The organism is Lactococcus ileimucosae (assembly GCF_943193185.1).
GTDB lineage: Bacteria > Bacillota > Bacilli > Lactobacillales > Streptococcaceae > Lactococcus > Lactococcus ileimucosae.
Window position 1 is genome coordinate 1 of sequence record NZ_CALPDE010000018.1, and the last position, 45,454, is coordinate 45,454.

A 45,454-nucleotide genomic window follows, 5' to 3' on the forward strand; every position below is an offset into this window, starting at 1 on the left:
GTTACGTTTACTTTCTGAGTCTATAGTATAAAAAAAAAAAAAAGGTCAAATGAAATGAGTGTTTGATGAGAAAAGGGGCTTGGTTTGGCTTGGAGGTTTGCTTTTTCTTTCTTCTGGACTAAGAGAACTTGTTTGCAGACATGAGAAAGAGAAGGGAACAAAAGTAAAAATTTGGCTAAAAATAGCCAAAGCGGGAATACAAAAATCGCTCAAGCATGGCACTCCTGTTTGCCTTTTTCGAGCGATTTTTCTTTATTTTGGACTTTTGGTCCCTGCTTTTTTCTACATACTAGCTATAGTGAACTTTCTTTTTGTCTGATGGTTCCGTGTGCTCTATAAATGGTAAACATATCTACGATTATTCGACATACAACTTCCAAAGACAAAATACTTCCCGCATCGCCATAAAGTTCTTCTTTTTCTAACTTGCTTTGATAGGCCAAAAGATAGTGGTCACTTATCTGAGCCAGCTGGCTACGATGATTACCTGTGAACACTACTACCTTGGCTCCTTTTTTCTTTGCTTTTTTAGCTGCTGAAATAATTATTTTTTCTTCACCAGTCGAGGAAAGTATAAGCATCATGTCTGCTTTAGTGAGTTTTTCAGCATACATCTCCATATCATCATAATAGCGACTAATCGCATTTTTGCCTAAAGTCTGAAAGCGATGAATCATGTCATCTGCTACAGCTTCACTTGCACCACGTGCTACTGTCATAATCATATCCGCTTCAACCAATGCCTTTGATATAGCTTCTAACTGAGCGGGGTTAAGTAAACCGATCGTCCGAGAAACTTCAACCAAGTTCTTAAAAATATATTGATTTGCCTCGTCTGATAGACCTAGAATTTTGTTTTCTTCGCCATTACTTCCATTTTTATTACGTTTTAAAAAGTTTTTAAAATCCGCAAAACCATCAAAGCCTCTTTTTTTGAGCGTTCTCACAATTGTTGCTGTACTGACATGTGCCTCTTCCGCAATTTGGGTAATCGACATCAGTTGGACTTTAGACTTGTTTTCTTCTAAAAATTCCCATGCGTATATTTCCGTATCTGATAATTTTTCCATAACCTCCTAATTATACCACATGGCTTTGAGGAAGCCTATGTCAAAAAGTCCCCTTTTCGAACACTTTTATTTCCTTTATTCTGCCAGAGCTTTTAATTTTGCATTTTTAAAGACATCAACAAAATATATTTTATTGAGCAGCTTGCATAGACCAAAAGCAAGGTTGAAATCGACAAAGCTATGGACAATTCCTCCAAAAAAGACAAGCATGAGTAAATTGTTAAGTGCTTGTGAATCAGTATCCGCAAAACCTATACGGTAAAAGGCTAAAACTACCAATGCTTCTAATCCTGCATGGAAAACAGCCAAAATGAGATTAAAAACTTGTAGTTTAACTTTTTTGTCCACTAAATCTGGACTCTTTTTCAAAAACCAAGCACCAGCAGTCATAACCACAATGTGGGTTGCGGCCCGCATCCAAATAAGGGGAACTGGGACACTGATAAAGAAACCAAGTGTTGTCCCAACAGCTACAAGAGCGGTTAAATAAGGGCTAAAGAACATCGCGGCCATAACTGGCACATGTGAAGCAAGGGTAAATGATGCTGGCCCAATAACAATCTTTGCCGGCATAATCATCGGAATCAAAATCCCTAAAGCCGTAAGAAGAGCACCAATCACCAAGTTCCTGATTCTTTTTCTACTCTCAGAGTTCACTTTTATAATACCAACCTTTCTATGTTCACTATTTTACAATATTTCTAGAGTAAAAATATTACATTTCAGTTACAAATGTAATTGGATAACATGAATTAAAAAAAGTCTGAGGTACTCCAGACTTTCTAGCTATTCTTTAAAGCCAAGCCGCTCTTTTATTTTGCTGACTTGGAGCTTCGCAAACTCCTCTGGATTGCGCTTTTGCAGTTCCATCACTTCTCTCGCTTGTATTGGATTATCCTTTAAAAATGTTTCCAGTTGTGCTTGCATTGTTGGTGCTGCTGCCTGCAATTTTTTAGCTTCTTCTTGTGTCAAGACCAGCCAAGTGTCTTTAGGTACATAAGCACGTGCATGTTCAGAAACAAGTTTACCTTCCTCGTTACCGATACCAAAAAGAAATCTCATAAAGCTATTTTTAAATTGCCATCTTACTGTTCTTATCATAAGCTTGGCTTCTGATTCATCTGTTCGTTTATAATCTGCAGTTTTTTTCAAAGTTTCAACCAAATGCTTTTCATCGGGTTGGAAGTGAGCAGTCGGTTCTTTATCCTTTCTATTTGTACGGTAGACCAGCACATAGTTATGAGTACCCTTACCAATTTCTGACTTTAGGAGCATTCCAAATTCAACATCAAGAGGGCCTGCTGTATAGATTATTTTTGTCTCTGTTGATGTTCTTTTCTCCATCCCCCAATTATCCTTGATATGCAATGTCAGAAGCACGACAGACAGTGTGAGCAAAAGCAAAGATAATCCGCCTACAAAAGCACGCCAAACGTCTTTATCAATATACATGAATCCAAAAAAAGTTGAAAGTGCAAATAAAGTAATAAATATGATAATCACTATTTTACACCCCCTACTTCTTTTTTTCCTTTCGCAACATGCCCTTGAAGGAAAAATGAAAGAATTAGTCCAAAAAGAGCAAAGGATAAACCAAGGGCAAAAGAGGCATGATAACCTTTAAGCATCGCCTCCAACATGTCGCCTGCAAAAGCAAGTGGATTGGTCTCTTTCAAGCTTGCTGCAGGTTGTGAATTGGTAATAATATTTTGCGTAACAGAGCTTAAGAGGGCTACCACAACAGCTGAGGCTACTTGACGTGCCGTACTATTTGCTGCAGTGCCGTGCGCAGACTGTTCGCGCGGTAAAGCATTCATTGCTGATGCAGTTAAAGGCATCATAACCATAGCAATACCAAACATCCGTAAACCATAAAGGACTGTAATAAAATGCTCAGGAGTCGTTGTCGTCAAAAACATAAATGGGATTGTACCAACAGCTAAAATGGTAAAGCCAACACGGGACAAGCGTTTAGCCCCCACCTTGTCGTAGGCAGCTCCCGCAAGCGGACTCACAAGCCCCATCATCAGAGCGCCTGGCAAGAGTGTCAACCCTGAACTAAGGGGCGAAAGACCATGAACTTGTTGCATATACAAGGGAAGCATCATCTCAACCCCCATCATAGCCATCATCGAAAGCGCCATAACAACTGTTGTTAAGGCAAACTGTCTATTTTTAAATACAGAAACATCCAAAAAAGGATTTTCCATATGCAATTGGCGACGCACAAATACAGCGATAATAACAATACCTGCAACGATGGGTAAAATAACCGTTTGAAGGTTACCCCAGCCATCGCTCGCAACGTTAGTAAAACCCCATAAAAAAAGACCAAACCCAAGAATTGATTCCAATAACGAAAGGAAATCCAAGCTCACCTCACGATTTGGTACGATATCCCGCATGAATATCAGCATCAATACCCAACAAATGGCGATAACAAGCATAGGAATTAAAAAAATTGTGCGCCATGATTGTTCTAAAGTAAAACCTAAAATAACATGATTTTTATCCAAAATCCATCCCGCATAAGTTGGGCCAATCGCTGGGGCAAGACCAATAACAAGACCCATGCTTCCCATGACCGCTCCCATTTGTTTTGGTGAAAACATGTTGACCAGAACAACCTGCATCAGTGGCATTGAAATCCCAACAGCGATTGCTTGCAAGATACGAGCAGCCAGAAAAATATTCCAGGCTGATGTTGGCGCCGAATAAGCTGCAAACATCCCTGCCCACAAGATTGCGTAAGAAATTAAGTACAACCAACGTGTTGAAAATTTTGTTGCCAAATAGGCAGAAACAGGAATCATAATACCATTTGCCAATAAGAACCATGTGGTAGCTTGTTGACCCGTAGCCAGCGAAACGTTAAAATCATTCATTAACGTGGGCATCGCTGTTCCCAGCGAGGTTTGCATGAGCATCCCTCCAAAAGTAGCTACCAAAATAAGTGTAAGAATAATTCCCCGATTAAAAGGACTCTCCTGCCTATCGAGTGGCTGACCTTTTACACGTTCCTCAGTCATACTTTTTCATTTTCCTCCTCGAATATTTCCATTGCCAAGTCAAAAAAGAGTTGGACATCATCAATAAAATTTTTGGTACGTTCCTCACCCATTCGTTCCAGAATTTTCGCAATACGACTAATGGCTTCTTTTCTTGAACGTTCTGCTTCTTCACGTCCTTTAGCTGTAATGGCGACCAAAATTTTCCGACGGTCTATACGGGAAATCTCTCGTGTAACAAGGCCCTTTTCCTCAAGATTGTTGAGGATGGTTGCTACCCTAGCCGTACTCATACTGGTTTGTTTAGCTATATCACTGGGTAAAACAGGTAAGCCCGTATTTTTGTATAACTCCCTCAAAACCAATTTTTCACCATGCGCGTATTTATTAAAACGGCTCATCACTTCAGTTTTGCTTCTATTTTTTAAACAAGATAAAAAAGTTTCTGCTGCTTGATTGTAATCCATGCTCCTCATCTCTAACACTGTTAATTATTTAATACTGTTAGTATTATATTCTCTTTATAATAAATTGTCAATAATTTACGCTTTATGAAAGCCGCTTGATAAATAAAGAGTTTTCTTCCTCCTCATTAAAAAACGTGTACAAAAAATAGCCTCCGCAAATAAAGACTATTCTCAATCAATACTTTGTAAAAATAAAAATCTCCTTGCATAAGCAAAGAGCTAAAAACTATAAGGAGTATCCTACTGGATAAGTCAATTATAGCAAAATGAAAGCGGTATCTCAAGTCCTAATATAAAATATTCAACTCTTCTGACTGGAAGCAAGATTTCGAAAAAAACAGCTCGTCCACATATATTGTCTCTGAAATATCAGATGAATGCATTACAAGCACTAGACTTTAGATGGAGTGCCTTTCACTCCATTTGGCTAATCAACAATTTATGAAATATAAGAAACACGCATCGCAACCGGCACAGTTGTAACGGTCCAACTTAAAACTTTTATAAGTGTAAGTTTTTCCTCGTTCATAAAATCTGTCTATTTATGTCCGATTTTACAGCTTGTAAGCAGATGATAATGACCGAATATTGTGCTATACTGTACACAGCATTAAAAACTCATGTAATTGACAGACTATTAAGAAGGTGCAGACAGGACATACTCCAATTATTTGAACCCTGTATAACTTAGAAGCAAAGCCAATGTCAAAAATAAAAGGAAAGAGATTAAAGTGATAAAAAAAGTATATAAAGATAAGTTCGACAAGTTTATAAATAAAGCGATATTCGTACTAGCCTTTCTATTTAGCGCTCTTTGGCTTTTTAATACCGTGAGATCAGACAATTTTGCGATAGATAAAGTCTTCTCCAAAAATGGAGGCTATATTTTCATAGTTGCCTTAATTATCATGACCGTAGCATATTTAAAACGAAGTGAACTTAAAAAATGGGCAATTACTTCTATAGAATTTTTAACAAATCATATATTAGCACTGTTTGGAATAATGATCTTCTTTCAAATCATTATCCTTTTATTCGCTTCAGGACTTGCGGGTTATGACATCTGGGGACTCTATCATCATGCCGTAGGGGATCTAAATATTGAAAAATCACCCTATTTACAAATGTATCCTAATAATTTTTTACTTTTCCTATTAATGAAAGTAGTTCATAGTTTAACAGCCTTACAAGTCTTAAATATTATAGCAATTGATGTTTCGATAGTAATATCATTTTTTACAGCAAAAATGATATTCGGAGAACCTTCAGCAAAATATAGCGCATTAATATTTATGGCAACACTAGGCTTTACTCCCTGGCTTTTAAATACCTATAGCGATACATTTGTATTGCCTTTTGTTGCTTTAGGTATGTTCTTTCTGAGCAAGTGGAATCAAAAGTACACAGAACCTCTACATAGATTTGCCTATTTACTAGCAGCTGGTTTTTCTAGCGCTGTAGCTTATTATTTAAAACCCTCAGCAATTATTTTTGTGATAGCATATTTTCTGGTTTCTGCACTTAAATGCACGAAAATAAAAACCTTTCTTATCCCTTTAATCATATTTTTCATTGGAGCCTTGCTATTTGCAGCACCTTTGAAAGTATATATAAATCATCAAACAATTGTCCATTTTGATAAAGATAAAGAATTTCCTTTGACACATTTTATGATGCTGGGTTTATCTAAAAACGGTATGTACAATAAAGCGGACGTGAATCTTACACGAGCAGCAAAAACTGCTAAAGAAAAGAAAAAAGCCAATATTGAAGTAATCAAGCAAAGGCTTAAGAAGTTAGGAATTGTGGGGTACGTCCAATTTTTATATGGAAAATATTATAAAAATACACATGATGGAACCTACGCTTGGGGATCTGACGGTGGAGGCAAGACTGGTTTTATGGTGAAAGCCAATCTTAACGATAGTGAAAAACTCTCCCCTTTTATCCATTCAAGTTTTGGAAAATTTTTGAGAAGCTTCATTTATACAGATGATAATGGTTTAGGATATCAAAACGGGGAAAATCTTTTTGTTTATAGGATAATCGCTCAATTCGTATATATTATTATGGTTTTAGGTATATTGCTTTCAACTTTAAAAGAAAAATATGATTTCAAAATAATGTGGTTACTCCTATCCATGATTGGGCTAATGATGTTCTTGCTATTATTTGAGGGAGGAAGAAGCCGCTATTTAATACAGGCAATACCTGTTTTCACTCTTTTATCAGGTTATGGTTACAGCACTGTACCTCATCTTAAAGAAAAAATGCTAAACTTGCCCAGCAAGATAGAGAAAAATAACATGTAAAAAACGAGACTAAACCTCCAAATAAAAAGTGCTTACCCATAATTTGCTCTGCATACGGGTAAGCACTTTTTATTCGTATTATAGCTTTAATCCAGTTTTTTAATCAATCACACATCAATAGTCGAGTATTGCGCATTTGCCTCAATAAATTCACGACGTGGTTCTACACGATCTCCCATAAGCATATCGAAAATCCTGTCCGCTTCTGCGGCATCCTCAACAGAAACACGGGCCATTAAACGCGCATCAGGATCCATAGTTGTTTCCCAAAGTTGGTGATCATCCATTTCTCCTAAACCCTTATAACGTTGTACCGTTGGTTTTGCCCGTCCTTGCGACCATTTCTCAAGCGCAAGCTTAAGATCTCGTTCTTGGTTCTCACCAGGCTGGATATATTCTTTTGTTTCTGATCCTACCTTAATCCCATAGATTGGAGGCTGGGCGATATAAACATAGCCTGCTTCGACTACTGGACGCATATAACGATAGAAGAGTGTGAGCAAAAGCGTACGAATATGCGCACCATCCACGTCAGCATCAGTCATGATAACCAGTTTGTGATAACGCGCTTTTGACAAGTCATAGTCTGCACCAAAACCTGTACCCATAGCCGTAAAAAGAGAGCGAATCTCTTCATTTGCCAGAATTTTATCCATCGTTGCCTTTTCCACGTTTAGGATTTTACCTCGAATAGGTAAAATTGCTTGGAACTCACGATTACGTCCAGATTTTGCGGAACCTCCAGCCGAATCTCCTTCGACAATAAAAAGCTCTGTTTGCTCAGGGTCATTAGATGAGCAGTCGGCAAGTTTACCAGGGAGGTTAGAAATTTCCAAACCTGATTTTTTACGAGTTACCTCGCGCGCACGTTTAGCTGCAATACGTGCTTTACTTGCAAGAATACCTTTTTCAACGATTTTCTTAGCTACCTGAGGGTTTTCTAACATGAACGTCTGTAAGGCTTCTGAGAAAAGTTTATTGACGATACCGGTCACTTCACTATTTCCCAGTTTTGTTTTGGTTTGCCCTTCAAACTGTGGATTCGGATGTTTTACAGATATAACAGCTGTCAAGCCTTCGCGTACATCGTCCCCTGTCAGATTTTCTTCATTGTCTTTGAGAAGTTTTTGAGCTTTGGCATAGTTATTAATGACACGCGTTAAAGCTGTACGGAAACCTTGTTCATGCGTCCCGCCTTCGTGCGTATTGATATTATTTGCAAAAGACATGATTGTTGAGTGATAGGTTCCGGTATATTGCATAGCAACTTCTACAGTGATACCCTCCAGTTCACCCTCTGTATAGATAGGTGTATCAAAAATAACCTCTTTATTTTCATTAATGAATGAAACGTAAGACTGAATACCGCCTTCATAATGAAACATGGCATGTTTGTCTTCTTGCCCTTCACGTTTATCCGTGATCGAAATACGCAATCCCCGGTTCAAGAAAGCCAATTCTCGGACACGTGTTACTAATTTTTCATAATCGAAAACTTGTGTCTCAGTAAAAATAGTCGGGTCTGGCGTAAAGTGAACAGTCGTACCACGTTTATCTGTTTCACCGATAACTGCCAAATCTGCAACAACCACGCCACGGCGATACTCTTGATAATACTTTTGCCCCTCCTTATGAACTGTTACGTCTAACTGTGTTGATAAGGCATTAACAACAGAAGAACCAACGCCATGCAAGCCACCAGAGACTTTATAGCCGCCACCGCCAAACTTACCTCCAGCATGAAGTACAGTAAAAACTGTTTCAACAGCCGGACGCCCTGTTTTCTCTTGAATATCTACAGGAATTCCTCGGCCATCATCCACAACTGTGATAGAATTATCAGGCTCAATAAACACCTCAATATGGCTAGCAAATCCGGCAAGCGCTTCATCAATAGAATTATCAACAATTTCCCAGACCAAATGATGCAGGCCCTCTTTTGAGGTTGAACCAATATACATCCCGGGACGCATACGGACAGCTTCAAGTCCTTCTAGGACTTGAATCTGACTGGCATCATATTCTTCGACCATTTTTTCAATTTGTTCTTTATTTTCTTCGTTCAAAATAATCTCATTTCTTTGAAAATACTTGTCTATAATTATAGCATAATCTGCTCTTTTTTACTATATACCGCGACATGTACAAGCTTGATAATTGGCAGGAAAAAACGTGGAAAAAGAGTAGCATAAAGCCATTTTTGCTTCTTCACATGAGAGAGTCCACAACTTAATTGGCATGTATTTTTGAAAAGTTCTTCCATGACCAAGGCAGATAAATGATTGTCCAGAAAATTAAGACCGTCATAATCAGTCCTACAATATAGTAAGAACCAAAAATATTATAGAGTGGCTCAAGTGGACTACCAGGAACCGGTATTCTTAGAAAGAAAAAGTTTTGGTCCCAAATCTGATTGAGAAACGCGCAGATAGGCACTACAATCATTAAGAAAAGTGTAGAACGCCATAAATTGCGCCAACAAGGAACAATCTACTTAGTCATTAAGCGCATCAAAACATAAGTTATTAACAAACAATGAATTAGAAAACTCTGCCATACGAAAATGTTAACAAAATTATTTGTTACCCAGTTAGGAGTCAAAAGGGCAAAAGCTGCTCCGGGTAAAGTCAAACTATACAACAGCTCACGACTGGTTTTCGTTGAACGTACAGAATCATAGGCAATAATAAAAATTCCAAGCCCACAAAGTTGGAAGGGTAAGCTGGCATATTCAAACTGGTTTGTCATCACTAAAATAACGTCTCTAATAATTTCAGTTAAGAGAATAAAAGAAGCAATGCCTAAACGAAGTTTTTTTCGCTTATTATCATTCGCTCGGATATATGTACGCGTCAGTGTAAAACTGAGAAGTGCTAACAAAGATAAGGCAAATAAATGATCGGCACTAAACAAGCCAAAACCAGGTCCCACTGCCTTTTCGTTAGAAATAAGAAAGGTATTCATCATGATTCACTTTACTCCATAAGCTCTGTTAATTTTTTAATATTTTTCGTTGCCAATGAACATTTTTGATGACTATCAAAGAAAATCGTCTCAACGCCCGCAGCGTGTCCGGCTTCAATATCTAACACTCGGTCTCCAATCATCACTGTTTTCTTCGGGTTTAAATTATATTTTTGCAAGAGATAATGGACAGAATTGGGTGCTGGCTTACGGGGAAAGCCATCATCTGCTGTTACTATTTCAGTAAAATATTGAGAAATATGTGCTGCTTTCAATATAGTAATAACCTGCTTATCTCTATGTGATATCATAAAGTTTTTATAGCCTTGCGTTACAATATTTTTCAAAAGTTCCGTTGCACCTTCAAATAAAATTGGTCGCGCTAACCCTTCTGCTTCTAATCTTCTATATGCAGCTAGAAATCCCGGAATATGACGCGCATATTGTTCAATGGCATATGCTGTTGACACCTTAAGAGCAGCATAAATCTCATCATGCAAGACAACTCGTTCTTCCTTTTGCCACAGCGTCGCAGCAAAAGCGTGACTGGAACTTTCATAATTATTGAGCAAAGTTCCGCCCAAATCCCAGATATAATTTTCATAGTTCATCTGATAATTATACCACAGCCTGGTAGAGCTTCCTGTTTTAAAGGTGCTCTTACGCTAATAAGGGTTGTATATGCTGGCTTTAAAAGAAGGTCTAGACTTCAAGAGTTTCAAAGAATCAAGCATGAAATTTACATTTTCGTACTGCAAAAAAATCCTCACCATAGTGAGGATCTAAAGATGTTACAAAAAGAGTATCATTTGGAATGTTTTTATTATACCTTCCACTACTTAAATCAAGCTAAAAAAAATAAAAATTCCTCTGTTTTTAATAAAAAGAACTTTTACAGTTGCTCTGAACCAATGAGAACGGTGTTTCTCTCTTAGTTATAGTTCTACTTAAGTTTCGAATGTAATAATTAAGGTTACAACACTAAAACAAGGTACTGCGTTTAAAATCAATAAGAAATATATCAGTGGGGCGATAAACTAAATATTAATACCCGAAAGACACGCTCACATTAAACGAAAATTTTCTACAGTGGGAGGTGTCACAGTTTTTGCCTGTGGGTCGCCTGCGGAAACTATGATTAAATTTTTTGCTTGACAGCTCTGTAGAAGACTAAAAGATGCTCCATCTATCAAGAAGAAGGCACTCTCTAATAGGAAAATTTCAAAAAAGTCTTTGTCTACCATCTGTTATAAATTTATTTTATTCGAAAAGCCTAAGTATCTTAGAAATAATGAGCAGTTAAGGAGAAAACATGACACTTTTAAACGTGAAAATAGATAAATATTTTATACGAGATTTACTGATATTACTTATCGGGGTAGGACTTTATGTCCTCTCTGTACAACTTTTTGTCATTCCCAACCGTTTGGCTAGCAATGGTGTCGCTGGTTTTTCTGTACTGATGGACTTTGTCTTTGGGATTAATCCCGCTATAACTTTTCTCCTCGTCAACATTCCTCTCTTTATCTTTGGTCGAAAATATCTCTCTTCACGAGAAATTCTCCTCAGCATTCCAGGAGCTGCTGCTATGAGTATCTGGATGATTATCTTCGAAGCTGCTGGAGTAACAGGGATCCAGTTTTCTAATATTATCTTCGCTGGTTTCTTTGATGGTATTTTATCTGGAGTAGCTGCTGGCTTGGTGGTCATATCTGAGGGAACTTTCGGTGGAACTTTGCTTCTGGGACGTATTTTGGAAGAAAAATGGAGCTTCAAGGTTGATAGAGTCTTATTTAGCGGTGATGTCATTGTTCTGAGCCTTTCTCTTCTGACTTATCTCACACTACCAAATTTTGCAGTCACTCTCCTGTCTTGTTATCTCTTCAGTAAGATGGCACTTATTGTGGGGCGCTCTGACTATCGTCAAGGACTTCTTCGCCGTCTCACCTCCTTCTTCCCTCTGCTGCAGTTTGAAGCACAATCCATTAAAGAGAGAGAAGGACGATAACATCTCTAAAATTCCAGAATTTTAACCTTTTTATAGCTCTCTATCTCAAAAGCTTAAGCTGCTGGGAACTTAAGATTACAACACCTTTGCATCTTTGTACACAGATTGTTACTTTTTTGTTATACTAGTTCCATGACATATGATAAAAATCGTCGAAGAGCTTCTTCTAAACCTCGAAATTTCTTTCGTTTTGTTTTACAGTTTTTGATTTTTCTTTTTATTGCAGTGCTTCTTTTGGCTTTCAGAAACGTTCATACAAGCGATAACCGAAATACGACTGAACTTGCCACACAAGTTGAAACTACTACCGAATACAACTTCATCCGCACAATTGCTCCTTATGCCCAAGAATCTCAGAAAAAATATAATGTACTTGCCTCTCTAACCCTTGCTCAAGCAGCTCTGGAAAGTGATTTTGGTCAAAGTGGTCTTGCTGCCAAGTATTACAATATTTTTGGGATAAAAGCTTATGGTAACGTTCCAACTGTCACTCTGGAAACAAAAGAATTTGAAAATAACCAATGGATTACTGTAAAAGCGCAATTTCGCGTCTATGACAGTTGGAAGGAGTCCGTAGAGGGACATGCATATCTTTTTACCAAAGGTACAACCTGGAACCCCCAACAATACGCAAGTGTCCTCGCTGCTAAAAATTACAAAGAGGCTGCTCGAGCTGTTCAAACATCTGGTTATGCAACTGACCCTGCCTATACTGAAAAACTCATCCAAATGATTGAAAGCTATGGTTTAGACCAATACGATAAAATTTAACTTTTCTTTTTTAAGAATATATAAAAACGTAGAGAAACCAAATATGGTCTCTCCACGTTTTTTTTATAAACACACCATCTTCTTATCGCATCAATGTTCCCTCTCCAGTGGAATAATCAATCTGAACGCCTGGTTGTACATTGGGAATAAAAACATTAAACTCTAAACTGCCATCCTTGGATTTTGCTTCCATATGCGTACCATAAGGAACCAAGTCGTTTCCTTCATAAAGCGGTTCAACACGATAGCGTACCGTTTTGTTCTTGTCTAGCGCTTGACGCACTAGACCCTCATAATAGTTTTGTCCTGTATTTTCATCATTGCCATTACTGGACTGATTAGCCCATGCTGTTTGGGTGCTAATATTTTTCGGGTTTGCCTCCGAAGCATCAAAACTTTTAATGCTTCCAGCCAAAGCATAGCCAATAGAATGCCCCCTGTTATAGAGTGTTGTATATGGTCCTGCCGGAATCATCAATTGTTTCCAGCCAACAGGGTTTATTTTTGCTGCATTAGACTTCCCATCTGCTCCAGATGTTTCTGTACGTTTTTTGTATTGACGGCTGCTCTTGTTCAGTAAAGCATTTGCCAGCTTGGGACGTCCCAAACGGTCTTGATTTTCCAGCTGTACATATGGCGCGCTATTTACATTTGCGTTAAGCTCTGTCTTATTATCATTTATAATAAAAGCACCTGTTCCATTATAAGTTACCGCCCCTTTTAAATTCTTTTTAATTGAGGGCGTTAGAACGGATTGAGCGAGTGACTGGGTAGGAACTTTGTCCTCAATACTTCCAAAGTCAACTTTACTAAACTTTTTCAGTTGTTGACTTTGTTTCGGTTGATTCTGAGAAGATGAACCAGAGACTATGGATAAAATTTCTGGGTTTGCCTTGAGAAAGCCCAAGCCAAGAATGACAACGGTACCAATAATTCCCGCGCTTGACTTAAGTCTTATTTGCTTTTTCTTTGCCATCCTTATTCCTGTTTTTATACCTTTCTCATTGTATTACTTACATTTTCCATTATTTCTAAAATATCATAAAGAAAAGAGACTTCCGTCTGCTTTTATTTTGTCTTTGCTTTATTGAGGATTTCTAAAAAGTTTGTCATACTGCTCTTGAGTACGAATCAGGTTTAAGTCCAAGTGTCCACCATAGCTAGAAAGGCGGCCACGATCTGTGAACTGGTGCATATCATAACTTAAAGTTGTTTTAGGAGAGCTGTCCCACATACCAGTATTTCGACCATAATCAGCCATCCAAATGGAGCTAAAATGGCTTGAATCAATCTTGTGATCATTTAAGAACCAGTCCTGCGCATATATCCCAATGTTCTTTACACCTAAGCTCTCCAATTCCGTACGGAAAGCTTCAACCCCCTCGCTCATATTATTCATACTCACTTCTTCAACATCAAGCCAATAGTAGGTTGGATTAAAAGGATGCGCACGTTCATAAAACAAACGGGCCTGTTCCTTCATTTCTTCAACATTTTTCCCATTGACATAAGCATAAACCGCGACAGGTACACCTCGTTTTTGTAATTCTGTTATATGCGTTTTAAACTGTCTATCTTCACCATTTTTATAGGCAGCTGCATTGTCTTTGCTCGACTTTCCAGTCTGGACACGCACAATAGCTCCAATAATTTCTTGGCTCATCAAATTATAGTCAATATCTTCAGGGCGCTGCCAGGCAGATACATCCACAGCAAATCTGTTTAAATCAACTTCATTATTTGCCAATAATTTATTTACAACCACTGTTTCTGCTTTGTTGTGATTTGTTGCTACTGCCTCAGGAACTTGATAACGCAAATTTCCAAAAATAAAGACTAAGGCAGTAAAAATCCCAGCAATAATAACAGTTGCTAGAGGGGTAAGTTTTTTTCTCATATTACTATTTTTACTCTTCATTCACACCATTGTAACATAGATTGATGTAATCTTTTTCTCAAATGCATACTTAATCTAAAAGAAAGCGTTCAAAGACTTCATTCCCTAACTCAAAGCCCTTCTCTGTCATCTGAATACGACCTTCAGCTTCAAAAAGTAACTTTTGGGCAATCAAGTCCTGAATAGTCTTTCCATAGACATCTTCAAGTTTTTGCTTAAATTTTTCCTGAAATCGATCTCTAGAGACTCCTGATTTCTTACGTAAGCCCAGAAACATCTCTTCTTCAATCATTTCTTTCCGTGTCAAAATTTCTTCATTGATTCTTTTATTTTCCTCACGTAAATAATGATGAATCGGACCGTGATTTTTATAGCGGATTCCATCCAAATACCCTGAAGCTCCCGCTCCGATACCGTAGTATTCAGCATTGTCCCAATAAGTCAAGTTATGCTTACTTTCATAACCTCTCTTTCCGAAGTTTGACACTTCATAATGAGAATAGCCATTAGCTGTAAGTGTATCAACAATATACTCGTACATATCTGCATTACGTTCATCAGAAGGCAAACGTAAATGCCCGCGACGTTGGCGATTCATAAATATGGTATGGTCTTCCAAAATCAAGCTGTACAATGCGACATGAGGCAGGTCCAACTCCAAAAACTTCTTCACATCTCTTTCGACCATCTCCATTGTTTGGTTGGGTAAACCGTAGATTAAATCAATAGTGATATTTTTAAAACCCACAGCACTCAACCGTTCAATGGCTCTATAAACTTGCGCTTCTGTATGCGTTCTACCAATCTTTTTCAGCAACTTGTCATCAAAAGATTGTACGCCAAGGGAGATTCGGTTGACGGGTGAACCTGCCAAGACAGCAAGAACGTCCTCTGTCAAGTCAGAAGGATTAGCCTCTACTGTGAATTCTTCAAGTTCATCCAAGTCCAAGTTTTTGGTCAAATGTCTTAAGAGTTTTTCTAACTGCTCAGCAGGCAGAACACTTGGGGTTCCACCACCAACATAGAGTGTCTTTAAACTTGTAATTTGGTAAGAATCATATTCTTTAAGCAGCTCATCAATGTAGTCCTCGACAGGTTGACCAGTCAACAGAACTTTAGCAAAATCACAGTAATAACAAATGTGTGAACAAAAAGGGATATGTATATAAGCTGCTTTTGCTTTATTTTTACTCACTTTTATTCCTCTTCATAATCTGTTTAAGTCCCTTACTTGTTCCAATTCTATCTCCCATTCTTAATTTCTAAAGTCAAGAGTCCCAAAATATTGAATAAGAGAAGATAGATAGGACAAGTCAGATGTTCTCGGATTCAAAAAACTCATATCGTTCTATTGTAACAAAAACCAAGCAGAAATTTTATCATTTTATACTATTCTAGTCAAATTGTTTTTGTTTATTATGTTATAATTAATAGCAAAGGTTCAATAAAATTCAGCTGGGAGAACATATGGAAAAAGAAGTTACCATTACTGACTACACTGGTTTAGGAGCATTTGAAGTCAGCTTTGAAATGCTTAAACTGGCAGAAAAAAATAAGAAAGACAATATCTTTTTAAATGCTGGACGTGGTAATCCGAACTGGATTAATACAAAAGCACGCTTGGCTTTCAATCGTCTGATTGAATTTGGTATCAAAGACTCCCTTCGTACCATTGAAAAAGCCGATATGGCTGGTTACACAACGTTAAAGGGTATTGGACAAAGATTTGAGGCCTTTCTAGAGCCCGATGATGATGAAATCGATAAGTTTTTGATTGATGTCATGGACTATATCGAGATTGATCTCAAGCTCAATATTGACGAAGTAATCAAAGAGTTCATCGATGGTGCTATTGGAAATAACTATCCCGTACCCAGTCGTTGTTTGAAAAATACAGAGATTATACTGAATCGTTTTATGGAGAAAATCCTCTATAACGGTGTTCATCTTGAAGATAAGACACAGATTTTCCCGACAGAAGGGGGAACAGCAGCCATTGTCTATATTTTCAACTCGCTTAAGCGTAATAAGTTGGTTGTTCCTGGTGACAAGATTGCCATCAATACACCTATCTTCACCCCTTATTTACAGTTGCCTGGACTGAGCGAATTTAATCTGGTGGAAACACTCATAACTTCTGATGAAAGTGACAATTGGAACATCCCAGAAACAGAGATTGAAAAATTATCTGATCCTGATATTAAAGCGTTCTTTTTAGTAAATCCGTCAAATCCAGGTTCTAAGGCTTTCAACCAAGAAACACTTCAAGCCTTGAAACGTGCTGTTGAAAAAAACCCAAATTTGATTATTATTACAGATGACGTCTATGGCACTTTCGTTCAAGATTTCCAATCTGTTTACAGTGTTGTTCCCTATAACACAATTTTAGTTTACTCTTTCTCAAAACTGTTTGGAGCAACAGGATGGCGTTTAGGTCTTATTGCTATGCAGGAAGACAATGTGTTTGATCGCCTAATTTCTGAACTTGATCCTGAAGACATTGAGAAGTTAGATAAACGCTATGATATTGTTACTCATGATACAGCAGAATTACCTTTTATTGAACGCATTGTTGCTGATTCGCGTTCTGTTGGACTTTATCATACCGCTGGACTCTCAACGCCTCAGCAAATCATGGAAGTTCTCTTTGCTTTCACACACTTGATCCATCGCAAAGAAGCAGATCCTTACTTTGAGGCCTGCGAATCGCTCATCGATGAACGCTATCAAGATTTGCTTAAAGCAATGAAACTAGAGCCCGATAATTCTAAAGAAAATGCCAAATACTATACACTGGTTGATATTTACCATTTAGCTGAAATTCGTTTTGGTAAAAAATTCCGGACTTATCTCGAAGAGAACTTTGATTACCTTGAGTTTCTGCTCAATCTTGCAGATAAAAATGGCGTTGTTTTAATGGATGGTACAGGTTTTGGGGCTTCGAGTGGAACGCTTCGTATTTCTCAAGCCAACCTTCCTACTGAAGATTATTATTTGATTGGTAAGCAAATCATCAATTTACTTAAAGAATATTATTCTGATTATCTGAAAAAGAGGGAATGAGTTTTCTGACAAATAGCTTGTGTATTAAAGTAAACAAAAAAACGCTTGAAAAATTTTTCAAGCGTTTTTTGCTTTGGTTTAGTCCAATATTGTAAAGCCAAGTGTTTTTACATCCTGGTTAAACATTTTTACAGTATCCAGTGAAAGTTGTTCCAAATCCATATGATACATGCTTAACTTGTCAAGAATTGCTGGTGGTACGGTGATAATATCAGCTCCAAGTTCTTCTGCTTGGATAATATTGTAAACTTCACGTGTTGAAGCCCAAAGCAGTTTGGTCCCTTCTTTTTGGCGACAAATGTCTAACGCCTTTCTCATCAAAGGTTTGGGGTTAATCCCTGTGTCTGCAATGCGACCTGCAAAGACTGAAATTATATTTTCAGTACCTGGAGCAAGAGCTGCAACCGTGTCTTCTACCTGTTTTTCAGTCATTAAAGCTGTCACGTTAAGCTTCAAACCTTGAGCAGAGAGTTTTTTAATCAACGGTACACTTGATTCTCCTAAAGTATTTGTGATAGGAATTTTCACAAAAACATTTTCACCTAGCTCAGCCATGAGGAGAGCCTCTTTTTCCATGGTTTCAAAATCATCTCCAAAAACTTCAAAACTAATGGGTAACCCTTCAACCTTATCCAAAGCCTCACGCGCAAACGCTATATAATCCGTAACTCCAGCCTTTTTCATAAGCGATGGGTTCGTTGTAAATCCTGTTACAAGTCCCTTTTCTTTCATTGCCAACATGTCTGAAATTACAGCTCCATCAGAATATATCTCAATATTAAATTTCATTTTTCTTCTCCTTCAAATTCAACATTATTTATCGCACGTTTTGAGGGTCTCAAAATGCTTGGGAGGAATAGTACAAGCACAGTAAAAGCTACAAGTAACCAGATACCCATTTGACCAAATGTTCCCCCAACACGACCGAGAAGTATACCAATCGTACCAAAGTCAAAATCACCAAATGTAGCATTAGCAAATCCTAGATTTCCCAAGACTGGTAAAAGCCATGCTGGAAGGAAAGTAATTGCTAGCCCATTGACAAATGAACCGACAATAGCCCCTCGTCTTCCACCTGTCGCATTTCCATAAACACCTGCTGTTGCGCCACAAAAGAAATGTGGAACAAGCCCTGGGATTATAAGCACTCCTCCAACAGCCCCCAGAATAGCCATGCCAACCAATCCTGCAGCAAAACTTGAGATAAAGCCGATGATTACGGCAGTTTGAGCGTATGGGAAGAACACTGCACAGTCAACCGCTGGTACCGCATTCGGAATAATCTTTTCAGCAATCCCTTGAAATGCAGGAAGTAAGTCTTGTAAAATCATACGAACACCAGCATAAACAATGGCAACCCCAACAGCAAACTTTAAGGCACTAATGATAGCAAACAAGTAAGGGGATTGTCCACCCGATAGTGTCATTACAAAGTCTGATCCAGCTGCGATTGCAGAAACAAGATAGAAAATAATCATAATCAATGCAGTTGAAATTGTCGTATTACGTAAAAACCCAAATTTTTCCGAAACCTGAATATCTTCTGTAGATTTAGAGCCTTTACCTACGAGTCCCCCAATCCAAGCCGAAATATAATATCCAACTGATCCAAAATGCCCCATCGCTATATCATCGCCATCTGTAACCTTGAGCGTATATTTTTGGCCAATTGCTGGAGAAATCGAACTCCATGCCCCCAGAAAGAATCCTCCAGTAGCTACAAGCATTGCGCCTTTAAAACCAAGAGCACCGAGCACAGCCGAAAGCAAACAAGCCATAAAGAATGAATGGTGTCCTGTCAGAAAAATATATTTATAGCGCGTAATGCGAGCAATCAAGAGATTAACTACCAGTCCAACAATAAGGATAGACATTGTTTCAACACCTAGAATATCCTGTGCTGTTGCGACCACAGCTTCATTATTTGGAATGACTCCTGTAATGTGGAAGCCTTTTTCAATCATTTTGGACAAGGGATCCATTGCCCCTACAATAACATCTGCACCAGCTGCGAGCATCAAATAGCCAAGAATCGGCCCCAGAGTTCCTGTCATAACTTTATGCGCTGGCGCTCTTAATGCAAGTAGACCAACAAAAGCCACCATACCAATCAGAAACGCTGGTTCACTGAATAGATCTCTGACAAACTCTAAAAATATCACCTTTAATCCTCCTAAAATTATTTATAGACAATTGAAGTTATTCTTTTTCTGCCACAATCTCTTGCAAAACAGGAAGAACATCTTCTGTAATTTGTTTTTTATTCACATAGCTACGTACAACTGCTACTTTTTTCCCCTCAGGGAACTGGTTCGCAAATTCATCCACAGTAACAAATAAATCGGCTGCTTCTCCCATTGCTGCGTTAAAGTCACTTGGTCTTGCATCCACTTCGATTCCATTTGCTTTTGCAATTTGATTTACTTTCATAGCAAGTAAGTTGCTACTTCCTATACCATTTCCGCATACTGTAATTACTTTTAACATCTTCTAAGTCTCCTTCTGAATAATTTCATTTGCTTTTTCAATAAAAGTTTGTTTTTCTTTAGTTTCCAGTAACAGCTCCACTTTTTCTTCATCATCAATCAAGGAAGAAATTTGTGTCAGCAGCTCCAGATGCTCGGTATTGTTTCTAGTGGCTAAACAGATAATCAATGATACATCCTCTGTTTCGCTAAATGCTACGCCCTCTTCTAAACGTAAAATGCTCACTGATGTCGCCTTTGCACCTGACTCTGGCCGTGCATGAGGTAAAGCCACTTTCGGTACAAGTACGATATACTCACCGTGTTCAATCACATTTTGAATCATCGCGTCAATATAGCGTTCTTCAATTAGTCCGTTTTCCAAAAGTGGTTGAGCAGCGCACCGTATTGCTTCTTGCCAAGTTTCGACCTTGTCTTTGAATTGAATATAAGGATTGAAAATTTCTTTTTCTCTTTTTTTCATGACTTTTATTCTATTTAAATATTCCTTTCTTCTATCATCTTGGAAATAAACCACTCCTTGTCACTCATTCCTCTGATAATCATCTTCATCACAGGTTCCATTGTTTTATAATTTTCTGGTACCATAAGTAAGACTATAATATCTACCTCTTTTCCTCCCCAGCTGATTGGATTATTCAATACCACAGCCGAAATGTTCTTCTTGTTAACATATTTGGGGCTCCCATGTGGCAAAGCAAATCCATTTTCTAGATAGGTTCCTATTTTTTCTGACTCCCAAAGTGACAGCATAAAGTTAGCTTTTTGACGAGCGTCATCAAACTCATGCTGCGCAATCAGATAGTTCAATACTTCTTCTCGAGTCTTTAAGTCCAAAAAATAAATGTGATCAAAAAGGTCTACTTTTTTTACATTTTCTAACAGTAAATCTTGCTTCTTTTCCTCCTCAATAAAATCTATAAATTGATTCATAATGGCTTTCATATCTTTAGCCGTAAGCATGGTCGTAACTTTGACAACTGGTTTTTCTAGCTTAGGCAAATCCATTGTCGTCACGACAAATGCAACCTTGCTCATATCAACATTCTCTAGATGTGTCACTGATACCGTTTCAATACTGGTGCTACTTGGTAGAATATGAGCAATCTTAGCAGAAATGTAAGAGCTTGCACCAACACCATTTGGACAGACAAGTAAGATTTTATTTACCCTTTTCACACGTTCAATCGCTGCTTGAAAATGAATAACAATAAAACCTAATTCATCATCAGAGAGTTCAAGCGGATATTGCTTATCAAAATCCTGCAAAGCTAACCAGACAATACCGTACAGCGCAGGGTAACGTTTTTTCATTTCCTCAGTCAAAGGGTTATGTACTGAATTTTGCGCCTCTGTTCGTAATAAAAGTTGATAGAGGTGGACAGCAAGCTCTTCTTGCAAACGTCCATCACTCAAAATAGCAATATCGATATTCTCACAAACTCTTTTTATAAAGCGTTCAGTTTCTTTGCGAAACTTGAGCGGCACACTATCTTGACTTTCGAAAATATTCCAGCCACTCCCCGCAATAATATAACTAAGATGTTGAAGTTCTTCCAAAGAAAACTGATAAATTCCAGAAGCTTCAATTTTTTGAAGTAAATCATGAGTAAAAGGATAAATATTAAATCCTGATATAAGTTCCTCTAATTTATCTCTTTCTTGGATCTCAATATACTTTCCTGCTCTACCACGTTGCACCATAACAGTGATGGAAACAACTATATTTTGCCCATAGCTTTCTGAAATATCAAGTTTTCTTTCTCTCAGAAGTTGATAAAAAATGGCAGATATATGTGACAATAAAGCCTCGTCAATGAAGTAATTTCTTCTTTCATCTGACAATGCAGCCAGTATAATTTGTTTTATTACTTTTTGAAATTGTGCCTCAGCAGCTTTGAGATAAGTTCCTGAATTGTCAAAAGTCATTTTCAATCCTTCACGAGCCAACAGTTTTTTTATGTAGGATATATCATTGGCAATACTACTTCTTGAGACAAAATACTCTTCAGAAAGCTTTTTGTAGCTTAAGTGTTCCTGATTCATCAAGCGTTCTAAGATAACAAATTTACGCTGCTGGCTGTTAGGAATTTCTCCTTTCATTACGACCTCCCCTCTTTTTGAATACGGTTACATTTTAACATAGATGTACTTTTACAGGAAGACCAAATTTAAGAAAATTTAATCTATAAAAAACTGAACACTTAAAAAATTACTGAAAATAAGCTTCTATAAAATAAAAAAATGCCTCACTAAGGCAACATTTGTATGTTTTAGTGAAGCACTTTTATTTTTTTAATCTTTCATCTTGGTACGTGTTGGACTTACCCAAGTTCCCTCACCTTGAAGGCCCATGACTGCTTTGAGAGCTGGGAGGAAGGTTGTGATGATGGTCAGAGTATTGACCTGCCAATACCAGAGCATATAAACGGGGGCAAAGAAAAGATATTTCAGTTTTTTGGCATGATTGTCCATAACCAAAGCTGCAAAAAGCTGCCATGATCCGACAATCGCCATAAAGGAGTAAAAGACAAATATCATGTCAACATAATGTAACAGCGCCTCTGTTTGTTGGCTGAGTATCAACCAGAAAAAGCGAAAGAGCATATAAAAAAGTCCAAAACAATAAAGGAAGCTCCACAAGATAGACCCCGTCTGATCAATCATCATTACCACTTGACTGATATGCTTTAGCGGATGTTTAAAAACCTTGAAAAAATTAGTAAAGTAAACTTCGATTCCACCTTTAGCCCAACGTTTCCGTTGTTTATAAAGCATTTCCAAAGTACTTGGCACATTCATATAAAACATAATGTCAGGGTCAAACAGAGCTTGCCAGCCATTCAACTGATGATCCCAAGTAATGGAGATATCTTCTGTTGCTCTGTCTTGACGAAAGAGTCCTGCATCGTAAACAGCAGCCTTACGATACATTGTATTGGCACCAGAATAAGCATACATAGAGCCCAAAAGTCCTAATTGACTCCGCTTGATAATTCCTACAATGGATGAAAATTCAACCGTCTGCGACTTTTCTAATAGAAGTGAACGGTTTTGGACATCCATATTGGCCGTTACGGCAGCACAGTTTTGGTAAGCAGGATCCATGAAATAATTCATATACTTGATGAGCGCATCTGGTTCAGGCACAGTGTCCGCATCATTTGAAAGAACAAATTCGCCTTTACAAAAAGATATTCCGATGTTAAAAGCGTGCGCTTTCCCCTTATTTTTCTCCACATGAAGCACTCTGAGATTCGAGTAACGGAAAGCAAGAGAGGCGAGAATTTCCGAAGTCATATCATAGGAGCCATCGTCACAAACCAGCACCTCATAGTTTTCATAGTTGAGCTCATTCATCAGATACTCAATGGTTTCTTCAATCATCACTTCTTCATTGTGTGCAGGAATCATGATCGAAACCATCGGTTGCTCTGCTGCTGCGATGGGCTGGAACTTACGGTTTCGTCCGCTGTAGAAATAGCGGTAATAAATCCCTCCAATGGTCCAACCTACTGCACCAATCAAAGGATAGCAGACAAGCACCCAAAATAGATTTTGCAGTATAGAGTCACTCATAAGGATAACCTCCGTCCTTGAAACGTTCATGAGCAAAGCCTGTGTCTAGATTTTTTTCAGGAACGACAGAATAATAATCGACATTTTCACGAAATTCGCGATTCCCAAATCTTTCAGTATAAGCTTCTTCCAAAATCGCACAACGGGCCGCAGCACGTTCTTCATCGTATGTTTTTCTCTCCGGATAATTTTTTTTCAAATTACGGTTATTTCTCAGTAGAAAAAATCCTCCAATAATGATGAAAACGAGCAAGGAGAGAATCACCATGATAAAAAGGTCACGAGCCAATATCAAACCATCTGCCCAAGTCCAACGATAGATATTTCTCCAAATCCGTTGTCTGGAGACAGAGTTTATCAAAGTCAAAAGTGGGAAGATAATCATCCACCAAAAAGCCAGAGTAACTAAGGTTTGACGTAATTTAAGTAAAAAATTTCCTCCTTCAAAATATTTATCCTTGACAAAATCTTTTGTCGCATCAGATTGCCTTTCTTTTTCTTTACTATTCATCTCTTTTACTTTCTATGCTCATTCAAAAATTTCAGCCAAGAAATTAAGATAACGATTTTGTCGCTCTCTTTCAATCAATGGTATCTCATCTTCTCCCAAAAGAACGTGTGCACTGTCCTTATTTTTAATATCTTGCTCCAGCTTGTTGATGGCTTTTTCTAGGGTCATCTCTGGATTATTTTCCTGTGTTCGGATTAAAAAAGTAACTGACCTTACAGATAAAAACTTGTCTGGGATACGTGAATGCATCAGTAGTCCTGACTCTAAAATATTTTTAAGTTCTAGGCCTATCTCATTTTTCTGATCATTCATGGCTTGATAAACTCTTTTTTTAACACGCTTCGCTCCAAATTTTATCCACCCTTGGCGCCAGCTGTGCATTACAAAAAGATAAGAATACACGGCAAAAGATGAACATAAAAGTAAGATACCAACAATCACAATGTAAGGGTTATCCAAAGTTTCCCCAAAAGTAGTCACTGAAATTAAATCCGTTGTCTCAATAATTACAAATATAATAAGAAGTGTCGCAGGTATAATAAGGGAAAACAGCATTGCCATCGTTGCTGCTTCTTCTGTCTGTTTTTTTCTTGCCTCACGTTTCAAGTTATCTCGCTTACGAATATTTTCTTGAAGCTGCTCTAATATGTCTAAAACGGCATAAGAATATTCTATATCTGTCATTCACATCACCTCTTTTACACCATTGTAACATTTTCATCTATTAAATAAAATAAATTTCAGAAAGTAAGATAAACATATAGAAAATTTGAGAGCCAGATCGTTTTCTTGTGCTACTTCCTCCTAAAATTTGTGAAAAAAAAAGAGAAACTCCAATGAGTTTCACTTTCAACCAATTATTTGTAAATTTCAAGTAGACCAAGGAAAGAATCTGCTTCAAGTGAAGCTCCACCAACCAAGGCACCGTCGATATTTTCTTTAGACATAAGTTCTGCAACTGTTTCAGGTTTTACAGAACCACCATATTGGATACGTACTGCATCTGCAACTTCCTTGCCATAAAGTTTTTCAACAGTTGAACGAACAACCCCACAAGTTTCGTCAGCGATTTCAGCTGTTGCAGTTTTACCTGTACCGATAGCCCAGATTGGTTCGTAAGCGATGACCATGTTCGCAACATCCTTACCGTCAATACCAGCGAGACCAGCTTCGATTTGAGCTGAAACCCACTCTGCTGTTTTACCAGCTTCGAAAGTTTCAAGTGTTTCACCACAGCAAAGGATTGGTGTTACACCAGCCTCAATAAGCGCTTTCGCTTTTTTATTGATGTCTTCGTCTGTTTCGTGGAAATATTCACGACGTTCGCTATGACCAATGATAGAGTACTCAATACCTTCAGCTGCAAGCATGGCAGGAGCAATTTCACCAGTGAAAGCTCCTGAATTTTCAAAGTAAACATTTTCAGCTGCAACTTTAAGTGGGTTATTTCCGCGTTCTTGCACCATTGATACAAGGTAAAGTGCAGGTGCTGCAATAGCAACATCTACTTTGTCTTCTGCTGGCAATTTGCCATCAATCTTTGCGATAAATTCTTTAACCTCTTTGAGGTTTTTATTCAATTTCCAGTTACCAGCGATAATAGGTTTACGTGACATTATTAATGTTCTCCTTAAAAATTGTTCTTATTAAGTATATCACAATCTGAAACTTTCTGCTAAGATTAATGTTCTATTTTCGCGAAAGACAGATTTAGAAAAGCCTTATTCCAGATAAGACTTACTTTACTTTTCTTGATATTGGCGTGCTTTTTTTTCATCCTCTTTCATCTGAGCAATTAGAGCATCAATACTTTCAAACTTAATCATGTCACGGATTTTATCTAACCAAAGGACAGTTAGTTTTTCTCCATAAAGATCCAGATCCTTGTCGAAAATATGAATTTCTACTGTCTTTTCTTTGCCATTAAAAGTTTCGTTGTAGCCGATTGAGGCGAACCCTCTTTGCCGTTTTCCTTGTAATAAGACATCAACGGTATAAACTCCGGGAGACGGAATATGAATAAAGTCCTTTATGGCTAGATTAGCCGTTGGGTAGCCAATCGTACGACCACGAGCAAAGCCATGCACGACAATTCCAGTGATTTCATAAGGATAACCCAAAAGTACATTGGCTGCTGCAATATCTCCCGTTTTCACTAATTCACGAATACGTGTAGATGAGATTTTTCCTTTTTCATCAGAGACTTCTGGAACAACAACAACTTTGTACTGGTCATTGCCTTTGAGCTGTGTCATGTCTGAGCCTGTCTTATGATCAAAACCTGTGATAACAACTTTAGGCAAGAATTTATCGAGGACATTCTTGGAGAACTCCTCTGCAGTCTGTTTTGCAAAACGAGAAGTAAAATCCTTAAAGATAAGATAGTCTACACCATTTTCTGCAAACAGTGCTTCTCGTTTCTTATCACTGGTTAATTTCAAGAGCATATCAGGTTCAAACTTTTGAAAGATGAGCGTTGGTTTTTCTGGAAAGGTTAAGACGGCAATTTTCAAATTCAAAACCGCTGCGAGTTTTTTTGCTTCTGCAAAAAGAGCTTGGTGTCCTCGATGCAAGCCATCAAAATAACCTAAAACAAGGACAGTTGGTTCATTCCAATTTTCAATTTCGTCAAAATACAAAGTTTTCATTTTAATTTATTACCTTATGTGGTTTTAAGATTCCTGATTTTTCGGGATGTTTCATATAGACAGCCAGAAGTTTTTCCTTATAAAATAAGGCCACTTTTTTTTCTGCATCTACATTTTCGAAATCAGACAGTTCAAATTTTTTGCCGACACGTACTGCTTCTGCTTGCTCAGACTTTAAGTCAACACGAGGTAAGTCAGATACAGCGACTTCTTTTGGCTGCAGTATCTGTCCAAGTTCTTCCAGTTTCGCGTATTCTTCAATTTGCTCTAAGGTCAAAGCATCGTCAATCTGTAAACCATTGGCAGATGTTCTTTGCAATTTTGACATATGTCCTGCATAACCTAAAGCAGCAGCTAAATCTACAGCAAGCGTGCGGACATAAGTTCCCTTGCTGCAGGCTACACGAAAAGTAAAACGCGCACAATCTTCCTTAAAAGTAATTGGGCTTGTACGCACGAATTCTTTTATCATCACTTGGCGTATGGGACGCTCAACATTCTCTCCCGCACGCGCATATTCATAAAGACGTTTGCCCTTTACTTTAACAGCAGAATACATCGGTGGTATTTGTTGAATTTCGCCTAGAAATTTTGTCATTGCGGTATCAATCGTTTCCTCAGATAGATGTGTAGGAACTTTCGTTACCTCGATAACTGCCCCTTCCGCATCCTCAGTTTCTGTCGAAAATCCTAAAGTTACTTCGCCTTCATAGACTTTTCCTGACTCTTCCATGTACTCTAAAAGCCGTGTTGCTTTTCCTACTGCGATAGGAAGAACTCCTGTCACTTGGGGGTCAAGAGTACCTCCATGTCCGATTTTTTTTGTTTTCAATATCCCACGCAGCTTTGCCACGACATCAAAAGATGTCCAACCTGCTTCTTTATATACATTCAGAATTCCGTTCATAGCTCAATCATTATAGCACTTTTTCAAACTTATTTCAGCTAGAAGTTTCTGTTAAAGTAAGATTATATCTCAAAACAACTTGACTCAAGCTCCTTTGGAAAAAAAGATCGTATCATACCATATTTTCCCTTTTAAAAGCCAGCACTAAAAATAAAAAATAACGCCCAAGTTTAGCAATGACGTTATTTATAGAATAATGAAAGGCTCTCCCTTCTTCATACAGCTTCAGAATCTTGGTCATGCAAGTCCTTTTTCTTTAACTGCATTATACACCGCTTTGTATAGGAGAGCAAGACAGATAAGTTAGATGCTGTGCTTCATCTGGCAGCATTTTTAGAATAAGGTTGTGCATGCAACATCCAGTGCACACCATACTTATCAGTAAAATCCCCCATAGCACCGCCCCAAAATTGTTCTTCAAAGGCCATATTGACCGTCACTTGATTACTCTCAGACAGATGTTGCCAAAAAGCTTTAGCTTCTGCCATGGCTTCCGCATCTTCCGAATTCACATCTAACATGATAGACACACCGCTATAGCCTAACTCTTCTCCTTTAAAATTATCCGCAGCCATAATCGTTACGCCTAAAACATCAAACTGACTGTGCATGGTCATCTCTGCAGCTTGATCGGCTGCAACACCAAAATCTGCTGCTTGTTCTGTACCAACAGCTACACGGTGAATATTTTTCGCCCCTAAAACTTTTTCGTAGTAAACCAGCGCCTCTTTCGTATTGTTGAGCGCGATATAAGGATGTACATGAGCCATAATAACCCCTTTCTGTATAGAGAAATTCTTATCTTTATTTTATCAAAAGAAAGGGCTTACCACTAATGATTTAAGGGTGGCAGATTAATCAACTTGTCGCAATTTCTTTTCCGAAATCTCATAGTGAATATCTGCTACTTTTTTCACAAAAGTTTTATCATGGGAAGTCAAAATGATTGTTCCCAGATAGCTTTTGATAAACTTTTCCAAAGCTTCTATCGTTTCTAAGTCAATAAAATTCGTCGGTTCATCTAGAATTAAAAGATTTGAGGGTTGGATAAAGGTCTGTGCCAAAACAGCTTTTGTCGCCTGCCCACCAGATAATTTATGGACAGCTGTTCGCATCTGACTGTGATTAAAACCTAACTGTACGAGAAGACTGCGAATGAAAGGCTCATCGTAATCACTCTGTCCAGTCAGATATTGCAGCAAAGGCAACTCCGAGTGAAGTTCATAATCCAGCTGCCCATAGCTGGCTATTTTAAGCTTTGGCGATAAAGTCAGGTGATCATCTCCTGCTATAATTTTTCGCAACAGACTCGATTTTCCCGAACCATTTGCCCCTGAAAGAGCAATCACTTTTCCTAGAGGAAACTGGAAATTAACTTTGTCCAGCAGGATTTCTTCGCCTGCTTTTACTGTCAACCCGTCTGCCATGATGGGAAATTTGTTGTGTAAGACGAGACTCTGAGGGAGAGGAAATCTGAGTTCTCGCTCTTCTTCTCGCTTTTCAAAGTCGCCAAGCTTGTCTAACCTTGTGTTCATGGCTTTCACTTGCCGCTGTGCTGCCTTTTGTACACTGTCTTTGGACTTGGTTGCCGAATAGCGGTCAGGCTTTATCGCACGTTTCAAATTTTTAGCAACATTGTCTGCCTGCTTGGCTATTTTAGCTTCTTTCGTGGCAATGGCACGCTCTAAAAGTGCTTTTTCCTTTGCCAGCTTCTCATTATAGCGTACAACCTCTAGGGCAGCCTTCTCTTTTTCTTGGGCATAGCTCTGATAGTTGCCGCTATAGACCGTCACTTGTCCCTCGGCGACTTCCCATATCTTCTGTACTGTCGCATTAAGAAAAGAACGGTCATGGGACACGATAAGCACAGTGCCATAGTAATACTGGATTTCCTTAACCAACTCTTCAATACTTTCTTTATCCAAATGCGTGGTTGGTTCATCTAATAATAAACCTTGAGGATATTGGGCTAAAACTTGGCTAAGCATAAACTTACGCTGCTGCCCGCCAGACAAGTTTTCATAAGCCTGAGCAGGCACCTGCATCCGTGACAACCACTCATAGTCAAGAGCATCCCCAGCTTCACTGCCAATTTGTCTCAGATATTCAAAATCAATATGATGCTCAATCTTACCATAATCAGGCTTTAGCTGTTCCGCAATAAGTTGAAGCAAAGTCGATTTCCCTTGCCCATTGGCACCGATTATTCCTATCTTTTCTCCTTCATAGACCGTCAAGTGTTCCATCTCTACAATATCTTGGTCTTTAAAACTCACTCTAACATTTTTCATCTCTAGTGCTAAAGGCATCTTTTTCCTCCAAATATGTTCTGAAGGGTCGTATGAAGACAGAGAAAAAAGCGGTTGCCCGCTTTCTTAATAATTTCTAAAAAAGTGCAGACCACACCCTTGAAATTCTGATTACAGACCCTAAAAATATGCAATTTTAGAGTTTATTCCAGATTTTCATTGATGCTGTCATGGTTTGCACTCCTTCCTGTTCGTTATAAATTTATTTTAGCACAAAGACAGGCGAGAGCAAAAAGATTTACAATCTGATTCTCAATGGCTATGAGAAACATAAAAAACTTACTCTAGCAGTAAAAGCATCTCTTTTAAGTGCTTCAAGTAAGCTTTTTTCAGTTGTGGTGGTTCTTCGACCACCAAGTGTTTACCAAAAGAGGTTAAATAATGTACCATATAGTTTAACTCTGTCTCGTGATAACCGCCTGTCATATAAAAAATACCGTCAACTTCTTCCAATTCCATATTGGGATAACGATGCTTTAAAAAGGATTCCTTACCAAACTGCGTCAAGCGACAACGAAAGGGAATATTGTGAAACTCACTTTCATATGTTTTTTGGAACTCATCCAGTTCTGCCAGCGTGTAAGTGTGCTTAAAACGTTCTTCAAGGACGACATCAACCATGTAATCACAACGGTAAGTGCCCCACTGCTCTGCAAATATATCATAAGCACTGGAAAACCAAATCCCATCCCGATAAAAAATTTCATTAAATTGTAAATGAAGTTCTGTCCTTTCATACTGGGTATAAGTCAGCGAAACAACCTTACTTTCCAAAATTGACTGCAAAATCAAAGCCAAAGCTTTCGGTGGATTAATCGGTGGCACACTATAATAATGCACGACTTTCAGGAGTTTATCCACTTCTTTTTGCTGGGCTTGAGGCAAAAGTGCAGATAACTTTTGTTGGATTTGTTCATAAGATTTTTCAAAAGGGGTGCTGGACAGTTGCCGCAGTGCAGATAAAGCAAAGAAAATCGAATGAATCTCGTCACTATTAAAGTAAACAGGGGGTAATAATTTTTGATTGATGATTTTATAGCCGCCATGTTTTCCCGTTTCGGAGTAATAGGCCAGACCCATTTGCCCCAAAGCTTCAACATCCCGTAAAGCTGTCCGCCGTGAAATATTAAATTCTTGCATGAGGTCTTTGAGTTGAAACTCATGTTTGTCGCTGAGATAGATGAGTTCTTGGTTCAGACGTACTGATTTATCCATTTTATTTTTCTCCGTTTTTAATAGTGACTCATTTTGACACTATTTCGTTGTATACTAAGTATATCAAAAGAAAGAAGATTTTATTTATGAAAACTTTAGTAATCAACGCACATCCAGACTTTGCAAATCATGAACATTTTTCTGTTCAGCTGCAGGATAAATTTCTAGAACTTTACCACACACATTTTCCAGAAAATGACCTAACCATTGTGAACCTTTATGAGGAAGACATTCCACGCATCGAGTCCGACTCACTCTGGGATGTTTGGGATAAACAAGCAGCCGGTAAGGAACTAAGCCCCTCTGAAAGTAAAATTGCTGAACGCAGTAACTTTTTATTAGAACAGTTTAAGGCTCACCAACGAATCGTTGTATCCACGCCTTTACATAACTTCAACATCACCTCACGTATGAAGGACTATATTGATAACCTGATGATTGCCCGCGAAACTTTCCGTTATCTTGCTGCGCCAGATGAGCAAGGAAAAGTTTCAGAAGGCTTGATGAAAGACGGCTATAAGATGCTCATGCTTTTTGCCAGCGGCTCGGTCTATACAGCAGACAATATTTATAAATCTGTCGATATTGCACCACACTATATGCAAACAATCTTCCAAGAAATGATGGGTTTTGACGACTTTCAGTTGGTGCGGGCAGAAGGTACGGCAACTCAGGATAAGGATAAGATTTTAAGCTCAGCTTTTACTGATTTGGAGCAGGAATTTAGACATTTTTATCAGTAAAAGTGTCGTCAGTAAAAACGCCAATGTGTTAATCGCATTGGCGTTTTTTGGTGTACTGAACAAAAAAGCAGTCACTAAGACTGCGTATCGGTGAGAAATTCAAGAATTTCTTTTTCGCTCCCTTTCAGCAGGATGCTGTGTTCTGAGGAATCTATAATTTTAAGTAAGGTACCGTAAATTTGTTCTAACTCTTTGATTGAGCGGTCTTTAATACACATCAGAAAGACATACCTTACTTTTTCTTTTCCCCATGTCAGCTCTTCTTTGACGCGCATAAAAGCAATAATCGGTTTTTTCACCTCCGAAACATCTAGAGGATGCGGTGTAGCGAAAGATTCTAAAGACGTAAAGGATAACTTCTCACGTTCCAAACATGATTCAATAAATCCTTCTTCAGCATAACCTCTTTCGATTAGTTTTTGACCCATGAACAAGATGGCTTGCCCAATGGTGTTTATTTTCTCATCTAAGAAAATAAAGTCTTCTGAAATAAGCTCTGAAAACTCTTCTGAGAATATCTGAGCTTTTTTCTGGAAAAAATTAGCTTGGAAGCTAGAAATATTTTCAATGTCTTCAGCAGATAAAATCGGTGAAAGCTTAATTACCGGATGTCCAGGCAAGTTAAAGTCCAAAGTCGTTAAGACTAAGTCTTCCGTAATCTCTGTTTGACTTATCTCCTGAACAGTAAGAATTCTCGAAATCAAAATATTAGGAAAAATCTTTCTCAATCGGGCCATCAAAAATTGAAAAACGCCTTGTCCACTTGCACTAATGAGTACAGCTAAAACGGGTGTTTGACTGCTTTCATGCTCTTTTAAAACTTGTATATGCAAAGCAATATAGGCAACCTCATCCTCTGTTAAGAGTATCTCAAAATTTTCTCGGAGCGCCTTTGCAATGCTGAGACTGTCTTCAAAAGCAAGTGCATAATTTTTCTTAATATCTTGTAAGTTAGGGTTGCGTACAGAGCGTCCCTTTCGTGCACGGGCAATAGCTTCTCGAATATGATTGACCACTACATCTAATAACTGTTCATTAGAATTTCTTGTAATTCTATCTAATATTCTCTTTATTTTTCGTTCTTCGTCATTATGCTTTTCAGACTTCTGTTTATGCAAAGTTAGAAAGGCAGAAAAGGCAGTAGCAGCACCTTCTGAGAAATCAAGCACTGCAAGCTTAGTAAATTTCTTCCAAAACTTACGTACAGCTTCTTCAGCTTTCACCTCAAAAGAATCAAAAGTCATTAATTTTTCCGAACTGGCTAAAAGATAGAGAAGCAAAAACTGATAGCTCTCATCACGTATAACTATTTTTTCTGATGTTAAGAAATCAGTCAATAAGTCCGCAATTCGTTTAAAATCTTCTACTTCATTTTTGCTCAAAAATATTTTAGGAACATTTTGTAAAATTTGTAGGAAGCGGTCCTCATCTTGGATAATTTTCCAGTTTTCATGATAAAAGTAATCTAAACAAGCCACAAAGATACTTTGGCGTTCTGCTTCTGCAAGTTCAATTAAAATACCTTTTTTAGAAATAACTGTTAAAGTCGCTCCCAGTTCTTCCAGAATTTGTTTAACTTTCGTTAAATCTTTTTCCAGAGTTGACTTACTGATAAAAAGTTGCTGGATAAAAGTTTGTTTGCTTATAGCTTCCTTTTTCTTCAATAGAGAAAATACTATAAAAGCCAAACGATCCTGCTGTGTCTCTGGTACAAAGTCACTAACAAGCTCCGCCTCCAGTAACCTCACAAATGCTTCATCCGAACCTTTTAAAGAAACGCCAACATTTGGTTTTCTAATAAGTACCACATCACTCCCTTTAAGTGAAAAATCGATTGCCTTAAGGGTGTTTGAAACGGTCTTATTCGATACTTTCAAATGCTTCGCAATTTCCGAAATGGTTACTGTCTGATGAGCATGAATATACTCAAGGATAGCGCGTTCCCGCGGGTCAAGTTTCAAGAAAACCTCCCTTCAAAAAATGATATAAAGCCCCTAAAAGATTAGCATCATTACCAAACTTTCCAATCACTAAACGAGGAAACATATAATTGGCACGTCTAGCCATAACTTGTTCGATGGTTTCATCTAGCATTCGTTTAAAATAAGGATTTTGACTTACAGCGCCGCCCACAACAATAATTTCTGGATCAAGCGAATATTGTAAATTCAAAGCTGTGACAACTAAATAACTCAGTTGTTCTTTATAGAGTTTTTCTACCGTTTGGTCTTCTTGTGCCCTTTCAAATAACTCAAGTCCATTTCTGATAGAATAGCCCTTTTGATTGAGGTATTGCAGTAAACCATGAAAACCAATTTTCCCTCCTAAGGAAGCATAATGCTGCTCTTCAGGCGTGTTCTGAACTAACATATACCCCAGCTCTCCACCATTCTTATGTGCTCCTCGATGGATGTCTCCATTGATTAATATTGCTCCATCAACTGCTGTACCAATGACAAACATAGCAGCGATACTTGCTCCCTGTGCACTCCCTCGCCAGTATTCTCCAAGCAAAGCACACTTGCCATCATTTTCAATACTCATTGGCAACTGAATTCTTAAAGATAAGTCCCTTAAAAAAGGCTTCCCAATCAAGTATTCAAGAGCTGAGGATGTTGTTAAAAGTCCTGATTCATAGTCAAAAATACCAGGTGAACTTATGGCTACTCCTGACAAATTTTGATACGCTTTGCATAACTGGTCCATTCGTACCAACAATAACTCATAACTCTCTGGAATAACTTCTGAATATTTTTCTATAATAGTGCCATCTTTTGAAAGCAAACCATATTTTAAAGCTGTCCCACCTATATCAAAAACCAAATAAACCATCTTTTTCCTCATACATTATTTGAAGCTAGTCTTTTATAAAAGATTACCACAAAGCCAAAAGCAAACAAACTAATCAGCAAGTAGCTGACTAAAATACCGCGTACACCTATAGTTTCAAGAGATAAGGCATAAAGTTGTGCCACCCCTACACCGATAAGATTAGCTATAAAAGTAAAGCGCATCGTTAAAGTCCCTACAATTTCATTACCTAACTTGGCTCTCAGCAAGGTCAGAAAACCGATATATAAGAAAGCAAAATTAATCCCATGAAAAAGATAAGTTGCTACAAAAGACACTGCATTAGGACTTACGATAGCTAGAGCCCAGCGAATAATGGAAGCCAAGAAACCAATGAATAAGACTTGCTTCGCTCCGATTTTTCTAATTAAACGATCCACTACATAAAAAGCTGATACCTCAGAGATGCAAGAACCGATAAAAACAGCAACACTCACATATAGGGTCACATGCTGCAAGGGTAAAGAAAATTGATCTCGCAAGTAGCCATTAAAGAGATAACCAAAAGATCCTGGTAGCGTCGTGACTACAGCACAGCAAAAAATAAATACAAGTGCTGACAGTGGCAACTTCATCTTCTTTTTATCATAGCCTTGCTTAACGCTACTTCGACTTGAAAAAGGTGTTTTCAGATTGAGAAACAGTAAGATAAAATTAATCACCACGGATAAAATCAATAAAATAGGAACTTCAAACTCTAGGAACAGAAGGCCGCTCACTAAAAATCCGCTTGTAGCATAGCCGAGTGAGCCAAACATACGATATTTGCCGAAATCAAGACGTTTTTTACTGGCTTCTTCTAAAAGTAAACTCTCATAAAAAATATCACAACCTACGGCACCTACTTGATAGATCAGAAAGCCAACAATAAAAACTGTAGGAAACTCAACAATAAAAAGAAGAGCGGAAATTATTATTCTGAGGATTAGAGTCCCACGAATAACCGAGTTCCTGTGTTTACTTCTTTCTAAGATGCCACTATATAACAGTATTGAGCCAATAACAATGAGTTGCACAAATGTCAAAACTTGCAAACTGGTGGCAGACGATACATTTTTGGCTGCCATCAGTGGCTCATATTGAAAGATCCACATGGCTGTCAAGACTGAATACAAGTAGAGCTGAATGCGAAACATCAATTGCGCCATAGTTTAATACTTACCATATCATATGGAGCAATCTCAGACTGTGCTGCTACAATAGCTTCCTGCGCATTAACAAATTCATATTTGGCATAATGCGAGAAGTCAAAGTCCCCAATCGCCAAAGGTTGGCTTGTTGGATTAGCCAAGCGTAAAACTTCTGCATCTGTGTCATATAATGACGGCATGAAAGTTGTATCAAAAGCAGAACCATCGATTTTAAGTAGTGAAAATGCATCAACACGCGCTATGCGCTCGTCATCGGCTTGGATTTTATTGTCCAAACGATGAATAAATTTATTCAGCACCTGATTTTGATAAGCAATATTAGGCGATATATATTCTGCCCAGTGTTGCGAAGTCGCAAACTCATCAAAGGCTTGAGCGTTCACAACTAGAGCAAACTCAAAGCGCTGCTCACCTAATAATTCAGCCATCGGCGTCGGCATCATGACATGCCCTTTTTTAGTCGTATCTCCAGAGGCTCGACCTGGACGGTAAGCAAGGTTTGGTTTACCTAACTGTGAAGTCGTAGCAAGCAGTGTTAAATATAAACTTCCTTTTTGGAATTGGTACTCTTTCAAGCCTTTTCCAAAAGCACTCACATGATAATGTTCATTCGCAACAGAAACGCTCTTATCAAATGGTTCTAAATCAATTGGATACTCGACATAGGACTTAAACCAGTTTGGAATCTCTTCGGTCAAGGCCTCACGGGAAATGAAACCAAAAGGTAAAGAAGCAATTGAGCGTGTGTTCTCCACGCCAGTATTAAGCTTTAGGCGCAAACGGTGGCTAAGGATTTGATTGTCAATGACTAAAATACCTTCTATCAATTCACTGTTTTTCTTCAAAGTCAAGGTCATAGTCATTGTCAGACTTCCCAGCTCTTTTGTTTCCAAACGATCTTCTAAAGTTTTGGGAAGCTGGAACTGACCACTTAGTATCATCTTCTCAGCCAGTGATGTTTTTTGTACCTGACTATCTGTAAGACGTAGAATAATTGGTTCATCATCTTTGAGCGGTGAGAAATCATAAGTATCTCCGTCGTTTCCCATGTCCTCAAACTCTAAGAAGTTCTCTAAATGAACCCCGTCTGTAGTAAGGAGCGAAAGTTTTCCAGTTTCATTATTGATTGTATAGTATTCATTTTTAATTGCCACATCATTTGTTGCAACAAATACTTCTATTTCTTCTTGGCTCTCTTCTATTGTGAATATTTTGTAACCCATACTCGGAATTTCTACATGCGCGAGAGCATACAAACGATAGTATGGGTCTTCGTTGATGTATTTATTGCCTTCTGGCGTTTCTAAAAGAAGATTATCTTTACCTGCAAAGTACTCTTCATCCACAATAATCATCTCTTCAATACCGGATAACTTGATGTTTTTGCTTGCTGCTAAGAAATCGATCTGCTTATAGCCTTTAAAGTCTTTGGATGTCGTATTGAAAACCAAGATTTCCTTGTCAGAAAGACCTAATTTTTCACTCAAGCGTTTGACGATATAATTCTCCATACCATCAGCAAGTTCTTCTGCTTCTTTCATACGATGAAGAATATCAACTGCCACATCATCCGATACACAGCCGCCCATTGAGTCATGGGCATGTCCTTCAAGGATTTTTTTCCAAGCGATAACTAATGTTTCTGTACTGAGTGTAATCCCATGTGCTTTACCTATAGCAAGCAATGGTTCCACACGTTTCAGGAGTTTTTGTTCAATAATGAAATTTGTACGCTTAATATCGTAGCGAACAGAACCGATAGATTTGTGTGCACGAGTTGTACAAGGTTCACGGAACTCCCCTTTATATTCTGGAAGATTTTCTTCTTTTTTAATGACATCTAAAAATTTTTCATATGAACTTTCGATAAAATCATAGTCTGTTTTTTCAGAAATTGCCTTAAGAGTTTGTGGTAAATTACGGATAATCTCTAACTGATCGCCGCCTGCAGTCAGTAACAAATCATTGACGTCCGTCCATTTTTCTGTCCGTTTTACAGCAGGAAGCAGACGTTCTTCGATATATTCAGGTTCATCTTTCAAGAAGGCTGCTGCACCATAGCCATCTACCAAGTTCATGGCTGTGATTTCTTTCTCTCCCAAACCTTTCCAGGTGAAGTAGGGACTCTGTGTATGTTTTTCCAGATTGAGACCACGCCAGAAAACAATATTGTCTAAGCCGCAATGTTGCAAGACTGTCGGCCACTGTGCATTATGTCCGAAAGTATCTGGCAGGTAACCAATTTTCATTTCCTCGCCGTACTTACGACTGTCACGCATACCAATAATCATATTGCGGATTAGACTTTCCTCATCAACAAAGAAAGCATCCGTTTGAGTGTACCAAGGACCAATCGCAAGCTGCTTATTGGCAACAAGTTTTTTCACATTCTCTAGTTGCTGCGGATTAAGACGCATATAATCATCCAAAATTGAAGATTGTCCATCTAAACAAAACTTCGCTTCGGGATTTTGCAAAAGTTCATCTATTACATTATTGAAGAGATTATCACTCAAAAGAAAAGCATCCATGGTCGTGAAATATCACTCTCTGTCCCAATGCGTATGATTAACAATATGTACTTTCTTTTTCATGTTTAAACTCCTAATTTTTCTGAAATAATCGTATAAGCTTCGTCTGTTGTGCTGCTATTTTTTAATGCTTCTCGGAAATTATCATCAATCAAGGCCCGTGCAATTTGCGCCAGATAGCGCAAGTGCTCTTTGGCTCCCGTACTTGGAATGAGTAAGGCAAATGAGTTTTCAATATCAGATCCGTCTAAACTTTCCCAAGCAATCGCTTTAGTCTTTATGAACATCAACTGAGGCGCTTTGACCGTATCACTTTTACAATGCGGTATAGCAAATCCATCTTGAAAAGCCGTTGTCGATTGACTTTCACGCTCCATTAAGCCTTGAAAGCACGCCTCTTCTGAGTGAACATAATCAAGCGCAATGGCTTTTTGAGCAATATAGCGAAACAATGCTTCATTATTGACAAAACTATCCTCTGTAAAAAAGACATTTTCTTTGTTAAATACTGTATTTTCCATTTTTACTTTCTCTTTTTATCCTTGTTGAATATCTTCAGCCACTTCAACATTTCTATTTCTTACGATGAATCGATAGATTAAAGCATTAACAAAACTTGCGAGAAGAATTAAAATAATCCAGTAGAGCCACGCAAAGTTAGGACCTGTTGTATAACCTAAGAAGGCACCCAAAGGTGAGCCAACACCCCCAAAGAATTTTATACCCATACCCGCAACGGTAGCACCTGCAAGTGCAGAAGATAAGGTATTGGCAATAATAAATTTAGGATTTGAAGCCGCAAAGGGAATCGCACCTTCCGTTACGCCGACCATTCCCATAACCAAGGCTGATGAACCAAGTGCACGCTCTTCTGTCGTAAAGTATTTTTTGAAGAGGAGTGTTGCAATACCTGCGCCAAGTGGTGCTACAGCAATAGCAGCTCCCGTTGCTGCTTGTGGGATAGCATTGACTGCTTCAGGACCAAACTGTGCCATCGTATCAACAAAAATTGCTGAAGAAACAAGCATTGCTGTTTTGTTAATCGGTCCTCCCATGTCAACACCCATCATTCCACCAAGAATCGCGCCGTAAATAATCGGTGCTGCTTCATAGCGCACAGTGACGTCATTGATAACATCGTATAAAACAGCCATACCATTTGCTATCGGATCCCCAATTAAGAAATGAATCACGACAAAGGAAACAAAGGTTGCAACCATCGGGATAATCAAAATAGGCACAATGGGTTTAATAATATCGGGATATTTGATTTTTTTGAGCAGTTTGACAAAGTAACCGACACCAAATCCAACTAAGATAGCTCCAAGGAATCCTGCCCCTGTTTCTGTTCCTAAGAAAGTCGGATCATTGATGATATAGGCTGCAATGAAAGCTGGGGCAACAGCTGGTTTGTCCCCAATCGCGCGTGCAACTCCCGCTGCAAAGATTGGAATCATCAACGTGAAACCGACTTTACCTAAGTCAAACATTTTCGAGAGGAACTGCCCCATCATGTCTTCGCTAAAGCCCCAAACTACGAGGTTGGCATTATTGGGATCAGGTTGGAAGGCAAAGGCATTTGCGATTGCTAAAAGTAGCCCGGCTGCAATGGTCACTGGAATCATATCAGTCAAACCAGACATCAAATAACGCACAGCCTTATTCCCAGAGGTTCCAATTTCCATTTTCCCACCAACTTTGACGCCTTTACCGCTAAAAGGCTGTGCGTTAGCGAGGGCGTTTTCTATGACAGCTTGCCCATCTTTAAGGACAGAGTTGGTGTCAATTTCTACCAAACGCTTATTAACAAAACGTGCTTTATCCACATTAACGTCTGCTGCGATAATGACAACATCAGCCTCTCTAATCTCTTGATCGTTGAGGGCATTTTCAGTTCCAATAGTGCCTTGTGTTTCAACTTTGACGTCATAGCCAAGTTCTTCTGCAGCCTTTTCTAATGCTGCTTGTGCCATATAAGTATGGGCAATTCCTGCGGCGCATGCTGTAACACCTACAATTTTTTTGCTCATGATAAACTCCTAATTTTTATTCGAAAGCGCTTTCTGTCATTAAGTTTATATTAATTAACAAGAAGTGTCAATATTGTTTCGATATATTTCATATCCAAGTTTTACCAGATTAGATGCGGTAAAAATATATTTTGAAGTACTCCTTTTTTAGAAAATAGGTCCAGATAAGTCTTCCAAAACTCTTTACAATAAAAAAGCCTGGACTATCCAGACTCTTTATCCTTATTTTTAAATTAACACTTGTAAAAATTTATTGCAGTTCCTTATTACGGAAGCAGTATTCTGCATGGTCATTGATGACGCCAATTGCTTGGAGATAAGCATAGATAATCGTTGGCCCGACAAACTTCATGCCGCGCTTCTTCATGTCTTTCGACATGGCTTCTGACAAATCATTACTTGCAGGAACTTGACTTTCGTCCGTGACCTTATGTTGGAGAACTTGACCTTTTGTAAAAGACCAGATATAGGCATTAAAAGAGCCAAATTCTTCTTGAATACCTCGAATTCTCTGGGCATTATTAATCGCAGCAGCAATCTTTAATTTGTTACGAATGATACCTGGGTTTTGTCGTAACTCTTCTTCTTTCTCTTTACCATAACTGGCAACCTTGGCAATATCAAACTGGTCATAGGCTTCGTAAAAACTTTCTATCTTGTTCAAAACAGTTGACCAAGACAGACCTGCCTGATTCATATCCAAGATGAGCTTGGCAAAAAGTTCTTGGTCGTCATGAACAGGAACTCCCCAATAGGTATCGTGATAGTGAATCATCTTGTCTGATGAGAGACACCACTTGCAGCGCTTTTTATCCATCTTTACTCCTTCTTCTCTATAGGGGCCATAGCTGCCAAAAGGCGTTTCATTCCAACTTCAGGGAACTTGATTTTCAACTCCATATTCTTGCCTGTGCCTGTCACAGACAGAACGATGCCTTCTCCCCATTTGCGATGCACAGCTGTGTCCCCAATATTCCAATCTTCTGTTATCACATCTGCTTTTTCTATTGCCCTTGCAGCGCCAGGATTGATTGCTGCTTTACGTTTATAGAGTGCGTCGGTCATCGACATCCCTGTACCAAAACGTGTTGTACCATCTGGCATTTTATAGCTGGCATTAAAGCTTGAATTTGCTTTATGTGCGATACCACCATAATCTAGCAACTCATCATCGATCTCCAAAATAAAGCGACTCGGGCGATTGGAGCTTGTCTTACCATAGAGGACACGCCGTTCAGCATTGGTCAAGTAAAGAGACTCCTCGGCGCGAGTAATACCGACATAGGCAAGACGTCGTTCTTCTTCTAGTTCATCTGGATCATCATTGACACGCGCCAAAGGAAAGATATTCTCCTCCATACCGATAAGAAAAACCACAGGAAATTCTAAGCCTTTTGCAGCATGCAAGGTCATCATCGTTACTGCATTATTCCCTTCCTCATACTCGTCAACCTCTGAAAGGAGACTTACTTCATTGAGAAAGCGACTCAAACGCTCTAAACCGCTTTCTTCAATAGGCTCACCACTTATCTCATCTAAAGGTGTTTCTGACTTCTCATCAAAGTTTTTAGTCACAGATAAAAACTCTTCAATATTCTCAATACGTGCTTGTGCTTCAAGATTGTTCTGTATACGTAGGAAATCCAGATAACCTGTACGCTCCAACATTTCCTCTACCAGTTCTGTAATCGTTGAAGTTTCGGCATAGTTGCGCAGAAAGTCAAAAATCAAACCCAGATTATAAATTTCCCCAGAAGCCTTGCCTCGAATATCTGATAGGGTAATATCTAATGTCGACTCAGCCAGAGATTTTCCTTGCCTATCGGCAAAATTGCGGAGCTTCTCCAAAGCACTTGGCCCTACACCACGTTTAGGCTCATTTACGATACGCTCAAAACTCAGGTTGTCCCGCGGATTGGCAATAACATTCAGATATGCAATAACATCACGAATTTCCTTACGTGAGTAGAACTTTGTCCCTGCAACCATACTATATGGAATGTTTGACTTGAGAAAGGCTTCCTCAATTGTACGTGACTGCGCATTTGTACGATACAAAATCGCAAAGTCTGAATATTTACGACCTGATTGCACTTGCTCATTGATTGTTGAAGCAATAAAGATAGCTTCCTCGCGCTCATCATTTGCACGATGATAGAGAATGTTTTCACCAGCATTATTTTGCGTCCACAGCTTTTTAGGACGACGATTAACATTGTTCTTGATGACATTATTCGCTGCTTGTAGGATTGTTTTTGTCGAACGATAATTTTCCTCAAGTAAAACGACTTTTGCATCTGGATAATCTTTTTCAAAGTCAAGGATATTTTGCATATCCGCTCCACGCCAGCCATAAATAGATTGGTCCGCATCACCAACGACACAAATATTTTTAAACCGTTGCGCCAACAGTTTAACAAGTTGATATTGTGCATGGTTGGTATCCTGATACTCATCGACATGAATATACTGAAATTTTCCTTGATAATAAGCTAAAACATCCGGATTTTTATCCAAAAGACGCAGAGTTTGCATGATTAAGTCATCAAAGTCCATGGCTTCTGCTTTTCGAAGTTCCGCTTGATAGATTTTATAAACTCTAGCTGTAAGGAGTTCATAAGGATTACGCGCATTAATTTGGCTTTCGTAAGCTTCCGGATTTAAAAGAGCATTCTTGGCATGAGAAATCGTACCAAGTAGTGTTTTGGGGTTCCATTCTTTCGGATCCAAATTAGCTTCTTTAAGAATACGTTTCATCAATGTCTTTTGTTCCCCTGGATCTATGATCGTAAAATTACGATTATAGCCAATATGGTCAGCATCACGGCGAAGAATGCGTACACACATGGAGTGAAAGGTCGCAATCAAGGTGTCCTGAACAGCAGGTGTCAATTTAAGCGCACGCTCTCTCATTTCTCGAGCTGCTTTGTTGGTAAAGGTAATGGCCAGAATGTTCCAGGGGTTAACCATTTTTTCCTCTATGAGATAAGCGATACGGTGCGTCAACACTCGTGTCTTCCCAGAGCCCGCTCCCGCCATAATCAAAAGCGGTCCCTCTGTCGTCTCTACCGCTTCTGCTTGTTTTTCATTCATTCCGCTTAATAAAGGATTCATTTTTTCTCTCGCTTCAAATCTAGTATTGATTATTTAATTATAGCAAAAAACCAAAGAAGCTGCTTTTCATCAATCTATACTGACTAAAAAAATAAACTTCCTTCTCATCAGAAATACTAATATGTCAAGTTAAATAAGACAATGCACGCAAAATATTTCGAATCCTCATACCAGCTTTCATAAATACCGCCATTTTTTTCAACTAGCTTCGCGATATTTTTTCTACCAATCCCTTCAGTAAATCGCGATTTTCTAGTTATTTCCTCTTCAACTTCAAATGGATTGGACATCTCAATTATCAATCTATTTTTGAAAAAAGTAATCTCTATTTTGACCGTTTTAAGTCTTTCATCTTTCAAGCGACTACAAGCTTGGATAGCATTGTCTAACAGATTACCAAATATGGCAACGAGAATCTCATCATCAATATTCAAACTTTTTGGAATAAAACTCTTCACCTCTAAAGACACTCCCAATGCTTCTGCCTGTTTATACTTTTCACTCAGTAAGAAATTAAGTGCTTGATGCTCAGTTAAGATATAAGCACTTCGAGAAGACATATTAGACAGTGTTTGTTTTATTGCCTTAATCGCTTCAAATGTTTCCCCGTTTTCAAGTCTATTTAATAAAACAAGTAATTGATTTCGAAGATCGTGCTTTATTGAACGAATCTCTTGTTGAGACTGTTTAACTTGTTCATAAAATTTTATTTCTTGCTCTAATCTTTCCTTTTCAAGACTCATTTTCTCATGGTTTGAATACTGCTTTGATAAGTTTACATAAAGATAAACAACACTCAAATTTATTATCGTTAACCCTACAAAAAAAATAAGTATAAGCAAAAAAGAGAACTCTGGAGAATATATCGTTTGTAGCAATAATGTGTGCATTAATAATGTTGAGATAACCGGTATCGATAAGAATGCCAATAACCTTGTAAGATTAAACTTCTGTCCATCATTAACATTACGATAAACAAATTTTTTTAATAAAATAACACTAATTATTTCAATAAGAGTCGTAAGGATAATATTAATTACTACAAACACCTCTTGGTGAGCGTATTTTTCCGCTGAAGCCAATGGGAGCATGAATAGAAATCCCACAAATTCCGCTCCAAGTACTGTTCCTAAAAGAATTATTGACCAAAAAAATGTATGTGGGGCAGAAACTTTGTGTCTATGTCCTAATAATACATATATTGAGAGGATGAGTAATAACTTCCAAAAGGTAGAAGCTAGATCCTTAATTATTGTGCTCAAAATGAGATAGCATATAAAAAAGGCAAGTAATAGGATATTAATGTGACTTCTTCTCATTTTTTCCTTTTGAGACGAAAAAAAATAATTGACTAAGCATATGCTAATTGCTGACGAAATAATATTTACAGTCGTAATTATCATGACTCATGCCTTATGATTCAATTGAAATAAAATTGATTTTCTTGCTTGTAATTTATAGGACTTGCTTATGGGAATATAAATGTTAGACTTGTCGGAAAAATAAAGCAATAAATGGTTATTCCTTATTTCCCGAACATATTGTGCATTCACCCAAAAAGAATTATGAACCCGCACAAGGCTTTCCCCTATTATTACAAGCAACTCTTTAATTGACAGGATTGCGCAATATTTTTCTCTGTCTGTATGAATAAATACATTTCTTTTATTTTTCTCAATATAAGCAATATCACGCAAAGGAATACTGTAGTCTACCTTGTTAAATTTAAAGCTAAATCGTTTATGAACAGCTCCTGTTAAAATGGACAAGAAATAAAAAAATATTTCGTCCATTTTAACAAGGAGCTTTTCTCATGCGTA

40 protein-coding genes and 1 pseudogene are annotated in these 45,454 nt (G+C 38.2%); 6 read left to right on the plus strand and 35 right to left on the minus strand.

Translation table 11 applies throughout. From position 1 onward, the window contains the following. Window positions 1-58: 58 nt before the first annotated feature. Window positions 59-319 (plus strand): hypothetical protein, encoded by a 261-nt coding sequence (locus tag NFR51_RS08220; protein ID WP_251713224.1) that lies wholly within the window; start codon window positions 59-61, stop codon window positions 317-319. On the opposite strand, the gene NFR51_RS08225 is transcribed toward NFR51_RS08220, so the two are convergent. The 5 genes from NFR51_RS08225 to NFR51_RS08245 all read right to left on the minus strand — a co-directional run bounded on the left by NFR51_RS08225 (window position 294) and on the right by NFR51_RS08245 (window position 4,545). Next, a complete protein-coding gene (locus NFR51_RS08225; RefSeq protein ID WP_251713225.1) occupies window positions 294-1,070 on the minus strand; it encodes a MurR/RpiR family transcriptional regulator in 777 nt (258 codons plus the stop codon). The two genes, NFR51_RS08220 and NFR51_RS08225, sit on opposite strands and share 26 nt — an antisense overlap. Before the next feature lie 75 nt (window positions 1,071-1,145). Next, window positions 1,146-1,727, minus strand: coding sequence for a hypothetical protein (locus tag NFR51_RS08230; protein ID WP_251713226.1), 582 nt, complete (start codon window positions 1,725-1,727; stop codon window positions 1,146-1,148). Window positions 1,728-1,856: 129 nt separating this feature from the next. Beyond that, entirely contained in the window at window positions 1,857-2,573 is a 717-nt protein-coding gene (locus NFR51_RS08235; RefSeq protein ID WP_251713227.1) for a DUF4811 domain-containing protein, read from the minus strand. Then, window positions 2,573-4,099, minus strand: coding sequence for an MDR family MFS transporter (locus NFR51_RS08240; protein ID WP_251713228.1), 1,527 nt, complete (start codon window positions 4,097-4,099; stop codon window positions 2,573-2,575). Before NFR51_RS08240 ends, NFR51_RS08235 begins: the two co-directional genes overlap by 1 nt. Beyond that, on the minus strand, window positions 4,096-4,545 hold the full coding sequence (locus NFR51_RS08245) for a MarR family winged helix-turn-helix transcriptional regulator (protein WP_251713229.1): 450 nt from the start codon (window positions 4,543-4,545) through the stop codon (window positions 4,096-4,098). Before NFR51_RS08245 ends, NFR51_RS08240 begins: the two co-directional genes overlap by 4 nt. Before the next feature lie 731 nt (window positions 4,546-5,276). On the opposite strand from NFR51_RS08245, the gene NFR51_RS08250 reads away from it, so the two are divergent. Further along, window positions 5,277-6,857, plus strand: coding sequence for a glycosyltransferase-like membrane protein (locus NFR51_RS08250; RefSeq protein ID WP_251713230.1), 1,581 nt, complete (start codon window positions 5,277-5,279; stop codon window positions 6,855-6,857). A 107-nt stretch (window positions 6,858-6,964) separates the two neighbouring features. Here NFR51_RS08250 and gyrB read toward each other — a convergent pair whose 3' ends face one another. The 3 genes and pseudogenes from gyrB to NFR51_RS08265 form a co-directional block, all read right to left on the minus strand. After that, entirely contained in the window at window positions 6,965-8,923 is a 1,959-nt protein-coding gene (gene gyrB / locus NFR51_RS08255; RefSeq protein WP_251713231.1) for a DNA topoisomerase (ATP-hydrolyzing) subunit B, read from the minus strand. A gap of 163 nt (window positions 8,924-9,086) precedes the next feature. Further along, window positions 9,087-9,824: pseudogene (locus tag NFR51_RS11070) on the minus strand (YwaF family protein). A gap of 8 nt (window positions 9,825-9,832) precedes the next feature. After that, window positions 9,833-10,432 carry an HAD family hydrolase gene (locus tag NFR51_RS08265; RefSeq protein WP_251713232.1) on the minus strand — a complete coding sequence of 200 codons (600 nt, stop codon included), beginning with the start codon at window positions 10,430-10,432 and terminating at the stop codon, window positions 9,833-9,835. A 701-nt stretch (window positions 10,433-11,133) separates the two neighbouring features. Between NFR51_RS08265 and NFR51_RS08270 the strand changes: the two genes are divergently transcribed. Further along, entirely contained in the window at window positions 11,134-11,829 is a 696-nt protein-coding gene (locus NFR51_RS08270; RefSeq protein ID WP_251713233.1) for a YitT family protein, read from the plus strand. A 132-nt stretch (window positions 11,830-11,961) separates the two neighbouring features. Continuing rightward, entirely contained in the window at window positions 11,962-12,600 is a 639-nt protein-coding gene (locus NFR51_RS08275; RefSeq protein WP_251713234.1) for a glycoside hydrolase family 73 protein, read from the plus strand. Between the two features lie 82 nt (window positions 12,601-12,682). Here the strand turns inward: NFR51_RS08275 and NFR51_RS08280 are convergent, their stop codons facing one another. The 3 genes from NFR51_RS08280 to hemW form a co-directional block, all read right to left on the minus strand. Next, complete coding sequence (locus NFR51_RS08280; RefSeq protein WP_251713235.1) at window positions 12,683-13,576, minus strand: DNA/RNA non-specific endonuclease; 894 nt, start codon at window positions 13,574-13,576, stop codon at window positions 12,683-12,685. Window positions 13,577-13,684: 108 nt separating this feature from the next. Next, on the minus strand, window positions 13,685-14,497 hold the full coding sequence (locus tag NFR51_RS08285) for a glycoside hydrolase family 25 protein (protein ID WP_251713236.1): 813 nt from the start codon (window positions 14,495-14,497) through the stop codon (window positions 13,685-13,687). Window positions 14,498-14,567: 70 nt separating this feature from the next. Continuing rightward, window positions 14,568-15,692, minus strand: a complete 1,125-nt coding sequence (hemW, locus tag NFR51_RS08290; protein WP_251713237.1) for a radical SAM family heme chaperone HemW — start codon at window positions 15,690-15,692, stop codon at window positions 14,568-14,570. A 272-nt stretch (window positions 15,693-15,964) separates the two neighbouring features. Between hemW and NFR51_RS08295 the strand changes: the two genes are divergently transcribed. Beyond that, a complete protein-coding gene (locus tag NFR51_RS08295) occupies window positions 15,965-17,560 on the plus strand; it encodes a bifunctional aspartate transaminase/aspartate 4-decarboxylase (protein WP_251713238.1) in 1,596 nt (531 codons plus the stop codon). Between the two features lie 78 nt (window positions 17,561-17,638). On the opposite strand, the gene NFR51_RS08300 is transcribed toward NFR51_RS08295, so the two are convergent. From NFR51_RS08300 to NFR51_RS08365, 14 genes are all read right to left on the minus strand, one after another. Beyond that, window positions 17,639-18,349 (minus strand): transaldolase, encoded by a 711-nt coding sequence (locus NFR51_RS08300; RefSeq protein WP_251713239.1) that lies wholly within the window; start codon window positions 18,347-18,349, stop codon window positions 17,639-17,641. After that, window positions 18,346-19,665 (minus strand): PTS ascorbate transporter subunit IIC, encoded by a 1,320-nt coding sequence (ulaA, locus tag NFR51_RS08305; RefSeq protein ID WP_251713259.1) that lies wholly within the window; start codon window positions 19,663-19,665, stop codon window positions 18,346-18,348. The genes NFR51_RS08300 and ulaA overlap by 4 nt, the downstream gene beginning before the upstream one ends. A gap of 94 nt (window positions 19,666-19,759) precedes the next feature. After that, window positions 19,760-20,047, minus strand: a complete 288-nt coding sequence (locus tag NFR51_RS08310) for a PTS sugar transporter subunit IIB (protein WP_202230380.1) — start codon at window positions 20,045-20,047, stop codon at window positions 19,760-19,762. 3 nt (window positions 20,048-20,050) lie between these two features. Next, window positions 20,051-20,509 (minus strand): PTS sugar transporter subunit IIA, encoded by a 459-nt coding sequence (locus NFR51_RS08315; protein WP_251713240.1) that lies wholly within the window; start codon window positions 20,507-20,509, stop codon window positions 20,051-20,053. A 14-nt stretch (window positions 20,510-20,523) separates the two neighbouring features. Further along, window positions 20,524-22,149, minus strand: a complete 1,626-nt coding sequence (locus NFR51_RS08320; protein ID WP_251713241.1) for a BglG family transcription antiterminator — start codon at window positions 22,147-22,149, stop codon at window positions 20,524-20,526. Window positions 22,150-22,341: 192 nt separating this feature from the next. Beyond that, window positions 22,342-23,625 (minus strand): glycosyltransferase family 2 protein, encoded by a 1,284-nt coding sequence (locus NFR51_RS08325; RefSeq protein ID WP_251713242.1) that lies wholly within the window; start codon window positions 23,623-23,625, stop codon window positions 22,342-22,344. Continuing rightward, a complete protein-coding gene (locus NFR51_RS08330; protein ID WP_251713243.1) occupies window positions 23,618-24,136 on the minus strand; it encodes a hypothetical protein in 519 nt (172 codons plus the stop codon). Before NFR51_RS08330 ends, NFR51_RS08325 begins: the two co-directional genes overlap by 8 nt. An 18-nt stretch (window positions 24,137-24,154) precedes the next feature. Then, window positions 24,155-24,820 carry a hypothetical protein gene (locus tag NFR51_RS08335; RefSeq protein ID WP_251713244.1) on the minus strand — a complete coding sequence of 222 codons (666 nt, stop codon included), beginning with the start codon at window positions 24,818-24,820 and terminating at the stop codon, window positions 24,155-24,157. A 173-nt stretch (window positions 24,821-24,993) separates the two neighbouring features. Then, the gene (gene tpiA, locus NFR51_RS08340; RefSeq protein WP_251713245.1) at window positions 24,994-25,752 is read right to left on the minus strand and encodes a triose-phosphate isomerase; all 759 of its coding nucleotides are present in this window, start codon (window positions 25,750-25,752) and stop codon (window positions 24,994-24,996) included. 126 nt (window positions 25,753-25,878) lie between these two features. Next, window positions 25,879-26,784 carry a bifunctional riboflavin kinase/FAD synthetase gene (locus tag NFR51_RS08345; RefSeq protein ID WP_251713246.1) on the minus strand — a complete coding sequence of 302 codons (906 nt, stop codon included), beginning with the start codon at window positions 26,782-26,784 and terminating at the stop codon, window positions 25,879-25,881. A 1-nt stretch (window position 26,785) separates the two neighbouring features. Further along, window positions 26,786-27,691, minus strand: a complete 906-nt coding sequence (gene truB / locus NFR51_RS08350; protein WP_251713247.1) for a tRNA pseudouridine(55) synthase TruB — start codon at window positions 27,689-27,691, stop codon at window positions 26,786-26,788. Window positions 27,692-28,008: 317 nt separating this feature from the next. Continuing rightward, entirely contained in the window at window positions 28,009-28,461 is a 453-nt protein-coding gene (locus tag NFR51_RS08355) for a VOC family protein (RefSeq protein WP_251713248.1), read from the minus strand. 84 nt (window positions 28,462-28,545) lie between these two features. Beyond that, window positions 28,546-30,000, minus strand: coding sequence for a ribosomal protection-like ABC-F family protein (abc-f, locus tag NFR51_RS08360; protein WP_251713249.1), 1,455 nt, complete (start codon window positions 29,998-30,000; stop codon window positions 28,546-28,548). Window positions 30,001-30,279: 279 nt separating this feature from the next. After that, window positions 30,280-31,215, minus strand: a complete 936-nt coding sequence (locus NFR51_RS08365) for a helix-turn-helix transcriptional regulator (protein WP_251713250.1) — start codon at window positions 31,213-31,215, stop codon at window positions 30,280-30,282. A gap of 86 nt (window positions 31,216-31,301) precedes the next feature. Here NFR51_RS08365 and NFR51_RS08370 point away from each other — a divergent pair, with 86 nt between their 5' ends. Then, window positions 31,302-31,958, plus strand: a complete 657-nt coding sequence (locus NFR51_RS08370) for an FMN-dependent NADH-azoreductase (RefSeq protein ID WP_251713251.1) — start codon at window positions 31,302-31,304, stop codon at window positions 31,956-31,958. 74 nt (window positions 31,959-32,032) lie between these two features. Here NFR51_RS08370 and NFR51_RS08375 read toward each other — a convergent pair whose 3' ends face one another. The 10 genes from NFR51_RS08375 to NFR51_RS08420 form a co-directional block, all read right to left on the minus strand. Beyond that, entirely contained in the window at window positions 32,033-33,919 is a 1,887-nt protein-coding gene (locus NFR51_RS08375; protein WP_251421732.1) for a BglG family transcription antiterminator, read from the minus strand. Next, window positions 33,909-34,790, minus strand: coding sequence for an ROK family protein (locus NFR51_RS08380; protein ID WP_251713252.1), 882 nt, complete (start codon window positions 34,788-34,790; stop codon window positions 33,909-33,911). The genes NFR51_RS08375 and NFR51_RS08380 overlap by 11 nt, the downstream gene beginning before the upstream one ends. Window positions 34,791-34,798: 8 nt before the next feature. Next, entirely contained in the window at window positions 34,799-35,956 is a 1,158-nt protein-coding gene (locus NFR51_RS08385) for an MFS transporter (RefSeq protein WP_251713253.1), read from the minus strand. Continuing rightward, the gene (locus tag NFR51_RS08390) at window positions 35,944-38,490 is read right to left on the minus strand and encodes a glycoside hydrolase family 38 N-terminal domain-containing protein (RefSeq protein ID WP_251713254.1); all 2,547 of its coding nucleotides are present in this window, start codon (window positions 38,488-38,490) and stop codon (window positions 35,944-35,946) included. Before NFR51_RS08390 ends, NFR51_RS08385 begins: the two co-directional genes overlap by 13 nt. Window positions 38,491-38,555: 65 nt before the next feature. Next, window positions 38,556-39,011, minus strand: coding sequence for a PTS sugar transporter subunit IIA (locus NFR51_RS08395; protein ID WP_202230396.1), 456 nt, complete (start codon window positions 39,009-39,011; stop codon window positions 38,556-38,558). A 15-nt stretch (window positions 39,012-39,026) separates the two neighbouring features. Further along, window positions 39,027-40,520 (minus strand): PTS fructose transporter subunit IIC, encoded by a 1,494-nt coding sequence (locus NFR51_RS08400; protein ID WP_202230397.1) that lies wholly within the window; start codon window positions 40,518-40,520, stop codon window positions 39,027-39,029. Between the two features lie 250 nt (window positions 40,521-40,770). Next, window positions 40,771-41,337, minus strand: coding sequence for a DNA-3-methyladenine glycosylase I (locus tag NFR51_RS08405; protein ID WP_251713255.1), 567 nt, complete (start codon window positions 41,335-41,337; stop codon window positions 40,771-40,773). Window positions 41,338-41,339: 2 nt separating this feature from the next. After that, entirely contained in the window at window positions 41,340-43,634 is a 2,295-nt protein-coding gene (gene pcrA, locus NFR51_RS08410) for a DNA helicase PcrA (RefSeq protein WP_251713256.1), read from the minus strand. Between the two features lie 116 nt (window positions 43,635-43,750). After that, window positions 43,751-44,896 (minus strand): sensor histidine kinase, encoded by a 1,146-nt coding sequence (locus NFR51_RS08415; RefSeq protein ID WP_251713257.1) that lies wholly within the window; start codon window positions 44,894-44,896, stop codon window positions 43,751-43,753. A gap of 144 nt (window positions 44,897-45,040) precedes the next feature. Continuing rightward, window positions 45,041-45,427: a LytTR family DNA-binding domain-containing protein gene (locus tag NFR51_RS08420; RefSeq protein ID WP_251713258.1), complete on the minus strand. Its 387-nt coding sequence runs from the start codon at window positions 45,425-45,427 to the stop codon at window positions 45,041-45,043. Window positions 45,428-45,454 lie beyond the last annotated feature (27 nt).

Bases quoted from the DNA above. Each gene is read 5' to 3' on its own strand.
- NFR51_RS08225 (WP_251713225.1), bottom strand. From the start codon at position 1,070: ATGGAAAAATTATCAGATACGGAAATATACGCATGGGAATTTTTAGAA.
- NFR51_RS08240 (WP_251713228.1), bottom strand. From the start codon at position 4,099: ATGACTGAGGAACGTGTAAAAGGTCAGCCACTCGATAGGCAGGAGAGT.
- NFR51_RS08245 (WP_251713229.1), bottom strand. From the start codon at position 4,545: ATGGATTACAATCAAGCAGCAGAAACTTTTTTATCTTGTTTAAAAAAT.
- NFR51_RS08265 (WP_251713232.1), bottom strand. From the start codon at position 10,432: ATGAACTATGAAAATTATATCTGGGATTTGGGCGGAACTTTGCTCAAT.
- NFR51_RS08270 (WP_251713233.1), top strand. From the start codon at position 11,134: ATGACACTTTTAAACGTGAAAATAGATAAATATTTTATACGAGATTTA.
- NFR51_RS08275 (WP_251713234.1), top strand. From the start codon at position 11,962: ATGACATATGATAAAAATCGTCGAAGAGCTTCTTCTAAACCTCGAAAT.
- NFR51_RS08280 (WP_251713235.1), bottom strand. From the start codon at position 13,576: ATGGCAAAGAAAAAGCAAATAAGACTTAAGTCAAGCGCGGGAATTATT.
- NFR51_RS08285 (WP_251713236.1), bottom strand. From the start codon at position 14,497: ATGAGAAAAAAACTTACCCCTCTAGCAACTGTTATTATTGCTGGGATT.
- NFR51_RS08295 (WP_251713238.1), top strand. From the start codon at position 15,965: ATGGAAAAAGAAGTTACCATTACTGACTACACTGGTTTAGGAGCATTT.
- NFR51_RS08300 (WP_251713239.1), bottom strand. From the start codon at position 18,349: ATGAAATTTAATATTGAGATATATTCTGATGGAGCTGTAATTTCAGAC.
- ulaA (WP_251713259.1), bottom strand. From the start codon at position 19,665: ATGGTGGCTTTTGTTGGTCTACTTGCATTAAGAGCGCCAGCGCATAAA.
- NFR51_RS08310 (WP_202230380.1), bottom strand. From the start codon at position 20,047: ATGTTAAAAGTAATTACAGTATGCGGAAATGGTATAGGAAGTAGCAAC.
- NFR51_RS08315 (WP_251713240.1), bottom strand. From the start codon at position 20,509: ATGAAAAAAAGAGAAAAAGAAATTTTCAATCCTTATATTCAATTCAAA.
- NFR51_RS08320 (WP_251713241.1), bottom strand. From the start codon at position 22,149: ATGAAAGGAGAAATTCCTAACAGCCAGCAGCGTAAATTTGTTATCTTA.
- NFR51_RS08325 (WP_251713242.1), bottom strand. From the start codon at position 23,625: ATGAGTGACTCTATACTGCAAAATCTATTTTGGGTGCTTGTCTGCTAT.
- NFR51_RS08330 (WP_251713243.1), bottom strand. From the start codon at position 24,136: ATGAATAGTAAAGAAAAAGAAAGGCAATCTGATGCGACAAAAGATTTT.
- NFR51_RS08335 (WP_251713244.1), bottom strand. From the start codon at position 24,820: ATGACAGATATAGAATATTCTTATGCCGTTTTAGACATATTAGAGCAG.
- tpiA (WP_251713245.1), bottom strand. From the start codon at position 25,752: ATGTCACGTAAACCTATTATCGCTGGTAACTGGAAATTGAATAAAAAC.
- NFR51_RS08345 (WP_251713246.1), bottom strand. From the start codon at position 26,784: ATGAAAACTTTGTATTTTGACGAAATTGAAAATTGGAATGAACCAACT.
- truB (WP_251713247.1), bottom strand. From the start codon at position 27,691: ATGAACGGAATTCTGAATGTATATAAAGAAGCAGGTTGGACATCTTTT.
- NFR51_RS08355 (WP_251713248.1), bottom strand. From the start codon at position 28,461: ATGGCTCATGTACATCCTTATATCGCGCTCAACAATACGAAAGAGGCG.
- abc-f (WP_251713249.1), bottom strand. From the start codon at position 30,000: ATGCCTTTAGCACTAGAGATGAAAAATGTTAGAGTGAGTTTTAAAGAC.
- NFR51_RS08365 (WP_251713250.1), bottom strand. From the start codon at position 31,215: ATGGATAAATCAGTACGTCTGAACCAAGAACTCATCTATCTCAGCGAC.
- NFR51_RS08370 (WP_251713251.1), top strand. From the start codon at position 31,302: ATGAAAACTTTAGTAATCAACGCACATCCAGACTTTGCAAATCATGAA.
- NFR51_RS08380 (WP_251713252.1), bottom strand. From the start codon at position 34,790: ATGGTTTATTTGGTTTTTGATATAGGTGGGACAGCTTTAAAATATGGT.
- NFR51_RS08385 (WP_251713253.1), bottom strand. From the start codon at position 35,956: ATGGCGCAATTGATGTTTCGCATTCAGCTCTACTTGTATTCAGTCTTG.
- NFR51_RS08390 (WP_251713254.1), bottom strand. From the start codon at position 38,490: ATGGATGCTTTTCTTTTGAGTGATAATCTCTTCAATAATGTAATAGAT.
- NFR51_RS08395 (WP_202230396.1), bottom strand. From the start codon at position 39,011: ATGGAAAATACAGTATTTAACAAAGAAAATGTCTTTTTTACAGAGGAT.
- NFR51_RS08400 (WP_202230397.1), bottom strand. From the start codon at position 40,520: ATGAGCAAAAAAATTGTAGGTGTTACAGCATGCGCCGCAGGAATTGCC.
- NFR51_RS08405 (WP_251713255.1), bottom strand. From the start codon at position 41,337: ATGGATAAAAAGCGCTGCAAGTGGTGTCTCTCATCAGACAAGATGATT.
- pcrA (WP_251713256.1), bottom strand. From the start codon at position 43,634: ATGAATCCTTTATTAAGCGGAATGAATGAAAAACAAGCAGAAGCGGTA.
- NFR51_RS08420 (WP_251713258.1), bottom strand. From the start codon at position 45,427: ATGGACGAAATATTTTTTTATTTCTTGTCCATTTTAACAGGAGCTGTT.